Below are 50,804 nucleotides of genomic sequence, written 5' to 3'. Positions count from 1 at the left end.
TTAAGATAGCTTGGCAATTGCAGCACTCGTTCGGTAATACAAGAACCTTTGTAAAAAAATGCGATCGCGGCCACTCAAATTGTCCACTGCGATCGCCACCTGTCATTTTCTCGTAATTCCCAGTGCCGCAATTGACCGAAAACCCGTTAAACAAGACACTATAGAATATGAAACTTTCTTGGAGAGTCCTACTACTCTGGACGCTACCCGCCCTCGTCATCGGCTTTTTCCTCTGGCAAGGGACATTTTCCTCCGCTAATGCCTTCGGTAATAATACCGCCAGCACCCGCATGACCTACGGACGCTTTTTGGAATATCTTAGCGCCCACCGCGTCACGGCTGTTGACCTCTATGAAGGGGGACGCACGGCGATCGTACAGGCTACTGACCCTCAACTCAGCGATCGCGAACAACTCCTGCGAGTAGATCTACCCATACGCGCCCCGGAATTAATGGCACAACTGCGGGCAGAAGGCATTCCTTTCGCCTCCCATCCCATCCAAAATAACGGCGCAATTTGGGGACTGTTGGGCAATTTAATCTTCCCGATTTTATTAATTGGTTCTCTCTTCTTCCTCTTCCGTCGTTCCAATAATATGCCAGGGGGACCCGGACAAGCCATGAATTTCGGTAAGTCCCGCGCCCGCTTTCAAATGGAAGCAAAAACTGGCATCATGTTTGATGATGTGGCTGGAGTTGACGAAGCCAAAGAAGAATTAGAAGAAGTCGTTACTTTTCTCAAACAACCCGAACGCTTTACCGCCGTGGGTGCAAAAATTCCTAAAGGCGTGCTATTAGTGGGACCGCCTGGAACAGGTAAAACTTTATTGGCTAAGGCGATCGCCGGAGAAGCAGGAGTTCCTTTCTTCAGCATTTCCGGTTCTGAATTTGTAGAAATGTTCGTCGGGGTTGGGGCTTCCCGCGTCCGAGACTTATTTAAGAAAGCCAAAGAAAATGCCCCTTGTTTGATTTTCATCGATGAGATCGACGCAGTAGGTCGCCAACGCGGTGCCGGGATCGGCGGTGGAAATGACGAACGAGAACAAACCCTGAACCAACTCCTCACGGAAATGGACGGGTTTGAAGGCAATACGGGGATTATTATTATCGCCGCCACCAACCGCCCCGATGTTCTCGACTCGGCCTTATTGCGTCCAGGTCGCTTCGATCGCCAGGCCATTGTAGACGCGCCAGACATCAAAGGCCGCCTCAAAATCTTAGAAGTTCACGCCCGCAACAAAAAGATTGACTCCTCGGTTTCCCTGGGAACCATCGCCCGTCGTACCCCCGGTTTTAGCGGTGCAGACTTAGCCAATTTGCTCAACGAGGCAGCCATTTTAACCGCACGACGGCGCAAGGAATGCGTCACCATGTTGGAAATTGATGATGCAGTCGATCGCGTCATTGCGGGGATGGAAGGCACGCCCTTAGTGGATAGTAAGAGTAAGCGCCTCATCGCTTATCACGAAGTCGGTCACGCGATCGTCGGGACTTTAATTAAGGACCACGACCCAGTTCAAAAAGTAACTCTAATTCCTCGGGGACAGGCGCAAGGACTGACCTGGTTCACTCCCGATGAAGAACAAGGACTCACCACGCGATCGCAACTCATGGCGCGCATTGCTGGGGCTATGGGAGGACGTGCAGCAGAAGAAGAGGTCTTCGGTCATGCAGAAGTAACAACAGGTGCTGGGGGCGACCTGCAACAGGTGACAGGGATGGCGCGACAAATGGTAACGCGCTTCGGTATGAGCGATCTCGGTCCTTTATCCTTAGAAGATCAATCTGGGGAAGTATTCTTGGGAAGCAGTTTCATGACGCGATCGGAGTATTCCGAAGAAATTGCCACGAAGATCGACCAGCAAGTAAGAATTCTGGCTGAAAAGGGTCACGAAATGGCACGTCAAATTATTCGCAATCATCGCATGGTTATCGATCGCTTGGTCGATTTATTGATTGAAAAAGAAACAATTGACGGGGAAGAATTCCGGCAAATTGTCGCGGAATATGCAACGATTCCTGAAAAAGAGCAGTTTGTTCCTCAATTGTAATTTCTCTCAACTCTTTTGATTGTTTGGCTCTGTCTTCATAAACAAAGAAGACAGAGCATTTTTTTTGACATCATTGCAGCCAATTTTAAGCCATTCTTTAATTCTGCCTCAATAATTGAGTATCATATTTTAGCAAGGAAATCGAGTATTGATTATTGAAGTATTGATATGTTATAATTAGCCTCAATGATTGTGGCATAAAACAATGACACTAATAATAAGCAAAACATTAAGTCAAGACAAAATAGACAAAATAGTGACTTTTGAAGAAATACTGAACTATGGACTTGATTTTATTAAGCTGAAAGATGACTATTTTTCCAAACGCATTCGCGAACTAAAAGAATTGTGCGATCTAGAAGAGGATGATGAACTATCTTTAGAATCGCTTAAAACGATGTTTTTATTTATCGGTTCTCTGGAGAATATCACCAAGCCGAGTAGCTTAACAGTTAGCGAAAGTGGCCTTTTCTATTTAGAATGGGAAAAAGACAAAAATGACTCACTAACTTTGCGATTCAAAAAAGATTACTACTTAGACTATGTTATTTTTAAGCCAAGTTTGTATATAAACAAGCGAATTATCTTAAACGGTTCAATGTATGTCCTAGATATGATTGACTATATTAATGACCTAAACATAAAAGTTCACCAGCAGTAAATACAAAATGACAGAGATCGAAGTTGGTAATGTTACGCGCTATTGCAAACCTTATTGTGGTATTTTTCATGACGCGAACGATCTCCTTATTTCTAAGTTACTTGCTAAGTGCGTTCGGAATAATTATCTCGTTAAAGATATCGCTGACTCGGAGATATAGCGATATAGCTTACTATCACATTTTAGCAAGGAGCGCGATCGCCTATTTTCTATGATTGTTTTCTATTCTTTTTCTCTCGGATATTTCTCCATCAGTTTACGAACTTCCTCCGCATGATAAGAACTTCGAGTTAAGGGAGAAGAAACTACTTGTAGAAACCCGATCGCCTCCCCATATTCTCGCCACGCATCAAACTGCTGAGGAGTAACAAATTCCTTCACTCCTAAATGTTTCTGAGAAGGTTGTAAATATTGTCCGATGGTGAGAATATCGCAATCAACTTCCCGTAAATCTTGCATGGTTTCTCGTACTTCTGCATCGGTTTCTCCCAGCCCTACCATAATCCCCGACTTGGTATAAACCCAAGGGGCAATTTCTCGACTGCGTTGCAGAAGTTCAAGCGATCGCCGATAATCTCCCTGGGGACGCACCCGACGATATAAGCGAGGAATCGTTTCCGTATTATGATTTAAAACTTCCGGTTGAGCATCCAGGATGACCTTTAAAGCCTCCCAATTGCCGCATAAATCGGGAATAAGCACCTCAATCGTAGTTTTAGGGCTTAGGATGCGAATTTCTTCAATACAGCGCTTAAATTGGCTTGAACCTTCATCTGGGAGATCGTCCCGATTCACGGAAGTAATCACAACATGATTCAAGTTTAAACGATGCACTGCCTCGGCTAATCGTAGGGGTTCCGTGGGATCGAGGGGTTGCGGTTTCTTCTCAAAATCAATATCACAATAGGGACAAGCGCGAGTACAAGCGGGACCCATAATTAAAAAAGTCGCTGTCCCTGCATGAAAACATTCCCCAATATTGGGACAAGATGCCTCCTCGCACACCGTATTGAGCGCTAAATCTCGTAAAATCTCTTTGACGCTACCTACGCGCTGCCATTGAGGGGCTTTGACTCGTAACCATTCCGGCTTAACAACCACAACTTGTTCTTTCTCGACTAAAATGTTCTCATTGTAAACAAATTATAGAGTATAGAGTTTCTGCATGAATATTGTTCAAATCGTTCAACTTGTTTGGGCGCTATCTGCCCTATTTTTAATTATCCTCGTCTTGCTGCATTCCCCCAAAGGAGATGGAATTGGCGGTATTGGTGGACAAGCACAACTTTTCACCAGTACGAAAAGTGCTGAACTTACTCTCAACCGCGTCACCTGGATGCTAAGTATTATTTTTATGAGTTTAACAGTGGTTTTGGCTGCCGATTGGTTGGGGGCTGGATAATTCGGGAAAATTTAAGAAAAAATTATAGTGCGATCGCTTTCCTCGATCGGCGATCGCCTTTTCACATCTTTACTTAATGTCAGAATCCCAATACTTTGAAGGAGAATAAAGCCATGATCGCCAGTCAAGATTGCCTCTATATTTCTCCCAAAGATTATTTAGCCGGAGAAAGAGTCAGCCCGATTAAACACGAATATCGCGATGGAGAAGTTTATGCAATGGTTGGTGCTAAAAATTCCCATGTTATTATTGCGGGCAATATCTTTGCTCTTTTAAGAAATCACGTGCGCGGTTCGGGATGTATAGCTTTTATTTCCGATACCAAAGTGCGAATCGAGACAACTAATTCGTATTATTATCCTGATGTTTCCATCTCCTGCGATGAACGAGATACCCGTTCTTTAGAAGATTGTATTCGCTTTCCTGTTTTAATCATTGAAGTTCTTTCTCCCAGTACAGAAGCATTCGATCGCGGGGAAAAATTTGCCGATTATCGAACTTTGGAGAGTTTACAAGAATATGTTTTAATTCGTCAAGATCGCATCAGTGTTGAGTGTTATCGACGCAATTCTCAAGGACGCTGGGAACTCTATGCTTATACAGAAGGACAAGAAATTGAGTTAGCCAGTGTGAATTTTAGTGGCGCGATCGCAGCCTTATATGAAGATGTGCCGGGAATTTTGTAAATATGCTAGAATGCTAGCATAAAAGAGTTTAAAAGGAGTATCAGATAATGGCCTCTGTTTTTGACGTAGCAACCTATATTATCGAGCAGTTAGGCGAAATGACTGCGATGAAATTGCAGAAATTAGTTTACTATTCCCAAGCATGGTCTCTCGTCTGGGATGAAGAGATTTTATTTGATTCTCCAATAGAAGCATGGGTGAATGGACCTGTAATTCGAGAACTTTATGAAGCTCATAAAGGAATATTTAAAGTCAATCAAGGTATTTTTGTCAATGGAAGTGCCTCAAACTTAACTCCATTACAAAAAGAAACAATTGATGGCGTGCTTGATTTTTATGGAGATAAAAAATCTCAATGGTTGAGCGATCTTACTCATTTAGAAGAACCTTGGAAAAAAGCGAGAGAAGAAGCTGGAATCAAAGAGGGAGAAAGAGGGAATGCAATTATAAAAATTGCTGATATGCACGAATACTATTCAGGATTGAGTGTAACCAAATCTAGTGTGTAAAATTTGCTAACAAGAAATAAAATGAGTAAAAAGAATAAAAAATTAACACCAAAACAGAAACGAGAAATTAGAAAAGCAAAAAAACAAGCAAGTAATGAGGAGAAACGCCCAAGGTTACTACAACTTCCTGAACTTAATAAGAAGCAGCCAAGGTTACAAAAAAATCCAGACTCAATCATGCAGCTTACCATATAGAGAGAGAGTCAAGATAGCTTTCTTGAGTCTTAAGCCAAGGGAGCATGTCAGTTTTGTAGGAACATTTGAACTGTGCGCGTCAGACAAGGCTCAAAGTATCATCAGTCCAAGCTCAAACATGCACCCCACCATGCAATAGTACAAACGGTCTTCGAGTTTGACATGCTCCCTAAGCCAATAGATCTAACAACACTACACCTATTACTATCATACCAATTGCCAAAACTTGTTTAATACTTATTAATTCTTTAAATTGGAAAATTCCAATAATGGCAACAACTGTCGTTCCCAAACCCGACCAAATTGCATAAGCAACACTCAGATCGATGGTTTTCAAGGCGATCGCAAAAAAATAGTAGCACAGTCCATAAAAGACAAAAAGCAAAATAGAAGGGAGAACTTTGGTAAAGCTATCTGAGAGTTTTAGACAAGTGCTGCCCGCTAACTCCAAACTAATTGCTAAAATTAAATAGATCCAAGAGGACATTTTTTGTTTCCGATCTCCTTATTTATTTTATCAACCCTTTCTTTTGGCTTTGTTCTTTTGTCTCTTTATCCGTCAAGTTTAAGATGAGGACTCCGATCGCGATTAAAGCAATGCCAGCAATTTTAACTAAACTCACTAACTCGTGCAACCACAAAATGCTAATGATAGCAACTCCAGCCGTTCCGACTCCTGACCAAGTTGCATAAGCAACGCTTAAACGGAGTTTTTTCAGCGCCAGTGCAAAAAAACTGAAACAAGCGGTATAGGATACGAAGGCGAGAATTGAAGGAAAGCTCTCAGTCCATCCTCGTGACAACTTTAAGGAAGTTGTACCTGCCAATTCGAGAATAATTGCTAAACATAAATAGATCCAGCTAACGATCATTTTAAATATACGATTGAGCTTAGATAATCAGTTTAAGCATATTTGCAAACTTTTGTAAATATATCTATAATATTTACAAAAGTTAAAGGATTTACAAATAATTAATGTCTGATGTTCAAATAAAGGCGAGATCTTCTCGTACTCGTAGCGCGATCGCGATCGGTGGGGGAATTGGAGGACTCACTACAGGGGCATTACTCGCCCATCAAGGCTATCAAGTGCGGGTTTTTGACCAGGCTATTGTACCGGGTGGATGCGCTTCTACTTTTCAACGGAAGGGCTTTATTTTTGATGTGGGGGCGACTCAAGTTGCGGGGTTAGAAGTGGGAGGTATTCACCATCGCATTTTTACAGAATTGGGGGTAGAATTACCCGAAGCAACCTATTGCGATCCCGCTTGTGCAGTGTTTTTACCAGGAGAAAAAGAACCGATTAATATTTGGCGCGATCGCGAAAAATGGAGAAAAGAAAGACAGAAACAATTTCCCGGTAGCGCACCTTTTTGGCAGTTAATGAATAAACTATTTCAGGTTAGCTGGAAGTTTCAATCTCGCGATCCGGTTTTACCTCCTCGCAATGTTTGGGATATGCAACAATTACTCTCAGCCATTCGTTTAGATACTTTAATTACAGTTCCTTTTACCTTGATAACGGTGGGGGATGCACTGCGATTATTGGGATTATCTGAAAACCGACGCTTGCGAACCTTTTTAGATATGCAGCTTAAGCTATATTCCCAAGTTAATGCCGATGAAACAGCCTTACTTTATGCAGCAACGGCTTTAGGAGTGTCTCAAGCCCCTCAAGGATTATATCACCTTGAAGGTAGTATGCAGGTGTTAAGCGATCGCCTCGTTGAAGCCCTCAAAAAGTATGGGGGAGAATTACAAATGCGTCACCGGGTTGAAAAAATTCATGTTAAAAAGGGTCAAGCAACAGGAGTCACGATCCGCAATCTTAAAACTGGGGAAGTTTGGGAGGAAGAAGCAGAGGAAATTATCGCCAATGTTACAGTGCAAAACTTACAGGAATTAGTAGAAGATAAGGCGCGATCGCAGTCTCCCCTCTCTCCATTTTTCCCCCCCACATCATTTTTAAACTGGAAAGAATATCAATACAGAATCGATAAACTTCCCTCTCCTTCTGGGGCATTTGTAGTCTATTTGGGAGTCGATCGCGCTGCTATTCCTGAAAATTGTCCCCCGCATTTACAATTTCTCTACGACTACGCGGGGGAAATTGGCGAGAATAATTCTCTCTTCGTTTCCGTTAGCAAACCAGGAGATGGACGCGCCCCCGAAGGACAGGGTACAATTATTGCTTCTTCCTTCGTCGATACGCGACAATGGTGGCAGGGAAGCAAAGAAAATTACGAACAATTAAAAGAAAAATATACTCGCGAGGCGATCGCCCGTTTGGGTGAATATTTTCACCTCACCTCTGCAACTATCCTCCATCAAGAAGTAGCTACCCCTCGCACCTTTGCCCATTTTACTGGACGAAAAGAAGGTTATGTCGGAGGAGTGGGACAGCGCCTTTCTACCTTTGGTCCCTTTGGTTTTGGGACACGAACCCCCATTCAACATCTGTGGTTGGTGGGAGATTCAACGCATCCAGGAGAAGGCACTGCGGGAGTCAGTTACTCCGGGTTAACAGCAGTCAGACAAATTTGCACTCAATAACTAAATTTTGTCCTATTTTTACCTCTCCTAAACCCTCCTTGGAAAAGGAGAGGTATTTAATTCAAACTTGTGCTGGTGGAATTTCTGAAGTTTGTTCTTCATCAAGAAACATCTCAGAAACTTTGCTATTTTCCTTGTGACCATTTTTATCATGGGCATGATTTCCATTAACACTACTTTCACGAGGTAAAATTACGCCATATCCCCCATGATTTCGCATATAGATCACGTTAATCTCATCGGATTCGCTGTTACGGAAAACGTAAAAATCGTGATCCACTAATTGCAGTTGTACTAATGCTTCATCAATGGTCATCAGAGGCATGGCAAAATACTTCATGCGAACCACTTCAGAAGGCAATTCCGGTTCGCGATCGCCAATTAAATCCTTAATATCTGTAACAATGGGCGGTTGTGTAGCCAACTCTTCTGCTTTAGAAGGTTTATGATTTTTGAGGAAATGTTTTTCCTTGTATTTGCGGAGTTGGCGAGTAATCTTATCAGCTACCATGTCGATACTCGCATATAAATCTTCGCTGTTTTCCTGCGCCCGAATTACTGTTCCATTCGCGTAGACGGTAACTTCGGCTTTATGGCTATCACTGATCCGGGGATTTCGCGCTACAGACAGATGAACGTCAACCTTTGTTGTAATGTTTTGAAAGTGCCTGACCGCATTTTCTAATTTTTCTTGCACGTAAAGATGAATGGCTTCAGTGACGGTGATGTTATTTCCCTGAACTAACAGCTTCATATTGATTACTCCATTGAATAAACGTAAAATCACTCTTGAAAAAACAGCACGTAATTAAACGATTGCTTCTTCTAGAAAAGGGAGATGGGTTCGCTGGTTTGCTTTCCCTTGGTTTACTTCCCCTTGGTTTGCTTCTTTTTGGCTAGGGTGGACAGTAAAGAGATGTCCTCCTCTTCCTTAAGAATAATTCGTTCGGGAGCGTATGATTAGCTTGAACGAATTGTTTCTATATCTATCACCCTAGCACTTTGTATTGGACAGAATCCAAACCTTTGATTTCTCTTTACTATCCTTCGCATCTGTTGACATTACTATACAACACCTCCTTAATGATTTGCAACAATCCAGCTAAAATATATTCGTATACTGAGTCTTTGAGAGAAAAAACCGAAATATCAGTATTTTTCGCGATCGCGCCCCCCTACAATATCTAAAAGTAACAATTTGTGATAAGACGATGCGAGCTACCGTTAAAGATGATATTCTCTGTATTAATATCGAGGATCTTCCCTCTTATAAAAAGGGCGGTTCGATTGTGCGGAATAGTTATTTTTGGGCGTTAAAATCGATTAGTTGCTATGCGGTTCGAGGTTGTGACTGGGAGTACGATCGCGAGGTTTGGATTGCCTTAGCACGGATGTTATTATCGTTTCAGCAATCGGGATATTTAGGCGATCGCGAAGTGATGCTCGAATTTTCAGTTGATGTTCCCATTCCTGAAGAATTACGATTGGTTGCAACTTGGTTATAATGGGGGTAAGCATCCCAATGTTCGGAATATCACAAATAAATTCATAAAAATAAATTCACAGAATAGACAAGACAAAAATGATAATTGTTTGATCGTACAAACTACCCTGTTAATGCCCATCAATAAAATTAATATATGCAAATTTTTCAGAATATTCTCATAATATTTGACACCTCTCGCGCCAAAATAGACACAATGTAAAATTGCGCTTTCATGCAAATTGATATATGAATAGTACCGCAATTGCAGTAGTTGAATGGGGGTTAAACCTCATCCGTGCTTATCTAGCTGCGGGTTTCATTTTTGCGATCGCCTTTGTTCTCTTTTTGATTCCTCGAGTCGATCCCGCCGTGAAATCCGTCATCGGTAGTTTTAAGAGTGGGAATAGTTCCCATGAGGAAAACCAGTCTCCCTCATTTCTGCAACGAGTTAATGCCATTATTGTCGATCTGGCAATTTTCTTTCGCATCTTAATTATCCCCGGTGTCACCCTCCTCTGGCCGTTATTTTTGCTGCGGCTATTACGAGGAAAAACTCATCCCAAGGAACAAAACGCCCATCGTAGGGAAGCCGCCAAACACGCATTGTAAAGGATATTGATTCATGCTTCTCTCTCATCGTAAAACTCACTTTTTTGCCTTCGCTGTTTTGAGCGTTCTTTTGTCCCTCTGTTTTATTGCTGGCATCGTCCTGCGCCCAGACTACACGATCGCCACCAGCCCCGAAACAACCTCCCTCTTTGAAGAGGCGGGTTTTGTCATCGCGACGGAAGAAGAAGCGATCGCCAGTACAACCTTGAAAAGTAGTTCGATCTCCCTCGAGGCTGCAACACAATTCGATTCCCGCGATCGCCTCGTTCTCATTCTCAAACCAAATCGCCCTATTCTCAGCCCCGATCTGTTGATGTATTGGGATGAAACCGCCAGCAAACCCGAAGAATTGGGCGATCGCGCCCTCCTTCTCGGTTCCTTAGCGGGGACCTCTCGTCGCCAATTCATCCTCCCCGATGCGATCGCCGAAAACCAGGGCTATCTCATTCTTTACAGCCAAGCCGGGAAAGAATTGCTTGCTGCGTGGGAATTCCCTTCCGAGTTAAAACCTTAAGGAGACAATTGTGAGTGTTAACTATAAGTCGATTCAGTGGAATCGTCAAAAGATCGTTTACGATCTGATTTTGGTGGGACTGGTTGCCCTTTATATCTTTCTCTTTCGCTATATCGCCGAACAGATCGATCCCTATCCCAGTCCCGATAATTTTGGTCTGAGAATCCGCGCCTATGGTTCCGCCGCCTTTATCTTACTCCACGTTATTCTCTCCATTGGACCCCTCTCGCGGCTGAGTCCCAAGTTTTATCCCCTCCTGTTCAATCGGCGACATACGGGAGTAACTATGTTTGCCCTCGCCGTCAATCATGCCCGTCTGGTGCGATTTCGCTATCACGGTTTCGGCAATTTAGACCCGACAACCAGTTTATTTGTTAGCAATACCAACTATTTTTCCTTGACGGGTTTTCCCTTTGAAATATTGGGAATTGTGGCTTTAGCGATCTTCTTATTCATGGCTGCTACCAGTCACGATTTTTGGTTGGTCAATTTAACGGCTCCAGTTTGGAAAGCCCTACACATGGGGGTTTACCTCGCTTATGGGCTGCTAGTGGGTCATGTGGTACTCGGAGCCTTGCAATCGAATCGCGACCCCTTACTGACGATTCTGGTGGGGGTAGGATTGTTTTGGATCCTGGGATTGCATTTAATTACAGGATGGCGAGAAATGCAGCGCGATCGCCCAGATTTGGCCAAAACCAATGCCGAATATGTCGAAATTGGCTGCATTGCAGATATCCCCAACAACCGCGCTAAAGTCGTGACCATTGGAGGAGAACGGGTGGCCGTGTTTAAATATGAGGATAAAATTTCTGCCGTTTCCAATGTTTGCCAACATCAAAATGGTCCCTTGGGAGAAGGCAAAATTATTGACGGCTGTATTACCTGTCCCTGGCATGGCTATCAATATTTACCCGATTCTGGGGCATCCCCACCCCCCTTTACCGAAAAAATTCCCACCTTTGATGTCAAACTGGAAGGCGATCGCATTCTCGTTAAGACAATTCCTCATCCCCCCGGTACCCAAGTTGACCCAGCTATTATTCCCGTGGAGGTGACGCAATGACCCAAAATCCTCGTAAAAAAGATGAGTTTTATGTCAATTACGGCAAAATGCCCTCGGGATTTTTGCGCCATCTGTTGTGGTTTATCCCTCTCCTGGCAGCGATCGCGATCGCGTTAGCATTGCTACTTCCTGGCATTCACGACCATTTCAACGAAGGGCGTTTTGCAGGCAGATCCGAGACAGAAGGGATCCTGCTGGCGGAACCGGTTCCCCATCTCCTCGTACCGCGATCGGGAGAAACGGGAACGGGGGTCAAGTATTCCCGCTATATTCTCATGGATACGGATAAAAGTGGCGTGGATGAGTCCGATCTGGAAAAAGCAGGTCAATGGGTGAGTTTAGCAGGAATCACCATCCATCGGGATAGTTTAACGGTGATAGCCACGCAATCAGTTGAGGCGATCGACACCCCAGAAAATGCCCCTACTCCCGATCGGGAGAGATCCTTGGGTGAGTTTACCCTCGTGGGGGAAATTCTTGATAGTAAATGCTATCCTGGAGTGATGAAACGGGGACGCACGGCAATTCACCGCAGTTGTGCCATTCGCTGTATTAGTGGCGGTGTTCCTCCTATCTTTTTGGTGGAAAATGAAGCGGGAGAAAAGATGTACTTTGTGTTAAGCGATCGCTCTGGAAAAGCCGTTAACGATCGCATTCTCGACAAGGTTGCTAATGAAGTTCGCATTACAGGAGAAGTGATTCAAGCAGGGGATATGTTCATTCTCAAAGCCGATCCTGATAGCTACGAATTGGTTTAAAATAAGGGTGGGGTTTTCCCACCCTCAATCCTCAATTCAACCTACATTAACCGATTGTTTTTAAGCGCATTCTAGCGGATTTGATATTACTAAAATTCGGAAATTTCCCCGCATATCCCTTTAACTGCTTGTAAATAATCCCCAGGAGAAAGCAAGATTAAACACCCTCGCATCCCCGCAGAAACAGCAATGCGATCGAAAATCTCGACAATTTCCTCAACATAAACAGGATATGCTTTTTTACTCGCTAATGCTGTCACTCCGCCGCGAATATAACCCGTCAGAGGTTGTACTTCTTTCAGTGCGACCATTTCCATTTTACGATCGCCAGATAGTTTCGCTAAAGCCCTTAAATTGAGGGAGGCATTTCCTGGAATCACCGCAAAACAAATCCCAGTGCGATCGCCTCGTACAAGCAAAGTTTTAAAGACTTGTTCGGGGGGAAGTCCCACTTTCTCTGCTGTCCCTTCTGCTGCGAGTTCCTCTGGGTTAACCTCATATTCTAAGAGATTGTAAGAGATTCTCAAATTATCCAGCAAACGGACAGCATTAGTTTTTTTCATGGGAAAAAAAGGAGGGCTTTAGGATTTGAGGAAAGAATAAAGCAAAAACGTGCAGATTATGGAGAAACAAGATTGTAGTTAGTAGCTATAAGGTTAGGACTGACGCAGCTAGGGAGCGAGACGCTCCCACTCCCGTATTCTATTGTGATGGTGGTAGTGCGGGCATCTTGCCCGTTAGTTGTTCAATGGGTAAGTCCTCAAGATAACTCATAATTTAAGCCTCAATTTTAAGACTCAACATAATTTTAATTTTTCCATGTCTGCATCTTCCACCTCAAAAAATATGGCTAATTATCATCGCTTGCAACAAGCCCTACAAGTCGGTTTGCGCCGTCAAATCTTTTTTGCTGTTTGCGATAATGTCGGACTGCGCGATCGCATTTCCCAACAGTTGCACACGGGGGACATGGATCGCCCTTCTCCTTTAGTTAAATTAACCTTAGATGTCAATAATCCTAACTTTCTCTCCGCGATCGCCACTTTTCTCAAACAAAACCCCCACTCGACACCCTCTCTCCCTCATCCTACTTTTGAAATTGTCGGCATTGAGGAGTTAACCCGTCAAGGTGCAAGCGTACAACAGCGCTTTATCCGTACTTTACGATGGATCGAACGTCACTTGAAAAAAGTCGAGTTCAGTCTTTTGCTCTGGGTGTCTAAACCTTGGTTTAATAATATTCGTCAATCTGTACCGGAGTTTTGGCAATGGCATACGGGAATTTTTGAATTTACAGGGGAAAATAAGGCTCTCAGTCTGACTGGTTCATCGCCACAGTACGCGCTTTTACAAGACGATCGCGGGACAGAAACTGAGTTACGCGATCGCAATGGCAGTGCCGAACAAACCCCATCGGAAGAGACCCACAGGAATGAGGGAGAATTCCCGTTAGTCGCCTTGAAAACATCTCCGATGATTCCTATCCCCAAAAAGAGCGCTTCTACCCCCTCCCAAGAGAGAAAACCCTTGCCACAAACTTATTCTCGGGCAACGATGGCTCAATATTATTTACAAATTGCCCATCAGTATCGCGATCGCATTGCCAAGGGAGAAGCCGATCGCGCTACCCTAACGGAAGCAATTCAGGCCTACGAACAGGCATTACAGTATCAAGAAACTTTTCCTATTGCGGCGGAAATTTATAACGATCTGGGCAATTTTTATTGGCTGCGATCGCGCCGTCCCGATCGTCCCGAACAGGCGTATCCTGACTTAGAACAGGCACTCTTTATCTATCAAGAGGCGATCGCGACTTTGGGCGATCGCACCGCCATGCCCCAAACCTATGCCATGATCCAGAATAATTTAGGGGCGGCTTATGGCGACATGGCTCGCTATCGAGATTTGGCGAAAAACCTGCGACATTCGATCGCCGCCTATGAGGAAGCATTGTACTATCGCACGGCGGAAAATAACGCCCTCAAATATGGTTCAACTCAAAACAATTTAGGTACAGCTTATTGGCATTTGGCGCAACATGAGAACGCCCCAGAAAATTTACAAGCGGCGATCGCGGCTTATACCGAAGCGGGAAAACACTACGATCCTGAAGGCGATCCCCTCAATTGGGCAATGATCCAAAATAATTTAGGTACTGCCTATTGGAATTTATCGCAACACGAAACACGAGAAAATCATTTGCGATCGGCGATCGATTGTTATGAGAAGAGTTCGATCTATCGTACTGGGGAAAATGCTCCGGCTGCTTGTGCGGCAACTCAAAACAATTTAGGGACGGCATATTGGCATTTAACGGCTACGGATGGACTAGAAGTGACCCAAAAACAAGACTATTTACAAAGAGCAATAGAAGCATATCAAATTGCCACACAACTCGCCCATCATCTCCATCGTCAAGCTCCCCCAGTTAAGGTTAATTTTAACTTTTTAGGCACTTACAATAATCTGGGTTTGGTTTGCTATCAATTAGGAACAGAAGAGCAATTTTCTCTCTCTAAATCCGAAAAAATACACTTCTTAGAACTCGCATTACAGGCTCATCTACAAACATTAAATAATGTTGCCCAAGATTCAGACAGTTATCAAACGGCATTAAATTATATTATTCGTACTGTCCGCGCTTTCTACAAACAAGGTGGAATCCAAGGACAAAATCTCGCGCTGTCTCAAGTTCCCGGTCAACTTCTCCCGCAATTACTCCCTAATCTTGGTTAATGATACCAAATCCGCATTGCTGGGGAGGTATTCTCGTCCCTTCTGTAGGGCGTTGTATGCAACGCCCTACAAGGTTTTAGGCGTTCGCGCAAGCGTGGCAGATCCGTATCGCGTTAATTGTGGTCGATTGTAACTGGTGTAACTGGATTTGGTATGAGCTTGTATAAAGTTTTGTAAATAAAACGCAAAAAACGAGCGAACTGTCTCGATAGCTAAAAGAGAATTCTTATCTATATCAAACTCGTCGATCGCAGTTATGAGCGAACCTCAAGACTATCCCGAACGTATTGCCGAAATTTGTCGGCATCCTCAAGGCAGTCCTGCCTACAATCGAGGTCTGACGCATTTGATTCAGTCCCTCTTGCGATCGGGTAAATTGTGGCGGGAAACGACAGATTATTATGCAGACGCATTGCAAACAACCTTGCTCTTTTTGAGTCAGAATTTATGCAGCAAGTACGAGCCAAATCGCGGCTCCCTCGCGACGTGGATGAACTCCCATTTAAAATGGCGCTTGCATGATTATCGCCTCGAACGACAGCAAGAACGTAAAACAAATGTTTCCGAGGTTTCGCCATTAAAAGGAGAAACCTTTTCGCAATGGCTGGAGAATTTTCCCGCACCGCCTGACGTACCGCCCATTTGGGAAGAAACCCTGAATTGGGCGCAAAGCGATCCCACGGGAGAACTCCAAAAAACTCACATTCGCGATCGCCCGGACTTAACGGCTCAAGTTTTAATTTTGCGCCGCCTTCCCCCGGAAACGGATTGGAAAGTCCTCGAAGTAGAATTTGATTGCGCCTATTCAACCCTCGCCACTTTTTATCAGCGCAAATGCAAACCCTTATTGCGAAATTTTGCTAAATCTCAAGGATATATAGAGTAGAGAACGCATTATTCAACCCCCATGAATGCCACGCAAATTTTACCGGAAGAGACTTTACCCCTGCCCATACCGAGGCAGAATATCGAAACTGCTCTGACTTTCGCCCGAGAGCAGTCCGAGCCGCAAAAAGCAGAACGAGTGGGTTTAAATACCCTAGCCGTCCTTGCCATTCGCAACTATTTAGACTTAATGGCGATCGCGACGAATTTGGAGAGAAGTGATAGCTGGAATCCCGTACTGCGGACGATGGCCAATGTTGCCGATTTGATTGTCTCGGATGTCGGACAATTGGAATGTATACCCGTTCGCATCGATGCCAATGCCATCTTATCCTCAGAACAATTTCTGGGCTCGATTCCGCCAGAAGTTCGTTGGGAGCGCATCGGCTACGCAGTAGTGGGGATCGACGAAAAAGAGCGGGTAGCCGTACCGTTGGGGTTCGTCAAAACAGCAGGAACGGGAGAAATTTTTGTGAGAGATTTACAAGATTTACCGACTTTATTAGATTATCTCGCCAATCTCGCACGCGATCGCGTGCATTTAAACCTGTGGTTTGCCGCCCTCTTCAGTGCCAATTGGCAAGCACCCGAATCCCTCCTACCCTCGATCTCTGAGACTGTCATGCCCTCCGAAAATTCCTCTGCGATCGATTCTGTCCCTTGGTGGAAAAATCTCGCCGATGCCGGACGACAGGCATGGGAACGTCTTGTTGGGGAAGATTGGGGAGACTTAGAACCCGCAGGACTGGCTTTTCGTAGAGGAGACGAGATGCCTTTTCCCGAAGCAGATGTTTGTCGCGCCAAATTGATCGATTTGGGCATTAGCTTGAACGATCGCGCGATCGTCTTGCTAGTGGCTTTGGCAAAACAAGCAGACGAGCGTGTTAAAATTCTCGTGCGAGCGAATCCTCACCAAGAGGAGCGCTATCTCCCTGCCAATTTAGAACTAGCACTCGTCGGAGACAATGGCGAAATCCTGCAAAGCGTTACCTCGCGAAGTCAAGATTTGTATATCCTGCTCAAACCTTTTACCGTTGATGCGGGAACGGATTTTCAATTGCGCGTCAGTTGGGATGGCGCTCGAGTAGAAGAACCCTTTTCAGTTTGAAATGTGGAGATAGAACCGTGAAAGCATCGGTGGTCTTGAGTTTGGGAGCGGGAAATTTTGCCGAGGGTTTTCCTCACGTTTCGGCGCGGCTGTCCGATGGCTCAAAAGTATCCGGTCATTTGCCCGCCGCTCCCAATCTCCCTGGACTTTACGATCGCTGGCGCTTGCTTTACGAACTGCTTTATCAAAGTCGTCTTCGCGGGATTGAAATTGAAGCGGGATCTGTCACCAATGTTTCGGAAACTGCCTTCCAAGAAATCTCCCATGAATTAGAAAACAAATTCAATCATTGGCTTGGGAATAGTGGCTTTCGCGGGATTGAAAATCGAGTGAGAAGCTCTTTTGCTCCTAAAGATGAACTGTTGTTGACCGTGGAAAGTCAAGATAGCGATACGTGGCGGATTCCTTGGCATCTTTGGTCGCTATGTCGCCAAGATTATCCCTATACAGAAATTGCTTTGAGTACGCCAGATTATCCTGCACCCCCAAGCGATCGCCAGGCGACGGAACGAGGAAAAGTCAATATTTTGGCTGTGTTGGGAGATGGAACGGGCATCGATATCGAAGGCGATCGCGCTCTATTGCAAAAATTGCCTGGAGCAAAACTCACTTTTTTAATTCAACCCCGACGGGAGGAATTAACGGAGAAACTTTGGGAAAAACCTTGGGATATTTTATTTTTTGCCGGACACGGACGCAGCGATCGCAATGTGACGGGCGGCCGAATTTACATTAATTCCCAGCAATCTCTGACCGTTGCGGAACTGCAAGAAGCACTTTCCCATGCCATCCGACGCAGTTTGCAGCTTGCCATCTTCAACTGCTGCGATGGTTTGGGCATTGCGCGGGATTGGGCGCAGGCAAAAATTCCCCTTCCTCCTGCCATTGTCATGCGCGAAGCCGTCCCCGACGCGATCGCCCGAAGGTTTCTGCAATATTTCTTGCAGGCATACGCCAAAGGTGCATCGTTTCCTTTAGCGGTCAGGCAAGGGAGAGAAAAGCTCAAAGGGTTGGAAGATCGCCTTCCGGGGGCGAGTTGGCTGCCCGCGATTTGCCAGCATCCTGCCGTTTCTGCGCCAACATGGGCAGAACTCAAAGGCGATCGCTGTCCTCGCACCTTCAAGTTAAAACCCATTCTGCCGCTTCCTCGCCTCGCATTATATTCCCTCATCGGCTGTTTGGGATTGTACGGTTTGGGAGGACAAACGGTGGCGGTTTGGGCGAATCGCACTGGAGTCGCGCATTTTGAAACCAATGAGCTACTACAAGCGCAAATTTTTTATCGCCTTGCCAGCATTCTCGATCCTTTTAATCCCAAACCTCACTATAATTTGGCTTGGCTATGCGAAAAGTCCCGCAATGATTTCCAGTGCGCGGCACGAGGATATCGACGGGCGGCGGATCGGGGTTTGCCGGAAGCCTCGTCACAACTGGCTAAGGTGCTTCTCAATCTGCAAGATGCCGATGCAGTTTGGCAGATTACGCAACACTGTTTGGATTCTCCCTATCCGGCGGTGGGAGCGGCTTGTTTGGGAAAGCGAGGCTGGCTTTTGTTAGAGCAAGGGCGAATTAGCGAAGCTAAGGCACATCTGGAAGAGGCGATCGCTCTCGAACCCGATAGCCCTCACGCCCATTGCCTTTACGCCCGCATTTTGGAGGGGGAAAATCGTCGAGAAGAGGCACGCCAGCACTGGGAATGGGTTAAAAAATCCGCTCAATATCACATTCCCGAACAAAATCAATGCTTACACGAGGCTCACCAAAGACTTGAGGAAAATTAACTATGAAAGTTACCCGCACGCTAAAACTCGTTACCGTTGCCCTCTCACTTTGGCTTGGCGCAACCGCTTCGGCTTTTGCCTTCAACCGTCCCAACGGCAGGATCCTAGAGAGTTCCGGGGATGTTGTTGTTTTGAGAGGCGATCGCAATATTCGCGCCACTTTAGGCATGACTATTTACCCGAGCGATCGCTTGCAAGTGAATGAGGGGGGACAATTGTTAGTATTGTGCGCCAATCTAGAAACCCAAGCAGTCAGTAGCGGGTCAATCTTGCCCAATCGCTGCACGGGTGCGAGGGAAGAAGCAAAATGCAGTCCCGATTTGGCGGGCTGTCCCGATCGCGGCACGATTCTCGCTTGGGGGGATACTTCCATTCCTTTTTCAGTGAGTCCGCGACGCACAAAAGTTTTCAAGTCACGCCCCATCTTACGCTGGAATCCGGTAGCAGGAGCAACAAGCTATTTAGTAACAGTAACAGGAGTATCGGAAGACGGTCGGGAGATGCAATGGAGCGTTGAAACAACAGATACAAGTCTTGTTTATATCCCTGAGTCCGACGAGCAAGTTTTGCAACCGGGTTGGGATTATTTATTAGTAGTAGAAACCGATACGGGAGTCGCTTCTTTTGAAGAATCCGTACAATTAGGAGGAATGGGCTTTCAATTATTAGATAAAACTGAAGAAAAAGAACTGCGATCGCGCCAATCGCTCTTCATTCAGCAATCTATTTCTCTTGAAGCAAAAGGATTAGCAATCGCACGCCTTTTCTTGGAGTATGATGCGATCGGCGAAGCAATTTTGCTGTTAGAAAGTGTTTTACCAATGAGCGAAACGGCGGCTTTGCATTTATTAATCGGCGAACTCTATCAAGATCGTCTGCTCATTGCACCTCCTGCGGCCAAGCATTATGAACGAGCGATCGCTTTGGCAGATGAGGCGAATTTGGAGGAAAAAGCATTGGCTTACGAGGGATTGGGACGAGTTCGCGCTGCCATGCAAAATTATACCGATGCGATCGATCTTTTGACGCAAGCAAGGAGGATTTATGAAGAATTGGGCGATCGCGATCGGTTGGAGGAATTGGACAAAACTATTCAGGAATTAATAACTGATAACTGACGCACTGGCGAAGAAAAATAGTTTTAGGGGTGCGATCGCTGGCATGATTGAAAGAAAAGTGAGTGCTATTTGATTTTAGTGGACAATGGAGAGATCGGGCAAAAGCAGGCGATCGCGTCTATCATTAAATTTAGTTTTAGAGGCAAACACCATGCAAACTCAAAATCTGAAAGAAGAAGCACATCGTTTGATCGATCGACTCCCAGATGATTCAACATGGGAAGATTTAATGTATGAAATCTACGTCAGACAAGTTGTAGAAGCTGGACTGGCGGACAGTCGTGCGGGTAAAGTGACTCCAGTGGAAAAGATTGGAGAGAACAGAAATTATGTCATCTGATTTTGGTGAAACTGATGAAGACAAACAGATTGCTCGATTAAAAGTTCACCGAGACTTGGTGGGATGGATTATAAATAAATTAGAGGAGGCTGGAATTCAAGCTCAACGAACAACAGGTGGAGATCCCAAGGGAGATGTTGAGGTTTGCGATCGCAATGACATTCCAAGAGTTCGAGAGATTTTATTTCAGATTCAAGGAAAAGCGATCGCAGTCAGTAATAGCGAGACACAAAACTCTTTTTTGGAGGTAAAAGCCTATACTCGCAAAAAAATAGATTCTACTCTTGCTAGGAAACTTATTAACAAGGAAACTATTATGGGACTGATCGCAACAGGAAAAATCACGAAACCTGCAAAAAAACTCTTAGACGATTCAGAAATTATTTGGATTGAAGAATTTCCAGAAAGCAATTTAAGTTCTGATTAAAACTAGGAGATGAGAAGAAATGTTAGATATGATCTTTTACACCAATAACGCTCGACCATCTAAATATGTAGAACTTTCAGAAGAAATCTATGAATGGTTAGCAAAATCGCAATTTTCTAAAATTGGTTGTTCTATCGAGAAAAGTTTTCTCATTGATGGTGAGGAAGAGTGTTTACCCGTTGTAGAACTCGATCGCGAAAATCGCCAACAACTCCGATTATTTTTCTTAGAAGCTGTTGCAGAAGAGAGTGAGGCAGTTTTATCTCAATTACAAAGTGCAAGTTCTAAGGAAACTTATCAACAAATTACCTATCGTTTGCAAAAGTTACAAGAGTTACGAAAATGTATAGAAAATGAAAATTATCTCTATTTGCAGCGAATTTAGAGAAAAACGAGATCGCAAAATTCTACCCGATCGCGGCGATCGCCAGACATCTCATAAATTTTTTTGACGGTTTTGCGAAAAAGTTCTCGTTTTGCGGGATAACTAGAAAATAGGACGCTCTACCCTCAGAATGATGAAGACTCCCATAAAACCCCAAACTCTCGTTCCTTTCGTTGCTCTATCGTTATTAGTTACAAGCGGTGAAACTCTCGCTCAATCTATCGTTCCCGCGTCAGATGGCACGGGAACAATCGTGAATATCGATGGGAATGAGTTTGTTATTGACGGCGGTACGCTGTCGGGAGATGGTGCAAACTTATTCCATAGTTTTATCGAGTTGGGTTTGGATGCGAACCAGATCGCCACGTTTCTTTCCAATCCGCAAATCCAGAATATTTTGGGACGGGTGACGGGGGGCAATCCTTCGGTTATTGACGGACTCGTTCAAGTTCTGGGGGGTGATTCTAACCTTTATTTGATGAATCCTTCGGGGTTTGTTTTTGGCTCGAATGCCTCCTTAAATGTGCCGGGGGACTTTTTCGCAACGACGGCGCAGGGGATCGGGTTTGGGAATGGTTTGTGGTTCGATGCTTGGGGAGATAACGACTATCAGAATTTAGTGGGGACTCCTGTTGAGTTCGATTTAAGCGATCGCTCTGGTGTGATTATCAATGCAGGAGATTTAGCGGTTAGTGAGGGTCAAAATATTGGCTTGATTGGGGGAACTGTCATCAATACAGGGAGTTTGAGCGCTCCGGCAGGTAATGTGAGTATTGTGGCGATGCCAGAATCGGGGCGATTGCGGATTGTGAGCGGCGATAATGTCTTGGGGTTTGAAATCGAACCCCCTCGGGACGCGCAAGGGAATCTGGTGGCGGTACGTGCGGTGGATATTCCGGCGTTGATTACGCGATCGAGGGTGGAAACGGGGTTAACGGTTGCGGGGAATGAAATATCGGTGCAAGGAACAAATGTGCCTGTTTCTGAAGGAAGCGCGATCGCTTCTGGAGAGTTGGAGGCAACGGGGGGAAATGTGGATGTTTTGGGGGATATTGTTGCTTTAATCGGTGCGGAAATTGATGTTTCTGGGAGTGAGGGGGGCGGTAATGTGAGGATTGGTGGGGAGAAGCAGGGAGCGGGGACAATGCCGAGAAGCGATCGCGTTTGGGTGGATGAAAATTCGACAATTCGGGCAGATGGGGGAAGTGCGGATGGTGGTAATGTTATCGCTTGGGCAGATGGGGAGATGCAGTTTTTGGGAGAGGTGAGTGCGACGGGAGAAAATGGGGGTTTTGTGGAGGTTTCGGGGTTAGAAACGCTGGATTATCGCGGTTGGGTGGATGCTTCCGGGATAAATGGGGAGTTTGGCACATTATTGCTCGATCCGACGGATTTTGTGGTGGATGGGAGCAATGTAGCGGCGATTAATAATGCGCTGGCAAATGTGAATCTGACGGCGACGCAGGATATTTTTATTGATGAAGCGATCGCTATGGCGAATGCTGGGGTAGGATTGACCGTTGAGGGCGATCGGCACGTTCGAGTCAATGCAGATATCACGACGCAGGGAGGTGATGTACAGTTAATTGGTGATGCCGATAATACAGACGGGGGAAGTTTAACGATAACCAATGCGACGATCCAAACAGGAGGAGGTGATTTTGTTGGCAGGGGACAAGGGGATGGAACAGAACGAGTTGGGGTAACAGTGGAAGGGAGCGAAATTGATGCAGGAGGAGGAAATATTGAGATTACGGGAGTCGGGGGAAGCAGTCAAGGAGAAAGCGGACATTACGGAATTTCGGTAAATGATTCAGTTTTGCGTTCTAATGGAACGGGAAATATTGTTATGAATGGTGCGGGAGGTGAGGGTTCAGCTATTGAAACGCGAGGATATTACGATATTGGTAATAATCATGGCATTTTTCTCAAAGATCATCTTTTGGAGCTTATTGGAACGGGTTCAATAACTTTAGATGGAAGAGGAGGAAGTACTGGATTATACAACTACGGAATTGAAATTCAAGATGGCTTAATTCAATCGGAAAATGGCAATATAAAAATAACAGGAATTGGAGGAAATGGTTTTGATAGTATCATAGGAATGAATGGAATAACAGGTGAAATAACAGGTAATCCAAATATCGATAATCGAGGCGATCATTTGGGTCGTCATATAGGATTTCGTTGTATTGATTGTGTAATTAATATTCTTACGGATGGGGTAGGAGAAATAAACTTAGTAGGACAGGGAAGTAATGAAGATAACTATAGTAATAATGGTATAGAAATACATAATAGCAATTTTACAGCAGGTAATGGTGGTATCTTCCTAGAAGGTCAAGGAAATGAGGAAAGAGCTTATGGTTTAGGAATTTCATCGAGTTCAATAGAAACTATAGATAATGGAAATATTGATTTACGGGGAATTGGGATTAATGGTGCAAAAATTCGTATTTATCAACCATCAATTCGTAGTAAAAATGGTAACATTAGTATAAGAAGTTCTAATGCAATTGATATATCCTCTGCTCAGAATACTTCTGCAATAATAGAATCTACTGGTTTTGGTAATATTAACCTAATCCTCAATGGTAGTTCTGAGATTACAAGCTCATCCAATCTAACAACAAACCAAGGCAAAATAACAATCATATCTCAGGACATTGTAAATAATCTAATGGGTGGCATTAGATTATCTGAAGGTAATCTCAATACAAATGGTCAAGATATTACTTTGTTAGGAAGGAGTATAGAAGTTAATTCAATTGATTCTTCATTATCAAACGGAAATGGTGGAAACATCACACTGATTGCTGGCCAAGATATTGAGATAAATGAGGATATTAATGCTTTTGGAGGTGTCAATGGAGGTGATATTATTCTTTATAATGATGCTTCTGTTTCTGTCCCTACAGAAGTAAAGGGTGTAATAAATTCTTCTGGTGGGATAAATGGGGGTAATGTTTTTATTTATAATTCATCTTCTTCCAATACTATATTTGCTGGTGGTACAATTATTCCTACTATTAAAGCTGGAGAAATTAATACTTCTGGCAGTCAACACGGAGGAGATATTTCAATTTTTAACAGCACTTATTCTAATGTAGAACTTGGAGATATTGATACTTCAGGAAGTGAAAGTGGAGGCAATATTGAAATAGCAGGACGAATGGGAACATTATTTACTCAAAATATCCGTTCGGATAGTCCTAAAATTGCAGGCGATATTAACATAACTGTAGAAGGGTGGGTAGGACGGTTGTTTAGTCCTGTAACAGGGGAGTTTGTTAGCCCGATAATTAATGGCTCTCTTGATACAACAGCAGGTGTTATTAGCGCAGCAGGAGGTGTTACTGGAGGAAATATTGCACTTAGAGCAGTTAGCGATATTGACACTGGAACAATTACTCTATTCAACCCCGGTTTTCAGATCGCCAGTGGCAAGATTGAAATTTTAAGTTTGGCAGGCAATGTTGATACCACTCAAGGTACTTTAATTACATCATCTGCTCTAGGTCGAGGTGGAGATATTGATATTATATCGCAACGTTTCGATACTACAGTAAACTCTACACCATTTAGCGCTGGAGGAGATGTTAACGTTGCGGATATTAATGCTCAATCGATCGCTGACCAAGGCGGTGCAATTTCTATTACAGCCGATCGCGCTATCACAACCCAAGGCGACATCACTACAAACGATAACAGCCTAACCTTTGACGGAATGGTAAACCTTGCCGATAATAACACCTTCAAAGTTGAAGGTAACGGGAATATTACCTTTGGCAGTACCCTCGACGGCAGCCACGAACTCACCTTAGATGCTCAAACCGTAACCCTCGAAGATAGCGTCGGTGCAACAACACCCTTGGATCGCCTAACCGTTCGCAATGGTACGGTTTTTAACGACACCACTACTACTGATATTACCGTTCGCCAAGATATTACAACGAGCCATATTGATTCCGAGCAAGCCATCTCTCTCAACAGCCTTGAAGGTAGATTGACAACGGGAAATCTTACCTCAACAGAAACCATTACGCTTGACGGAAACAGCGTGACTACAGGCAATATCGATGCAGAACGAGCAGTCGATCTAACCAGTCGCATGGGCGATCTTGGAGCAGGCAACATTGCAACTCGCGAAACTCTTACCATTAATACATCTGGAGACCTCACGACAGGAAATATCAACGCCCAAAATGAAACTTCTCTTGAAGCCCAAAGCATTGAAACCGGAAATATTACCATTCAAGACGATCTCGCATTAACCAGCACCAACGGCGACATTCTCACCCAACAGATCGACACCCAAGGAGAACTCTCCATCTCCACCACCAACGGCGATCTGATAACAGGCAATATCTCCGCCACTGATACGACTAATCTCACCGCCGATCGCGGCAGCATCCAAACCGAAAACATTACCGTCCCCGCCGATGTTACCCTTATCAGCCAAGGAGAAGGCATTACAACGGGCGCGATCGACACTTCAGCAACAACCGATGCGGGTAACGTCACCCTGCAAGGCGATCGCAGTATTTCCACCGACTCTATCAACGCCCAAAGCAGCAATGAAACAGGAGGAAATGTAACCATTGAAACCCCTCAATACTTCCAAGCCACCGATACCTTTAGCGATCGCAACGGACAGAATGCCAGCATTTCCGTTGCCGGAGCCATTGAAGGGGGCGAAGTCAAGATTTATCATGGCGGTAACGGCGAAATTCCCTTCATTGTCGGCGATGCTGCCACCAACGGCACGACGGGAGAAATTACGAGAGGGAACGATATCCCCATACAAAGTATCGAAACCTATCAAGAATATCCCTACACCCACAAACAAGATAGCGATCGCCTGCAAATCGTCTCTGTCCCTCAACCTCACATTCCCGCACAACCCCAGCCGACATCTCCTCCTCTTCCCGAAACATCACCCGATCCCGTAACTACTCCTCCTCCCGAAAATCCCGAACCCTTAGAAGAACTCGATCGCGGCGATAATCCCATCGAAAGCCTCGCCCTGCTAATTGGCGATCTCCTCAACGCCGAAACCACCATTACCACCGATGAAACGGGAGATTATGCCTTTGAGTGGCAAACCGCCAATCCCAATACAGGGGAACAAGTGCAACTTTCCCTCGATGTCGAAAATCCCTACACCGAAACCGATAATCCAGAAACCGATAATCCGATCGCGATCGCCGATATCACTCCTCCTTCTCTCAACTCTCTGACTTCCCTTAATCTCAACACCAACCCCGAACAAATCGTCACCGATATCGAACAACTCCTCGAAACCGAATACGAAACCTATTTCGGCGATAATCTCACTGATCGAGAAGTAAATGCCCAAAGCATTCGCGACACCCTCAAAACCATCGAAATCGAAACCGGAACCCGTGCCGTTGTTGTTTATGCCCTTCCCTTTCCCGATAGCCTGCAACTCGTTCTCGTGCGTCCCGAAGAAGAGCCTCTCGTTACCACTGTAGCCGATGCCGACAGCCGATCGCTATTCCTGCGACTCCGCCAATTTAGAAACACATTGCTCGATCCTACTAATAAAAATTATCAGGTTCACGCCAAAAAACTCTATCAATGGCTGATCGCACCCATCGAAAGCGAACTCGAAAGACTGGAAATTGATACCCTTATTTTCTCAATGGGTGCGGGACTGCGATCGCTTCCCCTCGCCGCCCTTCACGACGGGGAACAATTCCTTGTCGAAAAATACAGCCTTGGCACAATTCCCAGTGTCGCCCTCACCGATACTCGCTATCAATCCGTCCGAGAAGCGCGTATTTTGGGCATGGGTGCCGAAGAATTCCACAGTTTCAGCAATAAACCCGATCTCCCCTCCGTCCCCCTCGAACTCGCCGCGATCGTCGATCGCCCTGCTAAAGGAGAGACCTTTCTCAACGAAGAATTCACCCTCGAAAACCTGCGTTATCAACGCAACCAATCTCGCTACGATATCGTCCACCTCGCCACCCATGCTTCCTTCCAACCCAACAACGATCGCAACACCTACATCCAATTTTGGCAAGATAAAATCCGCTTGGATGCTCTGCGAGAGGCGCGATGGTACGATGATGCAACCGTAGAACTGTTGGTGCTGAGTGCTTGCGAAACCGCAATTGGCGATCGCCGTTCCGAAATGGGTTTTGCCGGGTTAGCGGTGCGATCGGGGGTCAAATCCGTCCTCGCCAGCTTGTGGAAAATTAACGATTTTGTTACTTTGCCTGCGATCGCCGAATTTTATTCCCAACTGGCCCGCGAAGATGTCACCATCAAAGCCGAAGCCCTCCGACAGTCCCAAATCGCCCTCTTAAGCGGACAGGTGCGGGTCGAGTCGGGTCAAATCGTCGGGTTGAGTCAACCTCTCCCCCTCCCCCCAGAACTGCACCACTGGGAGGGTCGCGATTTGAGTCATCCTTATTTCTGGGCGGGATACACGGCGATCGGCAGTCCTTGGTAAAAACTGGGAGGCAGCAAATCTTGTGGGCGAAAACCCCTGTGGGCGCAAGCATTGCGCCCCTACGGCGGTATTTTTGGGGTAGGGGCGTATTGCATACGCCCTTCCATTATTGGCTATTTGTAACGAAATATTAAGAGTCGAAAAATTTGCGAAAAACTTTCTCGGATTTCTCGATAGGTAGATAGCCGATCAGAAAAGTCTACCAAGAGGAAAGAACAATGCAAGCTACCATCCGCGATCGCCAAACCCAGAACCCACTCAAACTCAAGCCAGATTTGGTATTCATCGATCGCAATATCGAAGATTACGAAAACTTAATTGCTAGTGTTGCAGAAGGGACAAGTGCGATCGCGCTTAATTCTCAAGGAGATGCGATCGCGCAAATTAGCCGCGTATTGCAGGAGAATCAAGGGAAAGCGATCGTGCATTTGGTGTCTCACGGTTCTCCTGGTTGCTTGTATCTGGGAGAAACAGAACTCAGTCTCGATACCTTGAATCTCTATGGGAGTCAGTTAAAGGAGTGGTCTGAATACGCTTCTGGACTGGTTCTCTATGGCTGTAATGTCGCGGCGGGAGATGCGGGAAGTGAGTTTATTGCGCGACTGCACCAACTGACGGGAATTAATATTGCAGCTTCGACTCAGCGTACCGGAAATGCAGCTTTGGGAGGGAATTGGGAGTTTGAGGTGCAAACCGGAGAATTTGAGTTTGCTTTGGCCTTTCCCGAAACTGTGCGGAAAACCTACAGTAGAGTCTTTGCAGAGTATTCCGTGGGTTCAGAGGAAGAACTGAGAGAGGCGATCGCGGAAGCTAATAATAACTACGAAACCGATACGATTCTTTTAACCAATAGTATTTTCTTTTCACCCAATACCGGAAATAGCGGATCGCCGTTTGCATTACCGACTATTGCAAGTTTAGACGGTTTGGCCATTTCTTTTCTGGGTAACAATCATACGGTTAGTGGAAGCGGTTTTCTCGTTGATGGTGGAGATAGCGGGTTAATTAGTTTCTCTGACTTGACCATTACTGGTGGGAAGGCGCAAGGTGGCGACGGTAAACTCGGCGGGGGTGGAGGCGGTGGCCTCGGAGGAGGTTTGTTTATTAACAGTGGGAGTGTTTTGCTGGATGGGGTAATTTTTGCTGATAATTCGGCGATCGGTGGTAATGGTAGCTTCGGTGCTAATGGCGGTCGCGGTGGTGGTTCTGGTAGTGATGGTCATACTGGAACAACCGGTGGTCTTGGTGGTTCTAGCAGCTTTGGGACTGATGGAGGTGCTGGTGGTCTTGGGGGTCTTGGCGGTGGTATTGGTCATGGTCCTCATGAAGGAGGACAAGGAGGTGTCGGCGGTACAGGGTTATTAGGTACTGGCGGCGGTGCTGGCGGCGGTGCTGGCGGTGGTGAAGGCCGACGTGGCTATCATGGTGGTTTCGGGGGTGAAGGTGGTGATGGCGGTTTTGGTGCTGGCGGCGGTGCTGGCGGGGGTGGAGGTGCGGGTGGAAATGCACGTCGATGGCATAAGGATGGTAAAGGAAGACCTGGTGGCGAAGGGGGTTTAGGCGGTGAATTTGCGGGTAATGGTGGTAATGGAACTCATGGAGGTAATGGTGGAGGTGCTGGCGGAAATGGCGGTCAAGGTGGTGGCGGTGCGGGTTTAGGCGGTGCTGTTTTTGTCAACTCGGGTGCGAGTTTGGCCTTGATCGACACGACTTTTACTGGGAACTCTGCAACGGGAGGAACGGGTTTTGAAGATGGTCAAGGGGTTGGTGGTGCAATCTTCATTCGCGATGGCGCGACGGTTGCAGGAAAAGGGTTAAATTTCAACAATAACAACGCTTCTGACTCTGATAACGATGTTTATGGGGTTCTCAACGATCTGATTTCTCCCATCATTGCAATTACATCCAACCCAACCGTCAATGAAGGAGAAGTTGCAACATTTCAATTTACCCTCTCCAACGTTTTCCCCCTCGATCTGCTGGTAAAATATGCTTTAGAGGGATCGGCGACAACCGGACAAGATTATAATTCTCCCTCGGGATCGGTTCTCATCAAAGCAGGAAGTACCAGTGGTGTTCTCAATTTCAACATTATCGATGATAAATACTTTGACCCCAATGAAACTCTCAGTCTGAAATTGGAAGGGGGAGAAAACTATGAAATTGATTCCTCCAGCAATGCAACGGTTACTATTATCGATAACGAACCCTTAGTCAGTATTGCTGCGGGAAATGCACCCATCGAAGGGGGAGATAGTGGTAATTTTATTGTCACCCTCAGCAACCCCGCACCTACTGGCGGAGTCCTCATCAGCTATACCGTCGGAGGAACTGCAACACCGGGTAAAGACTATGAAACCCTCACCCCTGCAAATCTCCTCATTGAAGAAGGAGAAACCAGTGCAACCATCGATATTTCTACTTTTGACGACCTCGACATCGACCCCGGCGAAACGGTACAAATTACCCTTGTCGATCCCGTTGATGGTTTAGGATATGGGGTCAATGGGAACAGTCAAACGGCGACTTTAACCATTGAGGATAACGAAAAATCCCCCGAAGTTAGCATTAAAGCGGTTAAAAATACCATTGCAGAAAATGGCTTCGGTCAGTGGGAAGTCAGTCTACAAAACCCCGCACCTGCTTCGGGAGTTGTGGTTTATTACCAAGTGGACGGAAGTGCGACCCAAGGGGATGATTATGAAGGCTTAACCCAAAGTGTTTTTATCCGTCCGGGAGATACTAAGGCGTTTATCAATATTAGTTCTCTCGACGATCGCCTTGCTGAAGGAAATGAAACCATCCAAATTAGCCTCGAAGCTGGGAACGATTATGACTTGGGAAGCGACAACACTGCAACTATTGCGATCGCCGACAACGACCAAGCGGGAATTCTCTTCTCTTCTCCCACAGGTGCAACCAGCGAAATAGGAGGACAGGTCGAAGTTGCGATCGCGCTAACCAGTCAACCCATGGCCGATGTCACGGTCAATCTTTCCAGTTCCGATCTTGGCGAAGGAATTCTTTCTACTTCTGTCCTCACTTTTAATAGCAGTAATTGGAATGTTCCCCAAACGGTGACGGTGACGGGAGTTGACGATACGGAAACCGATGGAAATCAACCCTATTTTATCCAAGCAACCCTCACCAGCAGCGATTCCCAATACAATAACCTTTCTGCAAACAGCGCTGATATTATCAACCTCGACAACGAAAGCGCCAATCTTCTCATTACTCAGAGTAACGGTAGCACCGATATTAGCGAAGGAGGAAGCGGAGATAGTTATGCGATCGCGCTAACTGCAAAACCCACAGATAACGTTGTCGTCACCCTCTCTCCCGATGGTCAAGTCGATCTCGGTGCGGGTGCGGGTAACGCCTTTACTCTCACTTTTACTCCCGACAACTATAATCAAGCACAAACCATTCAAGTGAGTGCCTTTGACGACCAAACCGCCGAGGGAACTCATACCAGTCTCATCACCCACAGTCTCAGCAGTCAAGACGCAGCCTACACCCAAGTTAATCCCAGTGGGGTGAATGTCAACATTACCGACAACGATCGCCCTACCGTAACAGTAGCAGGTGGTGGAAACGGTAGCGAACAAAGCGGCATTCCGGGATTATTCAAGATTAGTTTAAGCGATCGCGCACCCACGGGAGGCTTAGAAATTCGCTATTCGGTGGACGGAACCGCAGAAGCAGGGACAGACTACGCAACCTTACCGGGTCGCATTTTCATCCCCGAAGGAGAATACGGTGCAAATGTCTTTATTAGTCCCATTAATGACCAAATTGATGAAGCACAGGAAAGCATTAATTTAACCTTAAATGCGGACAATAGCTATCAACTGGGAACGGCAAATAATGCCAGTATTACCATCAGCGATGATGATGTTGCAGGAGTCCGCATCATTGAATATGGAACCCAAACCAATGTTGTAGAAGCGGGTGCGACGGACAGTTATGAAATTTATTTAACCAGTCAACCCACGTCTCCCGTTACTATCAATTTCAACACCGATAGCGCGCAAATTTCTTCTCTCTCTTCCTTGACCTTTACTGCTGATAATTGGCAAACGGCTCAAGTTGTCGATGTTAGCGCGATCGATGATTCAATTGCAGAAGGAACTCACGCTACAACGATTTTCCATACTGTCAACAGCAGCGATGCTAACTATCAAAGCATTAATGCTGGTTCGGTGACAGTAAATATTGAAGACCCGCTTTTGAATAGCCAAGAATTTGCCAGCAGTCTCGATATTGCTTTAACGAATCTTCAAAATGGTTTAGATCAACAACTTCTGTCCTCTACCCTCCCCATTATCGGTCAAGCGAGTAATGTTTCCTTGAACTTCATCGACACTTTTAAAGATGGCTTAATCAATAAAATTAAAGCCTCTGGAGATACAAACGATGATGACCTTCAAAAAACTTTAGAAGAATACCTAAAACCAATTTTCTCTAAAGTTGAAGTCAAGAAAGAAAAAACTTCTGATGAAATCGCATATCATATTAGTTTAGGGGACTCTATCGAGATTTTTGATGCGTCTTTAGCCACTGATTTAGGATTACCCGGACTGGGAATTGAAGTAGATGGACGAGCTTCATCAACCTTTGATTATGGTTTAGACTTGGGAATTGGCTATCACGATACGCATGGTATCTTTATTGATGCTTCAAAAACCTTCTTAACTGCCGATCTCAATGTTGGATTAGATGACAATTTCAAAACAACCGGAAATTTAGGTTTTCTTCAATTCGATTTAACGAACAATCCCGATAATTCTACCAAAGTTAAAGCTGATTTTAAACTCGATCTTAAAGATATTGGAGGAGACAACGATGGAGATGGCGATCGCCTAACTTACTCTGAATTAAAAGGAGATTTAGAATTTGGCAAACTCTTTGATTATAGCCTATCTGCTGATGCAAATTTAGGATTAAGTGCTATCACCAGCATTGAAGGCGATTCTGCTTTTCCTTCTTTATCAGTCGATATTAATGGGAAATATCCTCTCTTCAGCTACAGTAATACTGAAATGCCGGAGAAAGTATCTCCTCAAATTTCCTTTGATAATCTTCAGCTTGATTCTGGTACATTCATCACCAATTTTGCGCGACCAATTATCAGTAAAATTGACAAGGTAATCGAACCTTTTCGTCCCATTATTGACTTCCTCAATAAAGACACAAAAATCCTCAGTAAGATCGGACTCGATAAAAAGTTTGATACCAATAAAGATGGCAAAGTTACGGTTTTAGAACTTGCATCTGAACTCGCTGGTGAATCCGTTGATATGGGTTTCATCGAGACAACAATGGATATTATCAATTACATCGATAAGCTGAACGCACTTCCTGAAAACCTCGAATCTTTTAAATTTGATTTAGGATCGTACAAATTAGGAGGTGATTTTGATGCAACCGATGTAAATCAAACAGCTAAAGAGGCAACAATTGAGACAAAAGTTACCAGTGCTAGTGTCGAACAACAAATCAGCGATCTCGAAGATACGGGAACGGAAGGACAACAAAAGAACTTCTTAGAAAAATGGATTGGTGATGATAATCTCGACATTCCTATTATTGATAAGCCTGCGGGACTCATTGATATTTTTCTGGGAAAAAACACCAATATCTTGACTTACGATGTTCCTGAATTTGATGCAAATTTCAGCATCGAAACAACTTTTCCGATTTGGTGGTTTGTTCAAGGAAAAGTTGAAGGAAGTTTAGATATTAAAGCCAATCTTGATTTTGGTTTTGATACCTTTGGCTTAAATCGTTGGCGAAATACAGACTGGAACCCGGACGATTGGGAACTGGTTTTAGATGGGTTTTATGTTAGCGATCGCGCTAACCCAGATGGAACAGGAGAAGATGTTCAAGAATTAACCATTAATGCAGAAATTGCTGCGGGAGTCGGTGTCGATCTTGGTATTCTTGAAGGTTATGTAACCGGAGGATTACAAGGAATTGTTGGTATCGATCTCGTGGATGAAGGAGAACTAAATGGGACTGATGATGGTAAGATTCGTGCTAGTGAGATTGATGCGCGATTTGATGACAATATTTGGGATTTATTCCAAATTCAAGGTGCAGTTAATGCTTTCCTAGCGGCTGAATTGAAAATTGATTACTGGGTTGGGAGTAAAACCGTTTATGACAAGAAAATTGCCACTTTCCCCTTAGCAGAATTTGCTGTTGGACCCAAAGAAAACTATTTTGGTTCTGTCTTTGATGGTGCGATCGCCTCTGGAACAGTTTTCCTAGATGCTAACTTTAACGGTGTCCTTGATGCGAATGAACCCTACAATTTCACCAACTTTGATGGCAGTTTCGATATCAATATTCCCCTAGCACAATTTGACCTCAATGGCAATAGTGTCATCGACTCCGATGAAGGTCAAATCGTCGTTATTGGGGGGGTCGATACCTCCACTTACCTTAACCTAGAAACCCCTCTCAGTGCGACAGGTGGTGCCAGTATCATTACCCCCTTAACAACCCTCACAGCCGCATTATTCAGCCAAGGAGATACCGTTCAAGACTCCCAGAATAAAGTCAAAACTGCTCTCGGATTGGCACAAAATATCGACCTGAATCATTTCGATCCCTTCCAAGCGATCGCGGAAAATGATGCAACAGGATTGAGCATTTTCTCTCAACAAGTTCAAGTGCAAAACACTATTATTCAAGCAACCAAGTTAATTCAAGGTGCAACCAACTTAACCACGGGAGAAATTGCGACAACGGTTATTAACGCGATCGCCAACCAAGTCAACCAAGGAACTTTAGATCTCAGTAACACCCAACACCAAGCCACCCTTCTCAACGAAATTGTTACCAGCTTTGGACAAAACCAACTCCAATCTTTAACGGGAAATCTGGCTGAGATTATCGCTAAAGGAAACGAACAAATCGATGCGATCGCAGCCAATACCAGCTTCACACTCTCAGAAGCAGAAGAGAAAATTGTTGAGATTCAAACCTTAATTCAAGGGGAAACAGCCGCAACATTCCAACAAATCGGTAGTGGTGAAACAACCCTGATTTTATTAGGCGATCTCGTCACAACTAATGAAGATACACCTCTAACTATTTCCGTTCAAGATTTACTCGCTAATGACCTCGATCTCAACAGTCAAAATCTCAAAATCACTGGAGTTCGTAATGCCACTAACGGCACGGTAGAATTGAATGGAGATGACATTACTTTCACCCCCGATCGCGACTACTTTAGCCTCGATTTTGATATCGTTAATACCAATCCCGAATTCTTCATTAATAAACCCGAACTCTTCCAACCTGCAACCTTTGAATACGAGGTAACAAACGCAAATGGAGAAACGAATACAGCGACCGTAACTTTATTCGTTAACCCCATCAATGATGCACCTGAAGCAACGAACGATATCTTCACCACTGATGAAGATATTCCCCTCGATATCTTGGGGACAGAACTGCTTGTAAATGATAGCGATCCCGATGGAAATCTTCTGAATATTGATAACTTTGGGAATGCTGTTCATGGTAAAATTGAACAAGATAATATAGGAAACTTCCGCTTTACTCCCGATGAAAACTTCTTTGGCGAAGCAAGTTTTGATTACACGGTGAGCGACGGACAAGGTGAAATTAGCACTGCAACTGTGCAAATTAATGTCAATTCTATTGACGATCCCCTTAATCCAATTGAAGGGACGCGATCGCGCGATCGCCTAACCGGAACTGACCAAGATGATATCATTACTGGTCGTCAAGGAGCCGATATTTTGACAGGAGGAAAAGGAGCAGATCTATTTGTTTATAATAGTCCCCGCGATGCCGGAGATATTATTACAGACTTTGAACTTGGTCAAGATAAATTAGTTTTTACCGAACTTCTCGATCGCTTCAATTATCAAGGCTCTGATCCAATTGCTGACGGTTATATTCGTTTAGGCGATCGCGGACAAGATACCATCTTACAATTCGATTCTGATGGTTTAACGGGTTCAGGAAATCCTCGTTCTTTCCTCACCGTCAAAGATGTTTCCAGTATTGCTTTAGAAGATAGCAGTAATTTCATCTTCTAAAGTTTTCCCCTCACTGGGAATGCAGCGTCATGTATTCCTTTTATTGCTTATCCATTTTTTAATTAACTTAGGAGAAATCAAATGAAAAACCTTGCTTTAGCCGTTGGTACTTTTAGTTTATTCAGTTTAGCTCTTGCTAATCCCGTTCGTGCTTTTGGGATTGATTTTACCGATGGTTGGACAAGTTTTGGTGATGTTCAATTGTCGGCTGATGGTACAACGAAAATGTCAACTAATGCTATAATGGAAGATGACTTCGATTTTGGCAATGATAGCGATTTTAACTTTTCCGGTAATGCAGCCGGAGATTCATTTGAACTCGAAAGCGTATTAGGACTTTCTGGAGGTGCTTTAAATCCCGATAGTGCGAACTTTATTGAAGCCACTGAAGGGTCTGGACTGACTAAAGAATTAACTTTTGCTCAAGATACTCTCTTGAGTTTTGATTGGACATTTTTAAGCAATGATTCAACTCTAACCGATGCGGGTTTTAATTTCGATGATTATGCCTTTCTGTCTGTCAATGGAGAAACAACGACTTTAGCCAGTACAAATAGTTCAATTAGCCAACTTATCTCTTCTGATACGCCTTATAATCGTCAAGTTTCCGGGACTTACGAACGCTTGTTTGCAGCCGGAACTTATCAAATTGGTTTGGGAGTTCTAGATGTGGGAGATTTTAACGATTCCTCGGCTTTTCTATTGGACAATGCAGAGATCGAACAGCATACGGTTCCCGAACCTTCTTCTCTCTTGGGTTTGCTGGTTCTGGGGACTGTTGGAGGATTAACCGCACACCGACGCAAGCAAAACTAACGGAATTAAAAAATTAGTTATGTTAATGCAAATGAGAGAGTAATTATACCGAATCCGATATAGAAGCGATCGCATTTCCCATCCTATCTTTGGCAATGCGATCGCTTTTTTTGAGTTTCTCAGATCGCGCGATCGCGTAAAACGTTTATAATATTACCGTTGTACTATTTCGCAGGCTAAGTTATTTGCGTGTCGTTCTGGATACTAATGTTATTTTTCAGGGCTTAACTCAACAAGGAGGAGCGGCTGGATTAATTATTGATGCTTGTTTCGTTGGCTTAATTCAGGCTTGTGTTTCTAATACCTTATCCTATGAGTATGTAGATGTCCTCTCTCGCAAACTATCCGAAACTCGGTGGTTAGAAATTCAGCCCGTTCTAGGATTACTCTTGAGACAAGCAGAATATATCCCTATCTACTATTCTTGGCGGCCGACTTCTCCCGATGCTGGAGACGATTTTGTCATAGATTGTGGCATGAATGCCGGTGCTACAATTGTTACTGAAAATATTCGCGATTTCCTTCAAGCTAGGGAATCGTTAGGATTACAAGTTTTAACACCTGTTGAATTGATTGTTCAATTAACCCGATCCCAGGAGAGATTGTCATGAGCGAACTAACCATAAGTTTACCTGAAAATCTGTATCAAAAATTAACTGCACTCGCGACAGAGAATGGATTTTCAACGAGTCAATACATAACCTATTTACTCATACAGCAACTCAATTCAGACAAATCTATTGAAAAGGTATCCGAACCCGCGATCGCGCAACAGAAAAAATTCACAGAACTCCTAGAAACACTTGGAAAAGTTTCCCAAGAAGAAACTGAAATTATTTTAAAAGCACGAGAACAAGTCGATCCTGATGAGGGTTTAACTTCAGAAATCATCGCTCGCTTTCAACAAAAAATTTTGGAATGTAAAAAGCATTAATGCACCTTATAAAATCGAGCGATCGCATTTCCCATCCTATCTTTGGCAATGCGATCGCTTTTTGTTGAGTTTTTTAGGTTAAACGATCGCTTCAACAAAAATATGTTAGCATTAAATTAAGTGTAAATTTAGTGCCAACTCCACTATGCTTAACCTGAGTCGAGATATTCAATCTCTGTCTAGCTTCAAACGCAATACATCTGAATTTATCGAACAGATGAAACAAACGGGAAATCCGATTGTATTAACCGTGAATGGTAAAGCAGAATTAATCGTTCAAGATGCCGTGTCCTATCAAAAATTACTGGATATGATGGAATACCTAGAAGCAATTACAGGTATTAAAGAAGGATTAGAAGATATTAACGCCGGACGAACCCGCTCTTTAGAAGACTTTCGACAAGAAATGCAGCAAAAACATGGTATTTCAAGTTAGGATTTCTAGAAAGGCAGAAATTGAGATTGAAGTGGCTTATGAATGGCTAAAAAAGCGGAACGCCAACACTGCCGATCGCTGGTTTCGCGGATTAATGAATAAACTTGCAACACTACAAGACAAACCTCAAAGATGTGCTTTCGCAATTGAAAATGAGATATTTCCAGAAGAAGTCCGACAACTCCTTTATGGAAAACGAAACAATGTATATCGAATTTTATTTGTAATTCGAGATGATACCGTTTATATCATTCACATTCGTCATAGCAAACAAGCCCCTTTAACGGTTCAAGATTGGGAAGAAGAAATATAACATTTCGAGAGATCGCATTTCTCGTCTCATCTTTAGCCATGCGATCGCTTTTATTTGATTTCAAAGATCGCGCATCTAACAGTCAAATATTAAGAAATATATTCATCTGATTCAAATAGATTTTCCAAGTCTCTCGATCCATGTATCACTCGTAGAATTTCCAACAAATCTTCCGTAACTTGATACAGAATAATATACCCATTTAAGGGAAGACCTCGTAAATTTGGTCTGACTTCTTCATAGCTGCGTCCCATTTGAGGAAATTTGATTAATTGTTTGCATTTTTTGTTAAAAGTAGCGAGTAATTGTTCGCCTTTATCAATATTTCGACTGGCAAAGTAATTGGTGATTTCTGCAAGATCGCGACTTGCAGAGAGAGTAATAATGTAGCGTTTCATGCTTGTTTTTGGCGTGCTTGTTTTAACTGTTCTTGCAGTTGAGCAACAAAATTTTCTCCATCTAAAACTTCTCCTCGCTTTAATTCTTCTCGGGCTACGTCAACTTTTTGACCTGTTTCCTCTACCCATTTTTGATAATTCATATTTTTTGCACGAGATATTTTGCGATCGCGTTCTTCTAAAGCTCTAAATGCTTCAGAAATCACTTCCTCAGAAGATTGGTAACGACCGCTTTCTATTTGAGTTTGAATAAATTTGAGATGTTTGGGTTGAAGTTGAATATTCATCGACTTATTGATTGTAAAGTACATTTATATTAACACGATATTCGCGATCGCACGATTAAAACCGATGGCGAATATTAAAATGCACCCCATCATCTTGAGCATTCGTACCGCGATCGCTTAAATCCACCAAAGGAATGCCATAATCGAAGCGAAATTCAAGGTCGGGATGGGGCTTCCAAATTGCACCAAATCCAAAACTAGCGAGAAAATTTTGGTCGGGGATACTGTTAGGATTACTCGGATCGTTCCAAACCCAACCCGCATCGAAAAAGGGCAAAAGTTGAAAAACAGCCTGTCCAGAATTATCTCGCTCTAAAGTGATACGATCTTCCACCGAAATGCGAACCCCATTATCGCCATTTCTCACATTTTGACGATAGCCCCGCACCGACTGACCCCCACCAATAACAAATTGTTGCGAGGAAAGTAACGCCGTTGTCGAAAACTGCACGTCCGCAGACATGACCAAGATATGATTAGCATCGAGAACCTGCACCCGTTGCAACTGTCCGAGCCAACCGAGAAAGCGACCGTCGGGAACGGGATCGGCGTTGATAGTTGCATCGAAAATTCCCAAACCCAAGCTAAACTGCGATCGCGCTCCCCAAGCACCGTTTCTGTCCCGTCGCAAATAATCCTGACCGAATTTGAGAACACTGGTTGTAGTGCGGCCTTCGCTGTCCGGCCCCGTCCCGAAACCGACGGGGCCGAATAAACTTTCAGTTTGTCCGGTTTGATAGGTAAACCCCAAAGATAAGGCAAATTCTGCACGAGTATTGCGGGTGAGAGGCTGGCGAAAGCTAATTTCGTGGACTCGGGAATCGCCGCGAATGTCCAACACATCGAAAGGTTCTTGCACGACAGTATTGTTCTGCAACATCGTTCTCACTTGCAGGATACCGTTGCGAGGATTCAAAGGAATAGCATAATTAGCCTCGACGCTCTCGAACCCTCCTTGTGCCGTGCGCCGGTATTCGATTTCGGCGCGATCGCCTGCCCCCGTTAAATTCAATGTTTTGAGTTTGACTTTCAAGCGTTCCGATCCCACACTCGGAGGTGAAAAGTTATCCGCACCAACTTCCCCTCCAAATGGGTCTGCCTCGATAACTCTAATAATTAAGAGACTGGTATCTTCAGCAGTGTCATCCGTTCGAGTTAAACTTGCCTCAATATTCTCGAAAAGGGGATCCGCTCGCAGCAAGCGCAATTGTTCTTCCAATTTGATCGCATTGAGGGGCGTTCCCAGACCCAAGGCCACGCGATCGCGAATGTAACTCTCATGGAGGCGTTGCGTTCCTTCAATCTTAATTTCTTCAACCCTCCCTTCAAGAATTTGAATTTCAATCGTGCCATTGGCAAGAGAGGCTTCATTGACGATCGCCCGAGAACTGACGTAATTGTATTGTAAATATCGCTCTGTTACAGCATCAGCAAGGGCTTCCAATTTGCCCCGCGTTACAGTTGCGGGTAAAGAGGAAAATTCGTTCAAAATCTCTGCAAAATCTTCTTCTGCAAAAACCGTACTCCCCGTTATAGTAATGCTGCGAACGAAAATGGGTTCGAGGTCATCTTCTCTTGTTGTTTCCGGGGGAGGAAAAACGGGAGAAGATTGCGGTGCGGACAGGTCTTCGAGGTCGGGTGACGGTTGCAGAAAGCGCTCCTCGTTGGATTCGGGCAGTTGGGCGAATTCCCTTGCCTCTCTTTCGAGTTCGTCGAGGGACTCTGCAAACGGTTGCAGTCCGGCGAATTGTTCCTCAAAATTCTCCTTCGGTTTTTCGGGCCGCTCTTTTGTGAATTCTTTCCCTGTAAAACTCGTTGAGATTGGAGGTTGAAAGTCCGTTGGCTGGTCGAGTTTTAGAGGAACGCTCCAAACAGCATGAAAATGTCCTTCCATCATTACGCCGAGCAGTCCTGTCGCAAAACCGCACAAGCCTTTTTGCCAATACCCATTCATACTTTTTCGAGAGCCAATACAATACACCAAGTTTAACGGGAACGCCGATCTCATGAAAAATGTAGGAAAAACAAGATTGTTCCACCGAGTGCAGTAGATCGAAGGAAAAGCGATCGAAAACGCGATCGCTTTGATAATTGCTTGTTTTGCTTGTGTTCCGGTAAAGAGTAAGGGTTCAGAGAACAAGGGGAAGACTCTGGGGATTTTTTGGGTTGGGCGATCGCGCTTTGGGCAAAACGAGAGGTTTTAACGGGGCTGCGATCGCTCTTTCTAGCGACTTGAAATTGTTTGCTTTGTGGCATTGTTTTTGCAATATTGTGAGATTTTGAGTTTAGTCTGTAATGACATTACCCTCATTATCAAAAAGAACATCAATACTTACATAAATCTGTCCTCTAGCACCTTGCCTTTCGATTTGCGCTCGACCCACATCAGCAAAAGTAATGAGTTTAAAGGGCTTCAATTCGATTTCATTATTAGCCATTGCCCCAGTACCTCCATCAGGAATGGGTCGGAAGGTATATTGGGTTGTCATTGCTCCCTCATAGGTGGAGGCACCCATAACCGTTTTACCGTCTGTAAAGGTGGGAGATGTTGGTCCTTTCAACACTTTAGGAATCTTGGCGTATCTTTGCTGATTTAATAATGCTTGTTGTTTGAGTGCCTCTGCGTCTAGTTTGCGCTGCCTTTCTTCGTCTGCCTTGCGCTGTTCATTTTGGAAATATGCGTCATCGGGAGTATAACCCACATCGCCCCCTTCAGCCAAGGTTGAGGGTTTCTTAATCACTTTACCTGCTGAGGCTTCAGGAATTCCCGCCGCTTTGAGGACGACTTCTCCAAATCGAGCGCAGTTAATGGCATTCTTTTTAAAGGGGGAGACACCTAGCAGGGTGTAGCTATATTTGGCTTTATTAGTCTTAACATCCTCTGCTTTTTCCTGTGCTTTAACAATCTTGTCTGGAGTCGTCACCCAACTCTTTTTCGTGCCGCCACCAATACGGGCTAAACTCTCATCGGAAGCAACTTTATTGGTAATGGTAATTTCTTCGTACCCAGTACCACTGGAACTGCTGGTTGTACCGCTAGAAGTCATATCTGTTGTACCCGAAGACCCACCCGATTTTGCCCCAACGGTTAAGTCAATTTTATGACTTTCGGGTTGACCCGCATTCAATCGCTCGGTATAGATGATAGTATGTCCGCCAGCTAATCCTCCGGAAGCAACGGCGGTAATCACGCCATTGGTAGCGGTAATTTCTTGTGCTTTGAGAGCATGGCTGTAATGCTTGTTGAGGTCGCCATCAAAAAAAACGGGTTGTACAACGGATTCACCTTGGGGAGTGGTATGAAGGGATTTTGGCTGGACTGCGTTGCCGTTTTGCTGCATAACGTGGGTTAATTCGTGGGCGACTAACTCTTGTCCTCCCTTACTCTTGGGATTGTATGCCCCCTGTCGAAAGAAGACATCTTGCCCAGTGGTAAAGGCTTTCGCTTGTAGGGATTGATTGAGGCGATCGGCTTGAGAATCGGTATGTACTTTCACATTACTAAAATCTGCTCCCATTGCCCCTCCCATTGATTGTTGCAGGCTGTTATCCAAGGGTTGACCTCCTCCTCTAGCACTGTCGATCGCCGACTCGATCTCGTGGGGAATTTCTCCTCCTCCTAAAGCATCTTGCCGTTGTAGGGTTGGCTTCATTTGTACGGGGTTTTCTGGTGGGGAAGAGGGAGTTTCGGGGGTATGAATGCGCTGTACGATTTCTTTAGCGACGCGATCGGCTTCTTGTTCGTAGGGATCGCCGATTTTGCCGAGGGTAAGTTTAGCTTGTATGGGAGTCGTATTGGTACTGCTGGGGTTATTACTATACATTCCCCCTAACGGATTTTGCGAGTTTGTCTGCCAATTATCGGCACTGGGTTGCCATTCCGGTAGGGCTGTTTTTTCTGTTTTCTTTTTAGCTTGCACGACGGGAGGGGAGACAAAACCATGAGAGACAAAACCATAAGAGTTTTGTGGGATTTGATTGGTTTTGGATGAAGAAATGCTTTGGCGATCGCTCATCGGATTGACTCCAGAAATTTAGCAAGATGCTCCTATTTAGTTTAATCCTAACCGAGGAAAAACGAGTTAACATTAGACTTTTGGTTAAGATTTTCCCTTGGTAGTAAATAGTATGCTTTCCCCGAACTCTGACCCCGATCGCGATGTTTGGTATCAAGCTAATTTTAATTATCTTGCCGCCGCAGTTGCTCGAGTTTATTATTATCTCGATCGCCATATTGCCAGCCTTCAAAATGGGGAACTGCCCCAAAGCACCCTTCCTGATACTGAGGCGATCGCGGCGCAAATGGAAGAACCTCCGGTGATCGTTCATCTTTGCGAACTGTTGAATTTATCTGAATTTGAAGAAAATATTCTTTTACTCTGCGTTGGTAGAGCCATGCACCCTCACTTTCCTGAACTATGCGCTCTCGCTCAAAAGAATGGCGATCGCAACTATCCTACTTTTAGTCTTGCCCTAAGTCTATTTCCTGATGTTCGCTGGCAGGCTTTAACGCCGCGATCGCCGCTTCGTTACTGGGATTTACTTCATCTTGCACCAGGAGAGGATGTGACCCAAGCTCGTTTGCAGATTGATGAGAGTATCCTGCATTATATCCTTGGGGAACCCTATCAAGATTATCGCCTTGCGGGTATTGTGGCAGCGATCGCCCCAGAATTATCTGCAAATCTCTCCCCTTCTCGTTTAGATATTGCCCTAGAAACGGCAGATCTTCTCATCTCTCCACAAATCAATCCTTCTACGAGTCCAATTGTACAATTATGCGGCGCAGATATTGAAGATCGATTAGCGATCGCCCAAGAAACTAGCAAACTTTTAAATTTCCCCTTATATATCCTTTCTACTCGTCATTTACCCACTGCTCAAGATGACTTGCAACATTTACTGACTAGCTGGCATCGCACTTTTAGATTAACTTCCGGCATTTTACTTCTTGAATGCGATCCTCTCAACTTTACGGACAAGGAGCGACAAACAGCATTAGCTAACTTTTTACAGGGAATTGAAACGCCGTTATTATTATCTTCTCCGACTCGTTTTTACACGCCACATCGTGCTTTTGTTACCTTTGATATTCCCCCATTAACTTATCAAGAACAACTCCATTTGTGGGAATCATCTTTGGGCGATCGCCTCGAAGAATTAAACGGTCATTTACCGGCGATCGCTGCTCAATTTAATCTCTCTCCTGCAACCATTCAAACCGCGAGTCATGTCGCCCAACAAAACACTAACACGGGGACAAATATGGGCGATCGCCTCTGGAATTTCTGTCGTATCCAAGCACGTCCTCGTTTAGACGATCTCGCTCAACGTATTGAAACCAAAGCGACTTGGGAGGATTTAATTTTACCCGAACAGCAAAGGCAAATATTACAAGAAATGCTTGCACATTTGCGACAGCGTGTGAAAGTTTATGAAGATTGGGGCTTTGCTGAAAAAGAGCGTCGAGGTTTGGGTATTAGCGCTCTCTTTTCTGGGCAAAGTGGGACAGGTAAAACTACAGCAGCAGGTATTTTAGCGAGGGAGTTGAATTTAGATCTCTATCGTATCGATCTGAGTGCGGTGACGAGTAAATATATTGGTGAGACAGAGAAGAATTTAAAACAAGTCTTTGATGCCGCAGAAGGAGGTGGGGCAATTTTACTTTTTGATGAAGCTGATGCTATCTTTGGTAAGCGTTCTGAAGTCAAAGATAGCCGCGATCGCTATGCCAATATGGAGGTCAGTTATCTTTTGCAACGCATCGAATCCTATCAAGGATTGGCAGTTTTGACGACTAATTTAAAAACGGCGATCGATCGCGCTTTTCTGCGTCGCATTCGCTTTATTATTACATTTCCTTTTCCCGATACCCAACACCGACAGCTAATTTGGGAGTGCATTTTCCCCACTAATATGCCCAGGGAAGGGCTAGATTTTGCCAAACTTGCTAATCTTAGCGTGACGGGGGGAAATATTCGCAATATTGCCCTCAACGCGGCTGTACTTGCTGCGGATGCGAATGAATCAGTGATGATGAAACATCTATTACAAGCTGCAAAAAGCGAATATGTGAAGTTAGAACGAACAATGACAGATAAAGAGATTAAAGATTGGGTTTGAGATTTTTTTAGAGAAACATCTGAGTGCGATCGCAGAAATTCTCTATAAATATTGAAAATGAATTGACGGAAAATCTTCATAAAATTGGCGCATCAAAATCAATCTTGAATCTGTGTTCTTACAAAACTGACCTGCAAAATGCAAAAGAGCGATCGCATTTCTAGATCGCTCTTTTTTACAAACTAAGAAACGCCCGATAATTGTTCTTGAGAACGAGAATTATCTGCTAGTAATGCTTTCATATCGGATTCTCCCAACTGGCGTAATTGTCGTGTCATTTGGACGTTAATGAGCGCGATCGCAATGCCTTGACTCACGAGAGAAAAGAGGGGCATAAAGGTTACAGAATCACGAACAAATAACACAGGGACAATAGAGAAAATCGACAAGATTCCCAATTCAGATAAATTAACTCTCAAAACCCCTACAGCTAGAGAAGGTATAAATAACAAAGCAACCACTGCTACAATAGCGAAAATAACTCGTTGTTTGTTTTTCTGTAGTAGCAACCATTGAGCGAGACTTGCATAGAGTAGAATAACACCATTACTGACCAATAAAGCCATAATAAGAGGAAGGCGATACTGAGCTAAAGGTGTGAGGAAAATTGCTGCTAATAAAATTGTAGAAGTGGAAAACAAATTTAAGGCGATCGCCAAAGTTGCCGGACTTTTTTCTCCCCACATTAAATCCCAAAGTAAGTTCTTTTTGCTTTTTTGATGGCGATAGCGCGACCAAGTTTGTAAGGTTTTGCGATGGGGACTCAAAGCGGCCATTAATCCCCCACATAACATCAACTGGAGAACCAAAACGGCTGAAAAGTTATCAAACAAATTATGTTTGTAATTGCCATATTCCCGATGCTGTACGGCAAAGCCAATCAGAACAAACATAGTGCTACTACTGAGCCAATAACTTTGTCCTTTACTGAAGGGAGAAATACTACGATTTTGGAAGCGGCGATCGAGGCCGTGCCATAACCAATAAATCCCCAAACCGTAGTTAACAAAAGTAAAGGTAAAAGCTGTACTTGGGTTACTCCAAAGAGAACGGCTAAACCAAGTTAACTTTGCAAAATCATTGATATTTAAGTAATCAATGAGACCCAGAGAATGCGGAGTTTTACTGACTAAATAAGGCAGAATATAACCTGGATAAAAGACCACTAGCCAATTGAGAGGACTTTCATCAAAAGGAATCTGGTTTTCTAAACAGGCGATCGCCATAATAAACAAAAAACCAAGTGTAAGTCCACTTCCCAACCATGCTTGTAATCCTCCTAATCCAGTCCCCGCTAAAGCAAAGAGCAAAGCTGCACTGTAGAACAAAAAACAACTAACCGCAACAACTGCATAAAAAGCAAGGATAAGATGTGCGGGAATGTGCGCGGCAATTCCTAAGCCAAAATGCAAGGGAAGTATGACGAGAAGAGCTAAATAAACTAATGCAGGAACACCCAGAAGTTTACCCAGTAAGATATTCTTGCTATTCTGAGGACTCAAACGAATAAAATTGAGCGTCCCCTGCTTTTCTTCTCGGGAAAGATCATCAATGAGTAAATATACCCCAACTACCAATAAGCCGATTATGCCGATTATGCTTAAGGTAATAAAAAAGTCTAAAGACCACAAGGAATGATTAAACTCGGCGATTCCTTTGGTATTTGTAGTACAGAGGGGGAGTCGGTCGTAATAATTACCTGGTCCGGTACAATAGCGATCGCGTCTGCCAAATCCGTTTCCTATCACCACCAAAAGACTTTTAAAGTAGAGATAAAGTAAAATTTGACCCAAGGCAGTAATTCCCGCAGAAATCACCATGTTTTTTGAGGTCAATCGGCCTTTTAATTCGCGCAAGAGTTGGGGATTCCAATTCCCCACCTTGTCAAGTAGCGTGTCTATCATGGGCGCTATGCTGTAAATATAATCGTATGAGATGCCCTAGCATCCGTTTGTCCTATCCTGGCACAATTATTTTCTAATTTGCGTATGGTCGGTTTGCAATTTTCTCGTTTTAGGTTAATTGGCATCGTTGGCATTATGCTGCTGGTAGGATGTCAACCTCGACAGACAGGGTGGGGAGAAATAAAAGGAAGCATTAGCCCTTTTTTAGAGTGTCTCATTCCCCACTGGTCGGCAGATTCGCGATTTCCCCTACAACTTACCCCTAATGCTCATCTTCAGGGTTGTAACTGGCTGAAAGAGCCTCTGGGACGAGATGAAAGACTGTGGGGAGAAGCATCCGATCGCGAAACTCTCCTAGTAGCGATCGATCGCAGTTTGCAATATCTCAATTCTCCCTCAGCGATTCGCGCTTATCGCACTTATCCCATTCAAGAAATTAGCCGCGATCGCGTCCTTCGCAGCTTGCAACGTTTTCGCACCCTTCTGCTTGAATCTAACTCCCCAGAAGACCTGCAAAACAAGGTCAAACAAGAATTTGTTTTCTATCAGTCCATTGGAGGCGATCGCCTCGGGACGGTTTTATTTAGTGCTTATTTTGAACCCATTTATGAAGCGAGTCCCGTCCCCACTTCAGAATATTCCTATCCCATCTATAAAAGTCCCCCCAACTTAGCTTCTTGGCCGCTTCCCCACCCTTCCCGCAAAGAATTAGAAGGAGAAGATGGACTGCAAGGATCGCAAGGAAAATTAAAAGGATTAGAATTATTTTGGCTGCGATCGCGTTGGGAAGCATATCTGATTCATATTCAAGGATCGGCAAAATTAAACCTAACCGATGGCACGCAAACAACGGTAGGCTATGCCGGAAATACCCGCAAAAACTACACAAGTATCGGGGGAGAATTGTCCAAAGACGGCAAAATTCCCCTCGAAGAATTAAGTTTACCGCGCATTTTTAAATATTTTGAGGAACATCCCCAAGAATTAAATGATTATCTCACTCGCGATCAAAGTTTTGTTTTCTTTACCGAGAAACATGGGATACCAGCAACAGGAAGTATTGGCGTTTCTTTGAGTGAAAAACGTTCTATTGCTACAGATAAAAGTTTAATGCCTCCCGGTGCCTTAGCCTTAATTCATACTGCCATACCGGAGTTCAATTCCCAAGGAGAATTAAGAGAAAATCATTTCAGTCGCTATGTTTTAGATCAAGATACAGGTGGTGCAATTAAAGGTGCGGGACGAGTAGATTATTTCGTTGGCAGTGGAGAGAAAGCAGGAGAAATTGCAGGTTTGACCCGCAGTTATGGACAGTTATATTATTTGTTGCTGCCATAAGACCTTGTAGACGCGGAGCGATCGCGTCACCCACCAATTACCCAGAAATGACATTTGAACCATGCCACATATCTTCATCATCAATGCTCACGAAGAATATCCTTAGTCTATCTTCTTAAGGCGATCGCCATTCCCGTGAGTCGCGATTTCTAGGCGATCGCCTCAATCGTCTATCTGCTAAAGGGTTTGCGGTATTGCGATCGCTATTACTGTATATCGAGCCCAAACAAAGTGTAATATCTTTCTACAAGATGGACTAATTGTGATCTAAACTACTTTAGTAACCATAGACATATTCGGCTAAAATTTAAGCAAGATCGTTTAGTATTGGAAAGGAAATTCTATTTTGTCCAACCCAGATTCCAACACAAATCAGCCTCGACTTTTATCTTTTACCCTTGACAGTTGGTCTGTTTTAGGTAGTCGAGTCACTGTGTCTTTAGCGGATGGTGTTGCCGTATTAGTTGGTCGCAATGGGGCTGGAAAGTCAGCTATTCTTGAAGGGTTTGAAGCAATCTCATTATACGCAATTGGTGGATTTGGTAGGTTGATTAAACCTGTGTATGGTAGCGAAAGTTTTCCTAAAATATTAGAAATCGAAATTTTGACTCCGACTGATCGTAGACTTGAATATAGGTATGAATTTACAACTCTTGCTAGTTCTGATGAGGATCTGAATTTTGATGACTCCGATGACTCCATAGATGAAAAATCAGAAGTAAGTCGTTTCTCCTGGAATGACTACTGTCGATATATTAATGAAGGGGAAGATCATCTTTGGACTACTGATAATGGGGTAACAACCTTCAATACTGAGGATAAGCCAATTATCACTGTTCTTGGGAATACGCACTCTCTTCGACAATCACTCCCAGCAACCTCACCAATCAAGCTACCTAAAGAAATGCTTTGGGTTTATTCTGTTTTGAGAGGAATTCGCTTACTAGGGAAAACTCAAACTTCTATTAGACAAGGGGCTAGACGGCGACCATCACAACTAAGAGTATCAGGCAAACGTATTTCTCATGGTTCTTTCAGTTTAGGTGATATTCTAGCTCGGAAAATACTACGTCTTATTGCGAAAGATGAACTATCCGAGATTGAGAGTATATGTCAGCGAGTTGGACTTGGCAGCAAGATATCTGAACAAAAATTTATTTTAAGCAGAGACTCTGGAGAGAAAATTGAAAGTGAAGATGAAGAATATATTTCTTCAGTATTGCTGGATGGAGTCAATATCGGGTTACTATCTGATGGAACCCTCCGAGTTTTGTCGATTCTGATTGAAATAATTGCCTCATCTCCTAATACGACGACAATAATTGAAGAACCTGAGACACAAATTCATCCTGGTATGCTTGCAAAGTTACTGAATGAGATCAAGACCTACTCTTTTGGAGAAAACTTGATTCTTTCGACTCACTCACCGCAAGTCGTTTCATGGACTAGACCAGAAAAAATTATTCTAGTTCATCGAGATAATGGACGGACATTTGTTCAGAAATTAGGCGATGATCAGATTCACAATGTTATTGAATACCTCTCTGAAGATGGTGACTTAGGCGAATGGATTTACAGTGGTGTTCTCGATGATGAGTAATATTAAAATCGCCTTAATTGCTGAGGATGATACGGATTGTAGCGCAATTCGTAAAATTGTCCATCGTGTCCTTGGGGCAGAAGTCACAACCAAAAAATGGGCTTCTAAAGGTTGTAGTACATTAAAGAAAAAGCTAACAGCAAAGATTAAATTACTCTCCAATGAAGGCTGTAATATTTTTATTATCGTTCACGATTTGGATCGTGATCCTCAGAATGATTCCCTCAACGATGAGCAAGTATTGCGCTCAGAATTAGAATCATTATCCTCTGGATTTGAAAGTCTTAATAAACATATTTGTATTCCCATTGAAGAATTAGAAGCCTGGTTCTGGTCTGACCCAGAGGTGATCGAATATCTTGGTGGAAAAAAAGGTAAAGCACAAGTAAACCCTCACCAAATTAAAAGCCCAAAAGAAAAACTAATAGAATTGTCGGTTGGAAAAAATAGAAAGCCTCGTTACAGTACCAATATGAATGGTGAGTTGGCAGAGAGGCTAAATCTAGATATATGTTCCGATCGCTGCCCTTCGTTTAAAAATCTCCTTAATTTCTTGGGATCGCTCGCTCCAAAAAATATTGATAATCTATAACCTGAAAGGATTGCGATCGCCATTCCCGTGAGTCGTAATTTTTAGGCGATCGCCTCAATCGTCTATCTGCTAAAGGGTTTGCGGTATTGCGATCGCGGGTTGATTGTTGGCGAAATCTTATCTGATGAACTAGAAGAACTTGGAATTAGCGCATCAGAACTAGCGCGATCGCTCCATATACCCACAAATCGGATTACGCAAATTATCAAAGGGCAAAGAGGTATTACTGC

General features: G+C 44.1%; 43 protein-coding genes. 32 read left to right on the top strand and 11 right to left on the bottom strand.

Annotated features, from left to right (window positions below):
* Positions 1-167: 167 nt before the first annotated feature.
* Both ftsH2 and JUI58_RS07845 read left to right on the top strand, forming a co-directional pair.
* Positions 168-2,051, top strand: a complete 1,884-nt coding sequence (gene ftsH2, locus JUI58_RS07850) for an ATP-dependent zinc metalloprotease FtsH2 (protein ID WP_204103209.1) — start codon at positions 168-170, stop codon at positions 2,049-2,051.
* Positions 2,052-2,256: 205 nt separating this feature from the next.
* Positions 2,257-2,712, top strand: coding sequence for a hypothetical protein (locus tag JUI58_RS07845; protein WP_204103208.1), 456 nt, complete (start codon positions 2,257-2,259; stop codon positions 2,710-2,712).
* 222 nt (positions 2,713-2,934) lie between these two features.
* On the opposite strand, the gene lipA is transcribed toward JUI58_RS07845, so the two are convergent.
* Positions 2,935-3,837: a lipoyl synthase gene (lipA, locus tag JUI58_RS07840; RefSeq protein ID WP_204103210.1), complete on the bottom strand. Its 903-nt coding sequence runs from the start codon at positions 3,835-3,837 to the stop codon at positions 2,935-2,937.
* Positions 3,838-3,877: 40 nt separating this feature from the next.
* On the opposite strand from lipA, the gene secG reads away from it, so the two are divergent.
* The 4 genes from secG to JUI58_RS07820 all read left to right on the top strand — a co-directional run bounded on the left by secG (position 3,878) and on the right by JUI58_RS07820 (position 5,504).
* Positions 3,878-4,114, top strand: coding sequence for a preprotein translocase subunit SecG (gene secG / locus JUI58_RS07835; protein ID WP_204103207.1), 237 nt, complete (start codon positions 3,878-3,880; stop codon positions 4,112-4,114).
* A gap of 113 nt (positions 4,115-4,227) precedes the next feature.
* Positions 4,228-4,800: a Uma2 family endonuclease gene (locus JUI58_RS07830; RefSeq protein ID WP_204103206.1), complete on the top strand. Its 573-nt coding sequence runs from the start codon at positions 4,228-4,230 to the stop codon at positions 4,798-4,800.
* 47 nt (positions 4,801-4,847) lie between these two features.
* Positions 4,848-5,309, top strand: coding sequence for a type II toxin-antitoxin system antitoxin SocA domain-containing protein (locus tag JUI58_RS07825; protein WP_204103205.1), 462 nt, complete (start codon positions 4,848-4,850; stop codon positions 5,307-5,309).
* A 21-nt stretch (positions 5,310-5,330) separates the two neighbouring features.
* Complete coding sequence (locus tag JUI58_RS07820) at positions 5,331-5,504, top strand: hypothetical protein (RefSeq protein ID WP_204103204.1); 174 nt, start codon at positions 5,331-5,333, stop codon at positions 5,502-5,504.
* Between the two features lie 169 nt (positions 5,505-5,673).
* On the opposite strand, the gene JUI58_RS07815 is transcribed toward JUI58_RS07820, so the two are convergent.
* Both JUI58_RS07815 and JUI58_RS07810 read right to left on the bottom strand, forming a co-directional pair.
* Complete coding sequence (locus JUI58_RS07815) at positions 5,674-5,991, bottom strand: multidrug efflux SMR transporter (RefSeq protein ID WP_204103203.1); 318 nt, start codon at positions 5,989-5,991, stop codon at positions 5,674-5,676.
* Between the two features lie 22 nt (positions 5,992-6,013).
* A complete protein-coding gene (locus JUI58_RS07810) occupies positions 6,014-6,376 on the bottom strand; it encodes a multidrug efflux SMR transporter (RefSeq protein ID WP_204103202.1) in 363 nt (120 codons plus the stop codon).
* Positions 6,377-6,480: 104 nt separating this feature from the next.
* Between JUI58_RS07810 and crtD the strand changes: the two genes are divergently transcribed.
* Positions 6,481-8,058 (top strand): C-3',4' desaturase CrtD, encoded by a 1,578-nt coding sequence (gene crtD / locus JUI58_RS07805; protein WP_204103201.1) that lies wholly within the window; start codon positions 6,481-6,483, stop codon positions 8,056-8,058.
* Positions 8,059-8,119: 61 nt separating this feature from the next.
* On the opposite strand, the gene raiA is transcribed toward crtD, so the two are convergent.
* Positions 8,120-8,812 (bottom strand): ribosome-associated translation inhibitor RaiA, encoded by a 693-nt coding sequence (gene raiA / locus JUI58_RS07800; protein ID WP_204103200.1) that lies wholly within the window; start codon positions 8,810-8,812, stop codon positions 8,120-8,122.
* Positions 8,813-9,269: 457 nt separating this feature from the next.
* Here raiA and JUI58_RS07795 point away from each other — a divergent pair, with 457 nt between their 5' ends.
* The 5 genes from JUI58_RS07795 to JUI58_RS07775 all read left to right on the top strand — a co-directional run bounded on the left by JUI58_RS07795 (position 9,270) and on the right by JUI58_RS07775 (position 12,491).
* Entirely contained in the window at positions 9,270-9,563 is a 294-nt protein-coding gene (locus JUI58_RS07795) for a hypothetical protein (protein ID WP_204103199.1), read from the top strand.
* Between the two features lie 227 nt (positions 9,564-9,790).
* On the top strand, positions 9,791-10,153 hold the full coding sequence (locus JUI58_RS07790) for a hypothetical protein (RefSeq protein WP_204103198.1): 363 nt from the start codon (positions 9,791-9,793) through the stop codon (positions 10,151-10,153).
* Positions 10,154-10,166: 13 nt separating this feature from the next.
* Positions 10,167-10,667, top strand: a complete 501-nt coding sequence (locus JUI58_RS07785) for a hypothetical protein (protein WP_204103197.1) — start codon at positions 10,167-10,169, stop codon at positions 10,665-10,667.
* 10 nt (positions 10,668-10,677) lie between these two features.
* On the top strand, positions 10,678-11,733 hold the full coding sequence (locus JUI58_RS07780) for a Rieske 2Fe-2S domain-containing protein (protein ID WP_204103196.1): 1,056 nt from the start codon (positions 10,678-10,680) through the stop codon (positions 11,731-11,733).
* On the top strand, positions 11,730-12,491 hold the full coding sequence (locus JUI58_RS07775) for a hypothetical protein (RefSeq protein ID WP_204103195.1): 762 nt from the start codon (positions 11,730-11,732) through the stop codon (positions 12,489-12,491). Before JUI58_RS07780 ends, JUI58_RS07775 begins: the two co-directional genes overlap by 4 nt.
* Positions 12,492-12,580: 89 nt before the next feature.
* On the opposite strand, the gene ybaK is transcribed toward JUI58_RS07775, so the two are convergent.
* A complete protein-coding gene (gene ybaK, locus JUI58_RS07770) occupies positions 12,581-13,054 on the bottom strand; it encodes a Cys-tRNA(Pro) deacylase (protein WP_204103194.1) in 474 nt (157 codons plus the stop codon).
* A gap of 256 nt (positions 13,055-13,310) precedes the next feature.
* Here ybaK and JUI58_RS07765 point away from each other — a divergent pair, with 256 nt between their 5' ends.
* The 15 genes from JUI58_RS07765 (at position 13,311) to JUI58_RS07695 (ending at position 38,332) form a co-directional block, all read left to right on the top strand.
* The gene (locus JUI58_RS07765; protein ID WP_204103193.1) at positions 13,311-15,227 is read left to right on the top strand and encodes a tetratricopeptide repeat protein; all 1,917 of its coding nucleotides are present in this window, start codon (positions 13,311-13,313) and stop codon (positions 15,225-15,227) included.
* Positions 15,228-15,483: 256 nt separating this feature from the next.
* The gene (locus JUI58_RS07760) at positions 15,484-16,113 is read left to right on the top strand and encodes a hypothetical protein (protein ID WP_204103192.1); all 630 of its coding nucleotides are present in this window, start codon (positions 15,484-15,486) and stop codon (positions 16,111-16,113) included.
* Between the two features lie 21 nt (positions 16,114-16,134).
* Entirely contained in the window at positions 16,135-17,220 is a 1,086-nt protein-coding gene (locus tag JUI58_RS07755) for a DUF1822 family protein (RefSeq protein WP_204103191.1), read from the top strand.
* Positions 17,221-17,237: 17 nt separating this feature from the next.
* Positions 17,238-19,001 (top strand): CHAT domain-containing protein, encoded by a 1,764-nt coding sequence (locus tag JUI58_RS07750; RefSeq protein ID WP_204103190.1) that lies wholly within the window; start codon positions 17,238-17,240, stop codon positions 18,999-19,001.
* Between the two features lie 2 nt (positions 19,002-19,003).
* Entirely contained in the window at positions 19,004-20,119 is a 1,116-nt protein-coding gene (locus tag JUI58_RS07745; RefSeq protein ID WP_204103189.1) for a tetratricopeptide repeat protein, read from the top strand.
* Positions 20,120-20,270: 151 nt separating this feature from the next.
* Positions 20,271-20,459, top strand: coding sequence for a hypothetical protein (locus tag JUI58_RS07740; RefSeq protein WP_204103188.1), 189 nt, complete (start codon positions 20,271-20,273; stop codon positions 20,457-20,459).
* Positions 20,449-20,886, top strand: a complete 438-nt coding sequence (locus tag JUI58_RS07735; RefSeq protein WP_204103187.1) for a hypothetical protein — start codon at positions 20,449-20,451, stop codon at positions 20,884-20,886. Before JUI58_RS07740 ends, JUI58_RS07735 begins: the two co-directional genes overlap by 11 nt.
* A 19-nt stretch (positions 20,887-20,905) precedes the next feature.
* Entirely contained in the window at positions 20,906-21,271 is a 366-nt protein-coding gene (locus tag JUI58_RS07730; RefSeq protein WP_204103186.1) for a hypothetical protein, read from the top strand.
* A gap of 133 nt (positions 21,272-21,404) precedes the next feature.
* Positions 21,405-27,752, top strand: a complete 6,348-nt coding sequence (locus JUI58_RS07725) for a CHAT domain-containing protein (RefSeq protein ID WP_204103185.1) — start codon at positions 21,405-21,407, stop codon at positions 27,750-27,752.
* A gap of 218 nt (positions 27,753-27,970) precedes the next feature.
* Entirely contained in the window at positions 27,971-35,833 is a 7,863-nt protein-coding gene (locus JUI58_RS07720) for a DUF4347 domain-containing protein (protein WP_204103184.1), read from the top strand.
* Between the two features lie 81 nt (positions 35,834-35,914).
* The gene (locus JUI58_RS07715; protein WP_204103183.1) at positions 35,915-36,649 is read left to right on the top strand and encodes a PEP-CTERM sorting domain-containing protein; all 735 of its coding nucleotides are present in this window, start codon (positions 35,915-35,917) and stop codon (positions 36,647-36,649) included.
* 185 nt (positions 36,650-36,834) lie between these two features.
* Complete coding sequence (locus JUI58_RS07710) at positions 36,835-37,260, top strand: putative toxin-antitoxin system toxin component, PIN family (RefSeq protein ID WP_204103182.1); 426 nt, start codon at positions 36,835-36,837, stop codon at positions 37,258-37,260.
* Positions 37,257-37,583, top strand: a complete 327-nt coding sequence (locus JUI58_RS07705) for a toxin-antitoxin system HicB family antitoxin (RefSeq protein WP_204103181.1) — start codon at positions 37,257-37,259, stop codon at positions 37,581-37,583. Before JUI58_RS07710 ends, JUI58_RS07705 begins: the two co-directional genes overlap by 4 nt.
* A 145-nt stretch (positions 37,584-37,728) precedes the next feature.
* Complete coding sequence (locus JUI58_RS07700) at positions 37,729-38,019, top strand: type II toxin-antitoxin system Phd/YefM family antitoxin (RefSeq protein WP_204103180.1); 291 nt, start codon at positions 37,729-37,731, stop codon at positions 38,017-38,019.
* Positions 38,003-38,332 carry a type II toxin-antitoxin system RelE/ParE family toxin gene (locus JUI58_RS07695; RefSeq protein WP_204103179.1) on the top strand — a complete coding sequence of 110 codons (330 nt, stop codon included), beginning with the start codon at positions 38,003-38,005 and terminating at the stop codon, positions 38,330-38,332. The genes JUI58_RS07700 and JUI58_RS07695 overlap by 17 nt, the downstream gene beginning before the upstream one ends.
* 89 nt (positions 38,333-38,421) lie before the next feature.
* On the opposite strand, the gene JUI58_RS07690 is transcribed toward JUI58_RS07695, so the two are convergent.
* From JUI58_RS07690 to JUI58_RS07670, 5 genes are read right to left on the bottom strand one after another with little or no spacing between them, the layout of a single operon-like run.
* Entirely contained in the window at positions 38,422-38,730 is a 309-nt protein-coding gene (locus JUI58_RS07690) for a type II toxin-antitoxin system RelE/ParE family toxin (RefSeq protein WP_204103178.1), read from the bottom strand.
* The gene (locus JUI58_RS07685) at positions 38,727-39,017 is read right to left on the bottom strand and encodes a type II toxin-antitoxin system ParD family antitoxin (protein ID WP_204103177.1); all 291 of its coding nucleotides are present in this window, start codon (positions 39,015-39,017) and stop codon (positions 38,727-38,729) included. The genes JUI58_RS07690 and JUI58_RS07685 overlap by 4 nt, the downstream gene beginning before the upstream one ends.
* A 55-nt stretch (positions 39,018-39,072) precedes the next feature.
* Complete coding sequence (locus tag JUI58_RS07680; protein ID WP_204103176.1) at positions 39,073-41,025, bottom strand: ShlB/FhaC/HecB family hemolysin secretion/activation protein; 1,953 nt, start codon at positions 41,023-41,025, stop codon at positions 39,073-39,075.
* Positions 41,022-41,273, bottom strand: coding sequence for a hypothetical protein (locus JUI58_RS07675; protein WP_204103175.1), 252 nt, complete (start codon positions 41,271-41,273; stop codon positions 41,022-41,024). Before JUI58_RS07675 ends, JUI58_RS07680 begins: the two co-directional genes overlap by 4 nt.
* 29 nt (positions 41,274-41,302) lie before the next feature.
* Positions 41,303-43,033 (bottom strand): DUF4157 domain-containing protein, encoded by a 1,731-nt coding sequence (locus JUI58_RS07670; protein ID WP_204103174.1) that lies wholly within the window; start codon positions 43,031-43,033, stop codon positions 41,303-41,305.
* A gap of 112 nt (positions 43,034-43,145) precedes the next feature.
* Here JUI58_RS07670 and JUI58_RS07665 point away from each other — a divergent pair, with 112 nt between their 5' ends.
* Positions 43,146-45,140 (top strand): ATP-binding protein, encoded by a 1,995-nt coding sequence (locus tag JUI58_RS07665; protein WP_204103173.1) that lies wholly within the window; start codon positions 43,146-43,148, stop codon positions 45,138-45,140.
* 182 nt (positions 45,141-45,322) lie between these two features.
* Here the strand turns inward: JUI58_RS07665 and JUI58_RS07660 are convergent, their stop codons facing one another.
* A complete protein-coding gene (locus tag JUI58_RS07660; RefSeq protein WP_204103172.1) occupies positions 45,323-47,044 on the bottom strand; it encodes a hypothetical protein in 1,722 nt (573 codons plus the stop codon).
* 84 nt (positions 47,045-47,128) lie between these two features.
* Between JUI58_RS07660 and JUI58_RS07655 the strand changes: the two genes are divergently transcribed.
* From JUI58_RS07655 to JUI58_RS27655, 4 genes are all read left to right on the top strand, one after another.
* Positions 47,129-48,382 (top strand): MltA domain-containing protein, encoded by a 1,254-nt coding sequence (locus JUI58_RS07655; RefSeq protein ID WP_204103171.1) that lies wholly within the window; start codon positions 47,129-47,131, stop codon positions 48,380-48,382.
* A gap of 346 nt (positions 48,383-48,728) precedes the next feature.
* Positions 48,729-49,982, top strand: coding sequence for an ATP-binding protein (locus tag JUI58_RS07650; RefSeq protein WP_204103170.1), 1,254 nt, complete (start codon positions 48,729-48,731; stop codon positions 49,980-49,982).
* The gene (locus JUI58_RS07645; protein WP_204103169.1) at positions 49,972-50,574 is read left to right on the top strand and encodes a DUF4276 family protein; all 603 of its coding nucleotides are present in this window, start codon (positions 49,972-49,974) and stop codon (positions 50,572-50,574) included. The genes JUI58_RS07650 and JUI58_RS07645 overlap by 11 nt, the downstream gene beginning before the upstream one ends.
* A gap of 99 nt (positions 50,575-50,673) precedes the next feature.
* Positions 50,674-50,804, top strand: a 131-nt coding sequence (locus tag JUI58_RS27655; RefSeq protein ID WP_348539859.1) for a helix-turn-helix domain-containing protein, incomplete at its 3' end; no start/stop codon positions are given.

Origin of the sequence: Spirulina sp. CCY15215, assembly GCF_016888125.1 — a bacterium.
GTDB lineage: Bacteria > Cyanobacteriota > Cyanobacteriia > Cyanobacteriales > Spirulinaceae > CCY15215.
Note: the sequence above shows the minus strand (reverse complement) of the source record. Positions and strands in the feature narration are given on the sequence as shown.

Bases quoted from the DNA above. Each gene is read 5' to 3' on its own strand.
- ftsH2 (WP_204103209.1), top strand. From the start codon at position 168: ATGAAACTTTCTTGGAGAGTCCTACTACTCTGGACGCTACCCGCCCTC.
- JUI58_RS07845 (WP_204103208.1), top strand. From the start codon at position 2,257: ATGACACTAATAATAAGCAAAACATTAAGTCAAGACAAAATAGACAAA.
- secG (WP_204103207.1), top strand. From the start codon at position 3,878: ATGAATATTGTTCAAATCGTTCAACTTGTTTGGGCGCTATCTGCCCTA.
- JUI58_RS07830 (WP_204103206.1), top strand. From the start codon at position 4,228: ATGATCGCCAGTCAAGATTGCCTCTATATTTCTCCCAAAGATTATTTA.
- JUI58_RS07825 (WP_204103205.1), top strand. From the start codon at position 4,848: ATGGCCTCTGTTTTTGACGTAGCAACCTATATTATCGAGCAGTTAGGC.
- JUI58_RS07820 (WP_204103204.1), top strand. From the start codon at position 5,331: ATGAGTAAAAAGAATAAAAAATTAACACCAAAACAGAAACGAGAAATT.
- JUI58_RS07815 (WP_204103203.1), bottom strand. From the start codon at position 5,991: ATGTCCTCTTGGATCTATTTAATTTTAGCAATTAGTTTGGAGTTAGCG.
- JUI58_RS07810 (WP_204103202.1), bottom strand. From the start codon at position 6,376: ATGATCGTTAGCTGGATCTATTTATGTTTAGCAATTATTCTCGAATTG.
- crtD (WP_204103201.1), top strand. From the start codon at position 6,481: ATGTCTGATGTTCAAATAAAGGCGAGATCTTCTCGTACTCGTAGCGCG.
- raiA (WP_204103200.1), bottom strand. From the start codon at position 8,812: ATGAAGCTGTTAGTTCAGGGAAATAACATCACCGTCACTGAAGCCATT.
- JUI58_RS07795 (WP_204103199.1), top strand. From the start codon at position 9,270: ATGCGAGCTACCGTTAAAGATGATATTCTCTGTATTAATATCGAGGAT.
- JUI58_RS07790 (WP_204103198.1), top strand. From the start codon at position 9,791: ATGAATAGTACCGCAATTGCAGTAGTTGAATGGGGGTTAAACCTCATC.
- JUI58_RS07785 (WP_204103197.1), top strand. From the start codon at position 10,167: ATGCTTCTCTCTCATCGTAAAACTCACTTTTTTGCCTTCGCTGTTTTG.
- JUI58_RS07775 (WP_204103195.1), top strand. From the start codon at position 11,730: ATGACCCAAAATCCTCGTAAAAAAGATGAGTTTTATGTCAATTACGGC.
- ybaK (WP_204103194.1), bottom strand. From the start codon at position 13,054: ATGAAAAAAACTAATGCTGTCCGTTTGCTGGATAATTTGAGAATCTCT.
- JUI58_RS07765 (WP_204103193.1), top strand. From the start codon at position 13,311: ATGTCTGCATCTTCCACCTCAAAAAATATGGCTAATTATCATCGCTTG.
- JUI58_RS07760 (WP_204103192.1), top strand. From the start codon at position 15,484: ATGAGCGAACCTCAAGACTATCCCGAACGTATTGCCGAAATTTGTCGG.
- JUI58_RS07755 (WP_204103191.1), top strand. From the start codon at position 16,135: ATGAATGCCACGCAAATTTTACCGGAAGAGACTTTACCCCTGCCCATA.
- JUI58_RS07745 (WP_204103189.1), top strand. From the start codon at position 19,004: ATGAAAGTTACCCGCACGCTAAAACTCGTTACCGTTGCCCTCTCACTT.
- JUI58_RS07740 (WP_204103188.1), top strand. From the start codon at position 20,271: ATGCAAACTCAAAATCTGAAAGAAGAAGCACATCGTTTGATCGATCGA.
- JUI58_RS07735 (WP_204103187.1), top strand. From the start codon at position 20,449: ATGTCATCTGATTTTGGTGAAACTGATGAAGACAAACAGATTGCTCGA.
- JUI58_RS07730 (WP_204103186.1), top strand. From the start codon at position 20,906: ATGTTAGATATGATCTTTTACACCAATAACGCTCGACCATCTAAATAT.
- JUI58_RS07725 (WP_204103185.1), top strand. From the start codon at position 21,405: ATGAAGACTCCCATAAAACCCCAAACTCTCGTTCCTTTCGTTGCTCTA.
- JUI58_RS07720 (WP_204103184.1), top strand. From the start codon at position 27,971: ATGCAAGCTACCATCCGCGATCGCCAAACCCAGAACCCACTCAAACTC.
- JUI58_RS07715 (WP_204103183.1), top strand. From the start codon at position 35,915: ATGAAAAACCTTGCTTTAGCCGTTGGTACTTTTAGTTTATTCAGTTTA.
- JUI58_RS07705 (WP_204103181.1), top strand. From the start codon at position 37,257: ATGAGCGAACTAACCATAAGTTTACCTGAAAATCTGTATCAAAAATTA.
- JUI58_RS07700 (WP_204103180.1), top strand. From the start codon at position 37,729: ATGCTTAACCTGAGTCGAGATATTCAATCTCTGTCTAGCTTCAAACGC.
- JUI58_RS07695 (WP_204103179.1), top strand. From the start codon at position 38,003: ATGGTATTTCAAGTTAGGATTTCTAGAAAGGCAGAAATTGAGATTGAA.
- JUI58_RS07690 (WP_204103178.1), bottom strand. From the start codon at position 38,730: ATGAAACGCTACATTATTACTCTCTCTGCAAGTCGCGATCTTGCAGAA.
- JUI58_RS07685 (WP_204103177.1), bottom strand. From the start codon at position 39,017: ATGAATATTCAACTTCAACCCAAACATCTCAAATTTATTCAAACTCAA.
- JUI58_RS07680 (WP_204103176.1), bottom strand. From the start codon at position 41,025: ATGAGATCGGCGTTCCCGTTAAACTTGGTGTATTGTATTGGCTCTCGA.
- JUI58_RS07675 (WP_204103175.1), bottom strand. From the start codon at position 41,273: ATGCCACAAAGCAAACAATTTCAAGTCGCTAGAAAGAGCGATCGCAGC.
- JUI58_RS07670 (WP_204103174.1), bottom strand. From the start codon at position 43,033: ATGAGCGATCGCCAAAGCATTTCTTCATCCAAAACCAATCAAATCCCA.
- JUI58_RS07665 (WP_204103173.1), top strand. From the start codon at position 43,146: ATGCTTTCCCCGAACTCTGACCCCGATCGCGATGTTTGGTATCAAGCT.
- JUI58_RS07660 (WP_204103172.1), bottom strand. From the start codon at position 47,044: ATGATAGACACGCTACTTGACAAGGTGGGGAATTGGAATCCCCAACTC.
- JUI58_RS07655 (WP_204103171.1), top strand. From the start codon at position 47,129: ATGGTCGGTTTGCAATTTTCTCGTTTTAGGTTAATTGGCATCGTTGGC.
- JUI58_RS07645 (WP_204103169.1), top strand. From the start codon at position 49,972: ATGATGAGTAATATTAAAATCGCCTTAATTGCTGAGGATGATACGGAT.